Source organism: Kaistia sp. SLG-1, assembly GCF_059699055.1.
On record NZ_AP048544.1, the window covers coordinates 4,077,289 to 4,133,130 of the forward strand.

Here is a 55,842-nt window from a genome sequence, read left to right on the forward strand (position 1 = left end):
CGAGGTGATCATGAAGGGCGCCGACGACGATCCGCTGCTGGTGCTGCAGCGCGAGGGCAAGGGCCGCGTGGCGCTGCTGCTTTCCGACCAGGTCTGGCTCTGGGCCCGCGGCTTCGAGGGCGGCGGCCCGCATGTCGACCTCTTGCGCCGGCTCGCGCACTGGCTGATGAAGGAGCCGGATCTGGAGGAGGAAGCGCTCCGGGCGACGGCGCGCGGCGCCACGCTCGCCATCGAGCGCCAGACGATGCAGGAGACGATCGGCCCGGTGACGGTGATCGCGCCCTCCGGCGCAACGCGGACCCTGACGCTCGCCCCGGCCGGACCCGGCCGGTTCCAGATCGAGATGCCGGCCGACGAGATCGGCCTCTGGCGCGTCGAGGACGGCGAACGCCGCGCCTTCGCCCATGTCGGCCCCGCCAATCCGCGCGAATTCACCGATGTGATCTCGACCTTCGACAAACTCGGGCCCGTCGTGCAGGCGACCGGCGGCCATATCGCCCGCATGGCCTCGGCGGACGGCACGCTGGAAACGCCGCGCATCCTGCCGATGCAGGCCGGCCGCGCCATGTCGGGCCGCGACTGGATGGGCGTGCGCATGACCGAGGCCTCGGTGCTCCGGGGTGTCGACCGCTGGCCGCTCTTCTCCGGCTTCCTCGGCCTCGCCGCCCTCCTCGGCGTCATGGCCGCGACCTGGTACCGCGAGGGGCGGTAGTCAGCTTCAGGGCGCCGGGACCATCGTGCCCACGCTCGCCGTTATCCCGGCCTCCGAGCCGGGATCCATGCAGCCGAGGCGCCGGGAGGCTCGCGCGATCGGCTTCACGGCCGTGGTGGATCCCTGCTTTCGCAGGGATGACGGCGGAGGTGGAGGCGTCTCGCTGGAGAAAAGTCGAGGCCTGCCCTACCCTGCCCGTTCCACCGCGCCGCCGAGGCCTTCCAGCGCATCTTCGGTGAGCGGGCAGACGAGGATCCGGGCCGGATCAGCCGGCGCCGGCAGGGTGACCTGGTAGGGCTTCAGGCGGACGAAGCCGAACGGGCCGTAATAGGGCTCGTCGCCGACCAGCAGGATGACGGCGTGGCCAGCCTCGCGGGCGGCGGCGATCGCGGTCCGCATCAGCGACTTGCCCGCGCCCCTGCCCTTCCAGTCCGGCACCACGACGAGCGGGCCGAGCAGGATCGCCGGCCGGCCGCCGATGCGGATCGGCGTCAGCCGGACCGAGCCGATCAACCGCTCACCGCTCTTGGCGACGAAGGAAAGTTCGGGATCCTGCGGCACCCCCTCGCGCAGCAGCGAGGCGGCACGGGCGAAACGGCCGGGGCCGAACGAGATCTCGTGCAGGGCTTCGATCGCGGCGGCGTCGTCAGGCTGCTCGGAGAGGACCGTGAAGGAGTCGATTTTCATGGGAGGCGTCTCGTCGGAAGGGCATGTCACTGTCCGACGGACACGGGCGTCAATCGCGGCGCATCCTCGGGACGAACAGTCGAACGGCATCGCGTGACGTAAAGTCACGGCCGTCGGTTCGTCGTCGCAGAAGAAGGCTCGGAGTCATGTCAGGTTCCGGAACGCAATGAACCGCGCATAGCATGGGTCGGCGGCGTCGGCAATCACCAATGCGCCGAGGGGGGCGCGCGGTCCAGAATCTCGCCGAGGCGCCGCCGCGTCGCCGGCGTCGTCGCTTCGGGCAAAGCGCCGGGATCGAAGAAGCCGGCCTCGGCGATCTCGCGGTTGGGATAGGCGGGCGGAGCCGGTCGGTCGAAATCGCGCGAGACGAAGACGACGACATGGTCGCGGCGCCGCTTCGGATTGACGTAGATGCCGAAGAGCGACGGCGATGCGCCGAGCACGATGCCGCCCTCCTCGCGCAGCTCCCGCGCCAGCGCCTCGACCGCGCTCTCGCCCCGCTCGACGCCGCCGCCCGGCAGATACCAGCCCGGCGTATAGGAATGGCGGACCAGGAAGACCCGCCCGTCCGCATCGAAGCAGGCGCCGCGCACGCCGAGCGTCATGCCGCGAAGCACCGGCGCGGCCAGGCCGCCAAGACGAGCGAGAAGGGAATACATGCCGATCGGTCCGTTCCGGAAGAGCTGCGATAGGAAGACAGCAACGCCGCCTCCGCCTTGATAAGGCATGCGGAACAAACATGGCAGCGTCGCGTCCGGCGGTCTGGCAGGCCGGCATCGGGTTTCCCATATGCTGTTCAGATGCGGCGGATCACCTGACCGATCCGCCCGGCGGCGCCCCATGTTGGCGCCGTTTGCTTTTGTGGGGTCAGCGGCCATCCCGACGATGCGCCGCATGCCGGTTGCGGCGTTGCAACTGGACGGGTGCGTCCGGCTTCGCTAAGCCGATGACGATGTTCGTGCTCGCCCACCTCTCCGATCCGCATCTCGGCCCGCTGCCGCGCCCGCGCACGCTGGAACTCGCCTCGAAGCGGGTGCTCGGCTACGTCAACTGGCGGCGCAACCGCGTCCGTTCGCTCGGCGGCGAAGTGCTGGCGGGGCTGATCGAGGACATGCTCGCCCGTACGCCGGACCACATCGCCGTCACCGGCGACCTCGTCAACATCGCCCTTCCCGCCGAGATCGTCGCCGCCGGCGACTGGCTGAAGGCGGTCGGCGCGCCGCACGACGTCTCCTTCGTGCCCGGCAATCACGACGCCTATGTGCCGGGCGCGCTCGCCAAGGCGCTGGCCCTCTGGGCGCCCTATGTGACCGGCGACGAAGGCACGCCGCTCGGCCGCGTCACCTTCCCCTATCTCCGCCGCCGCGGCCCCGCTGCCATCATCGGCGTTTCGAGCGCCCGCGCCTCGGCGCCCTTCATGGCGACAGGCCATGTCGAGGCCTCGACGCTGCCGCTCCTGCGCGACATGCTGATCCGCGCCCGCGACGAGGGGCTTTACCGCGTCGTGCTGATCCATCATCCGCCGTTCAAGAAGGCGACGGCCTGGCACAAGCGCCTGGTCGGCGCCGGGCGCATCCGCGCCCTGATCAAGGAAGTCGGCGCCGAGCTGATCCTGCACGGTCACACCCATATCGACAGCTTCGAGAGCATCGAGGGGCCGGAAGGCCGCGTGCCGGTGATCGGCGTGCCGTCCGCCGCCAACGCCCCCGGCGGCCACAAGCCGGCCGGCCGCTACAATCTGTTCGGCATTGAGGGCGAGCCGGGCAACTGGCGCTGCTCGCTCGTCGAGCGCGGCTACGGCGCACCCGGCACCGGCATCGAGGTGATCCGCGAACGGCAGGTGGGGTAGCTCCCTCCCGTAGGCATCGCCGGCACGCCGCCGGCCTGCGCAACACGCTCGCCGTCATCCCGGACTTGACCCGGGATCCATGCAGCCGAAGCCTCGGCCGTGCGGATCGCGGATCTCCGCTGCACTCCACCATCATCCTGAGGTGCTTCGCGCAAGCGAAGCCTCGAAGGAGGGTCCAGCGGAGCACTCGGGTTCGCGGACAAAATCGGTCCCGCGATCTCCATCACGGGAGCGTTCCCTGGACCCTCCTTCGAGGCCCGGCGTCGCCGGGCACCTCAGGATGATGGTCGAGTTTTGGGGATGAGAAAATAGTCCAGGCGATCGATCAACCACCCGCTCACGACCGCACCTCTCGCTCAGGCAGAGATGAAGAAGCGGACACCTTTCATCAAACGACCAGCCCTACCCGCCGACATGCACCCAGGCATAGGCGAAGAGGCCGATGACGCCGAGGAGGAGGCCGCCGAGGAAGGCCGAGACGATCCAGCCGGTATTGGCGCGCGCCGGCGGCGGCGTGACGGGCTGCGATTCCGGCACCTGGCGGCCGAGCGTGCGGCGACCGGGGCGCGCATCCTGCTGCGCGGCGCGTTGGATCAGCCAGTCGCCCTCCAGCGCCCGCTCGCGCTCGATGACGCGCTCGGCGACATAGTGCATGACGCAATCGGCCATGTCGTCGAGGTCGGCCGTCTCGAGGATGACCGTGCGGCCGAGCCGCGTATCCTTCAGGAAGCGATAGGTGCGGCGGTCGCGCGCCATGCTGACGAAGGCCGTCATGTCGATCCAGAAGCGCGGCTGGCTGCCGGTATCGATGGCGGCGACGAACTGGTCGTCGCCCTCGGGCACTTCGGCGAAGACGCCCTCGAGCGCCTCGACCAGCATCTCGAGCCGCGCCCGTTCCGTATCGCGCAGTTCCACCACGACATCGGCTCGCTCTGCTTCGGCCAGACGGACCTTGCGGATCGCGTCGGCGAGATTGCGGACGTTGGACGCCGACCCGCGTTCCGGCCCGCGCCTGCCGCTTGCGTCGTTCATCCGTTGACTCCGAACCAGGGCGACGATCTTCTCTCTGTCTTTAGCAAATCCGACGCCCCGGCGCATCTACCGATCGCCACGGGCGCGCCAGGGCTCACAGGGGGACGACCATGACCGAGCTTTCCGGCCCCGTGCTCCGGGTCGCCGAGGCGGCAAGATCCTTCGGCCTCGACATCGCGCTCCGCGTCATGCCGGCCTCGACCCGCACGGCGGAGGAAGCGGCGGCGGCGTGCGAATGCTCGGTCGGCGAGATCGTCAAGTCGCTGGTATTTCGCGGCGTGACAAGCGGCGCGCCCATCCTCCTCCTCGTCTCCGGCTCCAACCGGGTCGACGAGAAGAAGGTCGCCACGACGATCGGCGAGCCGATCGAACGGCCGGATGCCGCGTTCGTGCGCGCCGCGACGGGCTTCGCCATCGGCGGTATTCCGCCTTTCGCCCATTCGACCCGGCTCGCCTGCTGGTTCGATCGCGACCTTTTGGCGTTCGAGCGCGTCTTCGCGGCGGCGGGAACGCCGCATGCGCTGTTCGCCGTGAGCCCGGCCGCGCTGCAACGAGCGATCGCGGCGCCCGCGATCGCCATGGGGTGACGCACGCGCGACAATGGAACCCCGGGAAAACTGCGGAACGGCTTGAGATCGCCTGATTTCTGGGGATGATCCGCGCCGGGTCGGGATGGAATACGGAGAAATGAGAATGCGATTCGCCTGGATCGCCGGCGTGATGCTCGCGGCGACCGCCGTGGTGCCCGCCAGCGCCGACGTGATCTACCCGCGCGGGCTGGTGCGGGCTCCGGAGACGCTCGACCCGCAGAAGGCCGCGACCTTCAACGAGACCCCCATCCTCTACGACCTGTTCGAAGGCCTGGTGACGCTCGACGCCGGGGGCCGCCCGATCCCGGGCGCGGCCGAGAGCTGGACGATCTCGCCGGACGGCCGCGTCTACACCTTCGCGCTGCGCCCCGACGCGCGCTGGTCGAATGGCGATGTCGTCAAGGCTTCCGATTTCGTCGCCTCGTTCCGCCGGCTGTTCACGCCGGCGACCGGCGCGACCGAGACAGGCCCCCTCCTCGTCATCCAGAACGCCAACGCCGTCCAGCAGGGCAGCGCGAAGCCCGAGACGCTCGGCGTCGCCGCGCCCGACGCGACGACGCTTGAGATCACGCTGGAACGGCCGGTGCCGACCTTCCTGCTGCGCCTGGCGCTGCCGGTGGCGCTGCCCGTCAATGTCGCGACGATCAAGAAGCTCGGCGCCGATTTCGGCTCGACCGGCAAGATCGTCTCGAACGGCGCCTATCGCCTGGCGGCCATCGACAAGAAGGATGGCTACATCCTGGTCAAGAACGCGCGCTTCCGCGACGCCAAGGCGATGCCGATCGACAGCGTCGTCTACAAGCCGTTCGAAAGCCCGGCCGATTGCGTCGAGGCCTTCCGCGCCAAGACCGTGCTCTCCTGCCCGGACGTGCCGACGGAGACCCTGCAGGACCTGCGCGGCGAGTTCGGCGCAGCCCTGCGCCTCGCGCCCTATCCCGGCACCTATTATTACGCGTTCAACACGACGAAGAAGCCGTTCGACAACATCGTCGTCCGCCGCGCGCTGTCGATGGCGATCGATCGCCCGGCGCTGGCCAGCGCGGTCTGGTCGGGCGCCATGATCCCGACGGAGACGCTGGTGCCGGCCGAACTCTCCGGCATTCCCGCGAAGACACCGGAGCCGATCGAGATCCGCCGCGCCGAAGCGCGCCAGCTGCTCGAGGCGGCCGGATTCGGAGCGGCAGCGGAGCCCGCCCAGCCCGAGGCGGCCCCGACAAAGGAGACGGCCAAGCCGGCCGACATGCAGGCAGCCGATATACAGGCTCCGGACGCCAAATCTTCGGACAGCAAATCGGCGGACACCAAGCCGGCTGACCTCAAGGCTGCCGATGCCAAGCCTTCAACGGTCGAGCCCTCGGGCGTGAAGCCCGACAGCGCCCCGGCCAACGCCGGCAAGCCCGATCCGGCCGACGGCAAGGAAGCCAGCCAGGAAGCCAAGGCGGCGGATGCCGCGCCCGCCGGCGACGTCGCGGACAAGGCCGGCGCCGACGCCACAAAGCACGAGGACGAGGCCCAGTCGGCGGAATCCTCGGACAGCCAATCGGCTGATATCAAGGTGGCAGAAGCCAAGCCTGCCGCGCCGGCTGGCCCGCAGCCCCTGACGCTGACGATCCGCGTCGGCACCGGCATGGGGCACGAGGAGACGGCGCACGCCATCGCGGCGCAGTGGAAGGCGATCGGCGTCGAGGCGACGGTGGTGACCGAGCCGAACGCGGCGCATTTCGCGAGATTGCGCGACGGCGGCGATTTCGACGTCGCCCGCACCGGCTGGATCGCCGACGAGATCGACCCGATCGACCTCCTGACGGTGCTCCGAAGCGACAATGTCCGCTTCAACTATCCGCGCTATCGCAACCCCGGCTACGACCAGTTGCTCGACCAGGCCGCGACCGAGATGGACATGGACAAGCGGCTGAAGGACCTCAATACCGCCTCCGCCATGCTGGCCGGCGACGCGCCGATCCTGCCGCTGCTCGGCTATGTCTCGCTGTCGCTGGTGTCGCCGACGCTCGGCGGCTGGCAGGACAACCCGCGCAACGTTCACCCGACGCGCTACATGACGGTGAACTGACGAGCCGCAATCCGATCCTTTCACCGCCTGAAGCAAGCGGTGAAAGGATCCGGATACGGCTCAAATTATCAGGCGCGAACCAGGATTTGCTTCGCTCGAAGACGCGCTAGCGACAGGCGACGTAGTGGCGGCGGCCATATTCATCGCGCCAGTAGCAGCGGCCGGTCGTCGCGTCGGCGATGATCGCGCCGGTGACCGCGCCGACGCCGGCGCCGATCAGCGCGCCACCCGCCTTGCCGGTCGCGAGACCGCCGATCGCGGCGCCCGTGGCACCGCCGAGCAATGCCGCATCGCCCGTTCGCGAGCCGGTCGTGCAACCGGCCAGAATGGCGCCCGACAGGGCGAAAGCGATCACGAGCGGGGCTCTCTTCATCTTTACCTCCTCTGACGCGGCGCGATCCGCCCAACCTATCGGTTCCGGGCGGCGCGTCCGGCTGCACCATGCCATTTGGTAATGCGGAGGTCCCGGATCAGTTCCGGCCGGATCGGTCCGGACGCGTACGGAAACGCACGGGCGCGGCCAAAAAGAAACGGCCGGGACGAGGTCCCGGCCGTTCCAACAAATCAAGAAAACAAATTAGCGGCAGGACGTGTAGTGACGACGACCGCGATCGTCCTTCCAGTAGCAACGGCCGGTGGCGTCGGCGATGATCGCGCCCGACACGGCACCGATACCGGCGCCGATCGCAGCCGCGCCGACGCTGCCGCCTGCGAGACCACCGATGGCCGCACCGGCGAGACCGCCGACGACGGCACCGTCACCGGCACGCGAGCCGGTGGTGCAGCCTGCAACCACAGCGCCGAGGGCGACGAGCATTACGAGCGTAGAAGCCTTCTTCATCAATATCTCCTGTCCACATGAACCCCCGAGAGCGACCGCCAAGGACGAAGAGAACCGGCGGCTTCCCTCACAACGGCGCTCGACCCATTTGCGCTCCGCGATCGCATGGATCACAGACGGTCAGGGTCGCGGCCATGCACCCGCCCCCCTTGAAGGGTCAGTCAGGCTCGAAGTCAAGCTAGCTGGTCCGGAGGGCACAGAGAAGAGGCAACCCGGCCATGGGACGGATCCCCCCTTCCAATTGTCGCAATCGATGCAAAAAGGTCAGACAATGCCGCTGGAACTGCCGCCGGAGGACGGCCTTTCGGCTGACACCCTCGCCCGGTAGCCGGATGCGCGATAGACGCCGATCGGATCGATCGCGCCGCCCTTGGCCAGCCGCGCCTTGGCGAGAATCGGGCCGACATCCGTGGTGAAGGCGCGCTTCAGCGTCTGATTCGCCATCAATACATCGTTCGCCTGCTGATGTTCGCCGAGCCCAGCCCGATCGACGATGAGCGCCTGCGCATAGGCGCGCAGGATCTCGATCGCGCTCGCCATCAGGCTCTCGATCGGGTCGGTGACGTTGTGCGACTGGTCGATCATGTAGGCGGGGTCGAAGGCCCTGGCCTTGCGATATTCGGCGTCGACCAGCTCGTTGAAGACGAGGAAGAGCTGGAACGGATTGATCGAGCCGGCGTCGAGATCGTCGTCGCCATATTTCGAATCGTTGAAGTGGAAGCCGGCGAGCTTCCCGAACTGGATCAGCCGCGCGACGATCATCTCGATGTTGACGTTCGGCGCGTGGTGGCCGAGGTCGACCAGGCAGAACGCCTTCGGGCCAAGCTCCTGGGCGATCAGGTAGTTGGTGCCCCAGTCCTGCACGACGGTCGAGTAGAAAGCCGGCTCATAGAGCTTGTGCTCGGTGAAGACGCGCCAATCGTCCGGCAGCGCCCGGTAGACGGATTTCATCGCATCGAGATAGCGCTCGAACGCACCGGTGAAGTTCGACTGGCCGGGGAAGTTGGAGCCGTCGCCGATCCAGACCGTCAGCGCCTTCGAGCCCAGCACCTTGCCGATCTCGATCGTCTCGATGTTGTGCTCGATCGCCTGCTGGCGGACGGCCGCGTCGGTATGCGACAGCGAGCCGAATTTATAAGAGAGCTTCTGATCCTGGGCGTCGGAGAAGGTGTTCGAATTCATCGCGTCGAAGCCGAGGCCGAGCGCGTCGGCATGCGCCTTCAGCGCCTTCGGATCCGCCTTGTCCCAGGGGTTGTGCAGCGAGACGTTGGGCGTGGCGCGGGTCAGCTGGTTGATGACGGCGCAATCGTCGAGCTTCTCGAAGATGCCGCGCGGCTCGCCGGGGCCGGCGAAGCGGGCGAAGCGCGTGCCGCCGGTGCCGACGCCCCAGGACGGCACGGCGACGGAGAAGGCCGCGACCTTGCGCGTGATCGCATCGATGTCGAGGCCGCGCCGGTCGAACTGCTCGCCGAGCGCGGCATAGTCGTTGGCGAGCGCCGCATCCCCGGCCTTGTTCTGCTCGGCGAGCAAGTCTGCGGAAATCGGAAGATCGGTCATGCGCGGTTCCTCCCCGAACCTGATGTTTTCTGACATGGCCCCAAGGCTCCTCCCGCCTGGGACCGTCCGACAATTCGCCAGGCCGAGCCGGCTGGCGTGAGCTTCGAGAACCGGAGCGGAGCGGACGTTGGTCCGTGAGCACCGGAAGCGCAGAAGATCGCGTCAGACGGCCGGCCTGGTAGAATTGGCGCCGGTCTCAGCGGGCAAAGCTGATGACGTTGCCCGCATCGACATTGATGATGTTGCCGGTCGACTTGTTCGAGAGATCGGCGGCGAGGAAATAGGCGGCCTCGGCGATGTCCTCCGGGAACACGCTGCGCTTCAGCAGCGAGCGGTTGCGGTAGAACTCCTCGAGATCGTCCTCGCCGACCTTGTTCGACTGGGCGCGCTGCTGGCGCCATTCGCCCTGCCAGATCTTCGAGCCGCGCAGCACCGCATCGGGATTGATCGTGTTGACGCGGATGCCGAAGGGGGCGCCCTCGAGCGCCAGACAGCGGGCGAGATGGATCTCGGCCGCCTTGGCGGTGCAATAGGCCGAGGCGCCGGCGGAGGCCGCGAGGCCGTTCTTCGAGGCGATGAAGACGATCGAGCCGCCGAGCTTCTGCGTCTTCATGATGCGGTAGGCGGCGCGGGAGACGAGGAAATAGCCGGTCGCGAGGATCGCGATGTTCTTGTCCCAGGTCTCGAGCGTCGTCTCCTCGAACGGCGCGGCGGAGGAGATGCCGGCATTGGAGACGAGGATGTCGATGCCGCCATACTCGATCAGCGTGTCGTGGAACGCCTTGTCGACCGCGCCCTCGCTGGTGACGTTGGCGATGACGCCGCGGATGTTGTCCTTGCCGAACTTGGCGCCGAGGCCGGAGACGGTCGTATCGAGCGCCGCCTGGTCAATGTCGGCGACCACGACGACCGCGCCTTCCTGCAGGTAGCGGACGGCGGTGGCCGAGCCGATGCCGCCGGCGCCGCCGGTGATGAAGGCGATCCGGCCGGCGAGCGACTTCGGCTTCGGCATGCGCTGCAGCTTGGCCTCTTCGAGCAGCCAGTACTCGATGTCGAAGGCTTCCTGCTCATGGAGCCCGACATAGGTCGAGACCGTCGAGGCGCCGCGCATCACGTTGATGGCGTTGACGTAGAACTCGCCGGCGATGCGGGCGGTGGCCTTGTCGCGGGCGAAGGTGATCATGCCGACGCCGGGCACCAGATAGACCACGGCGTTGGGATCACGCATCGCCGGGCTGTCGGCATGCTTGCAACGGTCGTAATAGGCCGCATAGTCGGCGCGATAGGCGTCGAGCGCGCCGTCGAGGCCTTCCAGCACGGCGTCCAGATTGTCCTTGGCCGGATCATAGTCGACGACCAGCGGACGGATCTTGGTGCGCAGGAAATGATCGGGGCAGGACGTGCCGAGGGCCGCCAAAGCGCGAAGCTGAGCGGAATTGACGAATTCGAGCACGGCCGGCTGGTCGTCGAAATGACCGACCTTCGATTCCTGCTTGCCGATGCGGCCGCGGATCTCAGGCATCAGGCTGGCTGCGACGGCGCGGCGCTTCTCGGCGTCGAGCGACTGCGTCACGGCGCCGCCGAAGATCGCCTTGCCGTGGGTCTCGCTCGCGAACCAGGCGATCGCCTTGTTGATGATCTCGAGCGTCAGCTCATAGGCTTCCTTGGACGTGTCGGCCCAGGTGAACAGGCCATGGCTTTCGAGCACGACGCCCTTGGCGTTCGGGTTCTCGGTGGCGAATTTCGACAGCCACAGGCCGAGCTCGAAACCGGGCCGCTTCCAGGGCAGCCAGCCGATCGTGTCGCCATAGATCTGCTGGGTCAGTTCCTTGGAGTTCTCCGACGCGGCGATGGCGATGATCGCATCGGGATGCATGTGGTCGACGTGCTTGTAGGGCACATAGGCGTGCAGCGGCGTGTCGATCGAGGCAGCGCGGGGATTGAGGTTGAAGGTGCAATGCGGCAGGTAGCCGACCATCTCGTCCTCATGCGCGAGGCCGCGATAGATGCCCTTCAGCGCTTCGAGCTTGTCCTGGTAGAGGGTGGCGAAACCGTCGAGCTTCATCGAACCGACGTCGCCGCCCGAACCCTTGACCCAGAGCACGGTCGCGTCCTGCCCCGTCAGCGGATCCTTCTCCGTCACCTTGGCGGAGGTGTTGCCGCCGCCGAAATTGGTGATGCGCTTGTCGGAACCGAGCAGGTTCGAACGATACAGCAGCAGCTCCGACTCGCCGAGGCCGGCGGCCTTGGCTTCGTCCCAGCGGTTGTCGAGAAGGTGCGAGGAAGCGGATTCTGTCATGATCGGTGCTCTTGATCGGCCGCCGCTTCGCAAGGCGAGCGCCTCGGATCGGCGAACCATCCACGGGGGACGTCACCCGGACCGTCAGACCGGGGACCACGCAAGTGTGGATCATGATCTGTCAGGGACCGTAGCGCTTGTCAATCAAGTCCAATCATATCAAAGCACCAAACCGCGAATATTGCGCTGCATTATGATCGCAAATGATTGTATTGCGACGCATCATTATCGAGAATGATCGTTTCTGATTGACAATCATCGGAAAGCTTGGACAATCCAGTCCCGTCGGAGGAAAGAATGCACGAAATCGAGCGCCACAGGATCATCCTCGGCGAGGTGGCCGAACGGCCCGTCGTCACGGTGGCGCAGCTCGTCGGCCTGACCGGCGCCTCCGAGGCCACGATCCGGCGCGACATCACGGCGCTCAATGACGAGGGCCAGCTGCGCAAGGTGCGCGGCGGCGCCGAGCGGCTGCATGGCGGCGAAAACAACGGCATGCGCAGCCTGATGACGCCGGCCTTCGAGGAGCAGCGCCTGCAGAACCTCGCCGCCAAGCGCGCCATCGCCCGGGCGGCGGCGGAACTCTGCGCGGTCGGGGAATCCATCATCGTCAACGGCGGCACCACGACCTACTGCCTCGGGCCGCACATCGCCGAGCGCAAGCTGCGCGTGCTCACCAATTCGCTCGATCTCGCGCTCTATCTGATCGGCAATGGCGACTGCCAGGTCGTGCTGCCGGGCGGCGACATCCATCGCGAACAACGCATGGTCGTCAGCCCCTACACCAACGACACGGTGATCGAGCATTTCTACGCCACGCGGTTCTTCCTCGGCGCGCACGCCATCCGCCGCCAGGGCCTGATCGAGGGCGACCCCGTCCTGATCAAGGCCGAACAGAAGATGCTGAAGCAGGCCGAGCAGGTGATCGCGCTCGTCGACGGCTCCAAGTTCCAGCCGCGCGGCAGCCTGATCCTCTGTCCCCTGACCCAGCTCGACCGGGTGATCACGGACAGTTCCGCCCCGAAGGAAGCCTGCGACATGCTGCGCGACGCCGGCGTCATCGTCGACGTCGTCGAGGTCGAACCGGAGAGTTAGCGAACCAGAGAACGCGCCAATCCCGGCCAACAAGAAAACCGGCGGCAAAGCCGGACGTTCAAGGGAAACGCCAAGAAATGCAGCCGATTCTGGCCCTGGAGGGGGTGTCGAAATCGTTCGCCGGCGTCAAGGCTTTGAAGGACGTCTCGTTTGACGTCCGGCCGGGCGAAGTCCATGCGCTGATGGGCGAGAACGGCGCCGGCAAGTCGACGCTGATCAAGGTCATGGCCGGCGTGCACACGCCCGACACCGGCGAGATCCGCGTCAACGGCGCGGTCGTCCGCTTCGCCTCGCCGCGCGAGGCCCGCGCCGCCGGCATCGCCACCGTCTACCAGGAACTCCTGCTCTTCCCCGAGCTCTCCGTCGCCGAGAACATCTTCCTCGGCCACGCGCCGCGCACGACGATGAACGCGCTCGACTGGACGAAGATGCGCGACGAGGCGCGCCGCCTGCTCGACGATCTCGACAGCCACGACCTCGACGTCGACGCCCGCGTCGGCAGCCTCTCGGTCGCCAACCGCCAGCGCGTCGAGATCGCCAAGGCGCTGTCGCAGGACGCGCGCGTGCTGATCATGGACGAGCCGACGGCGGCGCTGTCCGATACCGACGCACGCCGGCTCATGGACGTCGTCCGGCGGCTGCGCGATCGCGGCGTCGCCATCGTCTATGTCTCGCACCGCATGCCGGAGATCTTCGCGCTCGCGACCCGCGTCACCGTGCTGCGCGACGGCGCCTATGTCGGCACGCACGACATCGGCGCGATCACCGAGGGCGATCTGGTGTCGATGATGGTCGGCCGCCCGGTCGACCAGCTCTTTCCGAAGGTCGATACCCAGATCGGCGCGCCGGTGCTGGAGCTGCGCAATGTCGGCTATCGCGACGAGGTCGAGGACGTCTCGTTCACGCTGCGGGCCGGCGAGATCCTCGGCATCGCCGGGCTGATCGGCTCGGGCCGCACCGAGCTCGCGCTCACCATCTTCGGGATCACGCCGGCGACGTCGGGCGAGATCCTGCTCGACGGCAAGCCGATCGTCATCTCCGATCCGAAGCAGGCGCGCGACCTCGGCATCGCCTATGTGCCGGAGGATCGCGGCCTGCAGGGCCTGATCAAGCCGCAGACGATCCGCGAGAACCTGTCGCTCGCCCTGCTCGACCGCATCTCGACGGCGACCATCGTCGACCGCGTCAAGGAATCCAATTTGGCGAAGGAGCTGATCCAGCGCTTCGGCATCCGCGCCCGCGGGCCGGAGCAGCTCGTGCGCCAGCTCTCCGGCGGCAACCAGCAGAAGGTCGTGCTGGCGAAATGGGTGGCGACCGAGCCGCGCGTGCTGATCATGGACGAGCCGACGCGCGGCATCGACGTCGGCGCCAAGGCCGAGATCCACGCGCTGATGAGCCGTCTCGCCGGCCAGGGCCTCGCCGTGCTGATGATCTCCAGCGAGTTGCCCGAGGTGCTCGGCATGAGCGACCGCGTGCTCGTCATGAGCAATGGCCGCATCGTCGCCGAGTTCGACCGCGCCGCCGCGACGCCCGACGCGGTCGGCGCCGCCATGATGCACACCAGCGCCAACGATGTCGGCGTCGCCCAGGCGGAGGTCGCCTGATGTCGTCGCCCTCCGCCGTCGCCCGGCCGGCGCCCGCCATGCATCCGATGAAGCGCATCGCCGCCTATGGCCAGGAATTCATCCTGCTCGGCGCCATCCTCGCGCTCTTCGTCGTCGTCAGCTTCGTCAACCCGCGCTTCCTCGGCGCCAACAACATCACCAACATCTTCGCCGGCAACGCCTATATCGCGGTCGCCGCGATCGGCATGTCGCTGGTCATCATCTCCGGCCACATCGACGTCGCCGTCGGCTCGCTGATCGGCGTCTTGGCGACGATCTCCGGCACGCTCGCCGTCAACGGCTATCCGATCTGGCTCGCCTGGCTCGCGCCGGTGCTGATCGGCATCCTCGTCAACGCCGGCGTCGGCGCGCTGATCGCCTATCTGCGCATCCCGTCGATCGTCGTCACCCTCGGCATGCTGTCGATCCTCAAGGGCGGACTGATCAGCGTCACCGCCGGCGCCTGGATCACCAATCTGCCGGCCGACTACCTGATCGCGCAGTTCCGCCTGTTCGATATCCCCTCGCCGGTCTGGTTCATGGTGATCCTGACGGCGCTGGTGGCGTTCTGGATGCGCTATTCCGGCTTCGGCCGGACGATCTACGCGATCGGCGGCAATGTCGAGGCGGCACGCGTCGCCGGCATCCAGGTCGAGCGTTCGACCGTCATCGTCTTCGCCATCCACGGCGCCTTCGCCGGCATCGCGGCGGTGCTGTTCGCCACGCAATTGCAGGTCATCCAGTCGACCGTGCCGCCCAATCTGGAGCTGACCGTGATCACTGCCTCCGTCGTCGGCGGCGTCTCGATCCTCGGCGGCACCGGCACGGTGATCGGCTCGACACTGGCCGCAATCCTGTTCGCCGCGATCGCCTCCTCGCTCATCTTCCTCAATGTCTCCGCCTATTGGCTGCGCGCCGTGCAGGGTCTTCTGATCCTCGTCACCGTGCTCGCCGACATGGCGCGGCGACGCCGGCTCCGGTGACGATCCGATGACCGCAACGCTCCGCTCCCTGCTCCGCCACGAGACGATCCTCGCGATCCTTCTCGTCCTGGTGCTCTTCGCGCTGGCGACCCAGTCCGACCGCTTCTTCACCACCGCCAACCTGTTGAACCAGGGCCGGCTGATGGCCGAGGTCGGACTGGTGGCGCTCGCCATGACCTTCGTCATCGTCACCGGCGGCATCGACCTCTCGGTCGGCTCCATCCTCGGCCTGACGGCGATCCTGCTCGGCGTATTCTGGCACAATCTCGGCATTCCCCTGCCGGTCGCCATGGTGCTCGCGATCTTCGCCGCCGGCATCGGCGGGCTGGTCAACGGCCTGATCATCACCCGCTTCAAGGTGCCGCCGCTGATCGCGACGCTGGCGACGCTCGCGCTCTATCGCGGCCTCGCCGAGGGCATCAGCCAGGCCCGGTCGGTGCGCGGCTATCCGGACTGGTTCTTCGTGCTCGGCCAGGGCGAGGTGCTCGGCGTGCCGACCCAGCTCTGGATCCTCGGCCTCCTGGTCATCATCGCCGCCGTCATCCTCGGGCTCACCACCTTCGGCCGCGCCACCTATGCGACCGGCGCCAACGAGACCGGCGCCCGCTTCTCCGGCATCGGCGTCGATCGCACCAAGCTGCTGATCTACACGGCCTCCGGCCTCGTCGCAGGCCTCGCCGGCGTCATCTTCGTCTCGCGCGTCTCGACCACGCGTTCCGACATGGGCACCGGCCTGGAGCTCGACGTCATCACAGCCGTGGTGCTCGGCGGCACATCGATCTTCGGCGGACGGGGCACCATCATCGGCACAGTTCTCGGCCTGATCCTGATGCAGGCGCTGAAGAACGGACTCGCGCTCTCCGGGGTCAAGGGCGACGGCACCATCGTCGTCATCGGCCTCGTGCTCATCCTCGCGATCGTCGCGAGCAATCTCTTCAGCCGCGAAGGCGACGGCTGATCAATCAGGGGACGAAGGGGTCTCGCCGCAACAACAAAGGCCCCGGCGTCATTTTGGAGGAGAAGAGCCATGTTGAAGAGAACCGTAGCCCTGGCGCTAGGCCTAAGCCTCGGCGTCAGCAGCGCCGCCTTTGCAGGGAACTGGACGGGCGGCGACGACCTGCCGACCAACCCGCTCGCCTGCGACGGCACCCCGGGCAAGGCCGAGGCCAAGCCCTATGACGGCGGCGTGCCGACCAATGCGCCGGACCGCAAGGCCAAGCCGATCAAGGTCGTCGACGTGCCGAAGCTGATCGGCATCGGCTATTTCAACGCCACCTCGAAGGGCATCGCCGAAGCGGCCAAGGAACTCGGCAATGTCGAGGCCAAGACCGACGGCCCGACCCAGGCCAACATCGACCAGCAGATCTCGTTCATCGACAACTACATCACGTCCGGCGTCGACGGCATCCTGTTCGCCGCCAACGACCCGGTCGCCATCGCGCCCGTGCTGAAGAAGGCGCTCGCCGCCGGCATCAACGTCGTCGGCTATGACGCCAATTCCGAGCCCGACGCCCGCCAGTGGTTCGTCAACCAGGCCGAGTTCAACGGCATCGCCAAGTCCCTGGTCGACAACATGGCCAAGGAAGTCGGCGAGGACGCCTCGTTCGCCATCGTCACCTCGACCTTCACCACGCCGAACCAGGCGCGCTGGATCGCCGAAATGGAAGCCTACCAGGCGAAGTGCCATCCCAACATGAAGTGGCTCGAGACCGTCGAGGCGCAGGAAGACAACGTCCTCTCCTTCAACCAGGCGACGACGCTGATCAACAAGCATGGCGACGACCTGAAGGGCCTCTTCGGCATGACCTCGGTCGCGACCCCGGCAACTGCCGAGGCCGTCACCCAGGCCGGCAAGTGCGGCAAGATCTCCGTCATCGGCCTCGCCACGCCGAACGCCATGAAGCCGTATGTCGAGAAGGACTGCGTCAAGTCGGTCGTGCTCTGGAACCCGGTCGATCTCGGCTATGCCGCGCTGCAGGTGCTGCGCGCCACCGCCGACGGCGACCTGAAGCCCGGCGCGACCTCGGTCAAGGCCGGCAAGCTCGGCGATCTGCAGGTGATCAACGGTTCCGAGATCCTGCTCGGCGCCCCGTTCACCTTCACCAAGGAAAACATCAAGGACTTCGATTTCTGATCGGATCCAGCGCGCGAGGCATGGTCCGCCATGCCTCGCGTTCCGTCTCGGCGCCCGACGAAAGTCGGATCCATTCTTCCTCTGCGCCTATGGAGACCCGAGCAGAACGCCACGGTCATGCAGGCCCCGATCTCCATCATCCTGAGGAGGCTTTCGAAGAAAGCCGTCTCGAAGGACGCACGGCCTCTGGGCAGGAACTGCACGACCACCCTGCGTCCTTCGAGACGGCCCTTCGGGCCTCCTCAGGATGATGGGATCGGCGTGCTGCAAAGATCTCCCGGAGCGAGAGGTCCACGCACGCGCGCGGCCGGTGAGGGTTACGGCCTCATCCGGAGAATTCCCTACCCCCTCACCCGGACCTGACGGTCCGACCTCTCCCCATGGGAGAGGTGAAGAGCCGGATTCCACTCGGATGGATGATGCTCTGCCCCTGTTCACCGCATGCCCATCCGGAGCCGGATAGTGTCCATTTCTGCCCATGATCCCGAATTCGTCGCCTTGAAGACGCTCTCCGCCGCGCTCGGGCGCGATCCGCACCGCACTCAGGCGGCCGGCGGCAACACCTCGCTGAAGCGCGACGGCATCCTCTGGGTGAAGGCCTCCGGCACCTGGCTCGCCGAGGCCGAGGACCGCGAGATCTTCCTGCCCGTGGCGCTGGAGCCGCTGCTCGCGGCCGTCGCTGAAAACGACGAGCGCGCCGCCAAGGCGACCGATTTCGTCATCGCCGAAGAAAACCCGCTCGGCCTTCGCCCCTCCGTGGAGACCTCGGTTCACGCCGTCATTCCGTTCCACGCCGTGCTGCACATCCACTGCGTCGAGACCGTCGCTCTGGTCGGCCGGCAGGATGCGAAAGCCGTGATCGCCGCCCGGCTCGAAGGGCTTGCCGGCGTCACCTGGGCCTATGTCCCCTATGTGAAGCCCGGCCTGCCGCTGGCGCGCGAGATCGACGCCGTTTCGAAGCCCGGCACCAATGTCGTCATCCTCGGCAATCACGGCCTGATCGTCGCGGCGGAGACCGTCACCGAGGCCGGCCGCCTGATCGAGCGCGTCTCGGCGGCGCTGGCATCCCCCGTCCGCGCCGCGCCGCCGGCCAACATAGCGGCGCTCGAAGCCCTGGCCGAGGGTTCGCCCTATCGCCTGCCCGCCGATCCGGCGGCGCATGCGACCGCCACCGATCCCGAGCGCCTCGCCATCGCCCGCCAGGGCACGATCTATCCCGACCACGTCGTGTTCCTGGGCAGCGGCATCGCCGTGCTCGACGCGGACGACACGCCGGCGGCGCTCGCGGCGCGGTCGCCGATCGCCCCGATGCTGATCGCCGTGCCCGGCAAGGGCGTCCTCATCCACAGGCAAGTCCTGAACGGCGGCGACGCGCTCGCCCGGGCGCTCGCCGACGTCACCGGCCGCATCCCGCCCGGCACGCCGCTGAACTATCTGACCGTCGAGCAGGAACAGGAACTGGTCACCTGGGACGCCGAGATCTACCGGCGAGCGCTCGCCGCCACCGCGAAGACCTGAACGCATGACGGAAGCCATTGCTGTCCTCGACATCGGCAAGTCGAACGCCAAGCTTGCCTTGCTCGACCGCGAGACCCGCGCCGTCCTCGACATACGGACGCGGAAGAACGCCGTGCTGCCCGGCCCGCCCTATCCGCATTTCGACGTCGACGGCATCTGGGAATGGTTCCTCGGCGGCCTTGCGGACTTCTCCACGCGGGCCGAGATCCGCGTCATCGCGACGACGACGCATGGCGCTTCCATCGTCGTGCTCAGCCGCGACGATCTCGCTTTGCCGGTGCTCGACTACGAGTTCGCCGGACCGGACGAGATCGCCGACGAATACCGCAAGGCGCGCGGCGATTTCGCCGAGATCCTGTCGCCCGACATGCCGGGCGGCCTCAATGCCGGACGGCAGCTCTACTGGATGTCGCGCCGCTTCCCGGAGGCGTTCGCGAAGGCCGAGGCGATCCTGCCCTATCCGCAATACTGGGTCTGGCGGCTCTCCGGCCGGCGCGTCGGCGAGGTCACCTCGTTCGGCGCGCATAGCGACCTCTGGAACGGCCGCGCCGGCGACTATTCGAGCCTCGCCGAGACGGAGGGGTGGACAAAGCTCTTTCCGCCCCGCGCCGCCGCCTGGGAGACGGTCGGCGCGATCCTGCCGGAAATCGCGCGGCGGACCGGCCTTCCGGCCGATTGCCGCGTCGTCGCCGGCATCCACGATTCGAATGCGAGCCTCTTGCCGCACATCCTGTCCCGCCCCCTGCCCTTCACCGTCATCTCGACGGGAACCTGGATGATCACCTTCGCCGCCGGCGGCAGCCTCGACCATCTCGACACGGCGCGCGGCGGCCTCGCCTATGCCGACGCCTTCGCGCGGCCGGTGCCGTCGGCAATGTCGATGGCGGGGCGCGAGTTCCAGATCCTGACCGAGGGCGAAGCGGCGGAGCCGGACGCAGCGGCGATCCGGGCCGTGATCGACGGACGCGTGATGGCGCTGCCGGGCTTCGTTCCCGGAAACGGCCCGTTCGGGCGGCGCACGGGCAGCTGGACGGTCGATCCCGCCGCGCTGTCGCCGGCCGAGCGGACCGCGGCGGCGAGCCTCTATGTCGCGCTGGTCGCCGAGGCCTGCCTCCGGTTGACGGGATCGGAGGGGCCGGTGCTGATCGAGGGACCGTTCGCGAAGAACGGCCTCTTCCTCTCGGCACTCGCCGCGCTGGTCGATCGACCCGTTATCGGCCGGCCGGATGCGACCGGCACCACGGAAGGCGCGGCACTCCTCGCAGACGGGCCGGATCGCCCGCGTGCCGCCAACCCCGATCCCGCCCCGGCGCCGCCGCTCGGCGACGACTTCGCCGGCTATGCAGCGCTCTGGCGGCGCCTCTCCGAGAGCTGACGAGGACCGACCATGCCGAAATCAACCATCGTTCTCGACATCGGCAAGACCAACGCCAAGCTGGCGCTGGTCGACGCGGCGACGCATGCCATCCTCGCCATCCGCACCACGACCAACGCCGTCGTGACCGAAGGCCTCTATCCGCATTTCGATGCCGAGCGGCTCTGGGCGTGGATCCTGGAGGGCCTGCGGGAATTCGCGCTCCAGGCCGAGATCGACTGCATCTCGACGACGACGCATGGCGGCGCGGCGGCGCTGATCGACGGCGACGATCTGGTCATGCCGATCCTCGACTACGAGTACCGCGGGCCGGATTCGATCGCCGAGGTCTATCGACCGCTGCGGGGCGCCTTCTGGGAGACGCTGTCGCCCGACCTGCCGGGCGGGCTGAATGTCGGCCGCCAGCTCTACTGGCAACAGGAGACCTTCCCGTCCGCCTTCGGCCGCGCCACGACGATCCTGCTCTATCCGCAATACTGGGTCTGGCGGCTGACCGGCGCCCGGGTCAGCGAGCCGACCATGCTCGGCTGCCACACCGATCTCTGGAACCCGGAGGCCGGCACCTTCTCGCGGCTTGCCGACGACCAGGGCTGGTCCGACATGGTGCCCCCACGCGTTCACCCCTGGGACACCGCCGGCACGATCCGCCCGGAAATCGCGGCGAAGACCGGGCTGCCGGCCGATTGCCGCGTCGTCGCCGGCATCCACGATTCGAACGCCAGCCTGCTTCCGCATATCCTGCGCCGCCGGCCGCCCTTCTCGGTAATCTCGACCGGCACCTGGATGATCTTCTTCGCCGTCGGCGGCTCGCTCGCCGACCTCGACCCGGCGCGCGACTGCCTCGCCAATGTCGACGCCTTCGACCGCGCCGTGCCCTCGGCCCGCTTCATGGCGGGGCGCGAATTCGCGCTCCTGACCGACGACGCCAAGGTCACGCCGAGCGCCGCCGAGATCGGCCGCATCCTCGGCGAGAAGATCATGGCGCTCCCCTCCTTCGCGCCGGGGACGGGGCCCTATGCCTTCCAGAGGGGCCGCTGGAGCCACGATCCGGCGACGCTGACGCCGGGCGAAAAGGTCGCCGCCGCCAGCCTCTATTGCGCCGTCGTCGCCGACACCTGCCTCAGCCTTACCGGTGCCGCGGGTCCGATCGTCGTCGAGGGGCCGATCACCCGCAACGCGCTGTTCCTGTCGGCGCTGACGAGCGTCGTCGGCCGGCCGGTGATCGCCCGCGCCGACGCGACCGGAACCACGGAGGGCGCGGCACTGCTCGCCAACGGCCCGGAAGGCGCCGGTCCGGGCCAGCCCGATCCGGAACCGGCGCCGCCGCTGCCGCATGACGTCAGCGCCTATGTCGCCGCCTGGCGCGCGGCGCTGGAATAGCGCCGATTGACCGCCGGCACTGCTCCTGTAACCTGACCTCGATCGCGTCACGGGGGAGAGCCGCCTGCCACCCGGCAGGAGGACCGTCGGCCGGTCGGGAGAGCCCAGCGTGCATCACGAGACGGTTGCCATCGTGCTCCCGGCGCTTCGCCGCCGGCTGCCTGCCGCCCTTCCCGAGCCTGCATCCCCGAAGACGACGACAAACCCCGATGGCCGGCAATTGCCCGGCCTTCGGCGGCAATCGCAGGAAAACAATCCAGCAGGGAAAAAGCATGGCCGGAAACTGGACGCTGTCGGAGCTCGAAGCGGCGATCGACGCCGGCACGATCGATACGGTGATCGTCGCCTTTCCGGACATGCAGGGCCGCCTTACCGGCAAGCGCTTCACCGGCCGCTTCTTCCTCGACAGCGCGCTGCATGAGACGCATGCCTGCAACTATCTCCTCACCGTCGACATCGATATGGAGCCGGTGCCCGGCTACAAGGCGGCGAGTTGGCAGAAGGGCTATGGCGACTTCGTCCTGAAGCCCGACCTCTCGACGCTCCGCCGCATCCCCTGGCTCGACGGCACGGCGCTGATGCTGGCGGATGTCTGCGACCATCACGGCGAGGACCTCGCGCACGCGCCGCGCTCGATCCTGAAGGCGCAATTGAAGCGGCTGGGGACGCGCGACATGCAGGCGCTCTTCGCCTCCGAGCTCGAATTCTACGCCTTCAACGAGACGACCGAGACCGCGACGGCCAAGCGCTGGCGCGGCCTGAAGACGATGGGCGACAACATCGAGGACTATCAAATCCTCCAGACCAGCAAGAACGAGCCGCTGCTGCGCGCCATCCGCAACGGTCTGGCCGGCGCCGGCATCCCGATCGAGAACTCGAAAGGCGAATGGGGCCCGGGCCAGGAAGAGGTCAATGTGCGCTATTCGGAAGCGCTCGAAATGGCCGACTGGCACGTGATCATGAAAAACGGCATCAAAGAGATCGCCCATCTCCAGAACCGCGCCGTCACCTTCATGGCGAAATGGCGCTACGACCTCGCCGGGTCATCGTCGCACATCCATTCGTCGCTGCGAGACCACTCCGGCAGCGCGCTCTTCGCCGATGCCGCCGACCCGCTCGGCATGTCGGCGACGATGAAATCCTGGCTCGCCGGTCATCTGGCGCTCGCCGGCGAGATGACCTTGTTCCTCGCGCCCTACGTCAATTCCTACAAGCGCTTCCAGGCCGGCACCTTCGCGCCGACCAAGGCGGTGTGGTCGGTCGACAACCGCACGACCGGCTTCCGCGTCGTCGGCGAAGGCAAGTCGATCCGCACGGAGTGCCGCATCGGCGGCGCCGACCTGAACCCCTATCTCGCCTTTGCCGCGCTCGTCGCCGCCGGCCTGCACGGCATCGACGAGAAGCTGGAACTCCCGCCGGCCTATGCCGGCGACGCCTATGTGGCGTCCGGCCAGCCGGACGTGCCGAAGACGCTGCGCGCCGCGATCGACGCGCTGGACGGATCCGCGGTGCTGCGCGCCGCCCTCGGCGACGACGTCGTCGAACACTATCTTCATACCGCCCGCTGGGAGCAGCTCGAATACGACCGCCGCGTCACCGACTGGGAACTCCAGCGCGGCTTCGAGCGCTATTGAACACACACAGGTGTGTGATTTGAGAGGCGCATGTGTGCCTGATATCGTCTCGTATCGAAGGAGAGACGTCATGGGCAAATATGATCGATTGTCCGACTATCTGCGTGACAAGAAGCGACCGGTGATTCCACTAACCTTCGGAGAAATAGAAGATATACTTGGCTTTCCGCTCCCTCCCTCTCAGGCAAGCCGCGCGTGGTGGAGCAATAATCCCGACAACAACGTCATGACGAAGGCATGGCTGATGGCTGGATACGAAACGGAAAAAGTCGACGTCGAGGGAAAAACCGTCGTCTTTCGCCGGTCCACGTCCGCGAACGCCGCCGATTCCGGTGTCGAAGCCGGAGAAAAGCCAGAGAGGCGTCATCCCCTCTTCGGAGCGATGAAGGGGACTTTCACGATCGCGCCGGGTGTGGATCTGACAGAGCCGGCCGATCCGGAATGGGCCGAGCTTGTCGAACATCCTGACTGGGGGAAGATGCCCTGAATGGCGTTGCTGCTGGATACATGCGCGGCATTGTGGATTGTTGGTGGCGCGCCGATTTCGCAAGCGGCCAACGCGGCCATGGACGACGAACAGAGTTCCGGCAAACCCATCTCCGTTTCGCCAATCACAGGGTGGGAGATCGGACTGCTGGCGATGCGGGGTCGGTTCACGTCGCCCTATTCGCCCAGGAAGTGGTTCGATCTCTTGCTCGGTCTCGACGGAATAAGGCTTGCCCCGCTGAGTCACACGGTTCTCATCGACTCCTCCTTCCTGCCCGCCGCGCCACCCCGCGATCCCGGAGATCGGATCATCATTGCGACCGCTCGCGAATTCGATCTCACGATCGTGACGCGAGACCGCCTCATCCTCGATTACGCCGAAGCCGGGCACGTCCGGGCCATCGCCTGCTGAAAGATTTCGCCATGACCGCCAACCTCCAGATCATCACCCCCGTCGACGGCTCCGTCTATGCCGAGCGGCCGCTGGCCTCGGAAGCCGAGGTGCTCGCCGCGCTCCGGCGCGCCAGGGCCGCGCAGCGCGAATGGCGCGAGGTCGCCGTCGCGGATCGCCTGCCGATCGCCACGGCCTTCGTCGACGCCATGGTGGCGGAGAAGGACAAGGTGGCCGAACTGCTCGCCTGGCAGATGGGCCGACCGATCCGCTACGGCCATGGCGAGATGCGCGGCTTCGAGGAGCGCGCCCGCTACATGATCGCGATCGCCGAGAAGTCGCTCGCCGATATCGATGCCGGCCCGAAGGAGGGCTTCCGCCGCTTCATCCGCCGCGAGCCGCTCGGCGTCGCGCTGAACCTGCCGGCCTGGAACTTCCCCTACATGACGGCGCTCAACGCCGTCCTGCCCGCGATCCTCGCCGGCAACGCCGTCGTCATGAAGCATTCGAGCCAGACGGCGCTGGTCGCAGAGCATTTTGCCAGCGCCTTCGCCAAGGCCGCGCTGCCGAAGGACGTGTTCCAGTATGTGAACATGTCGCACGAGACGACCGACCGGGTGATCCGCTCCGGCTTCGTCGACCAGGTCGGCTTCACCGGCTCGACCTCGGGCGGCCGCAAGATCATGGCCTCGGTCGCCGGCGCGCCGAATTTCCCGGCGACGACGCTCGAGCTCGGCGGCAAGGATCCGGCCTATGTCCGGCCGGACGTCAATCTGGCCTTCGCCGTCGAGAACATCGTCGATGGCGGCTTCTTCAATTCCGGCCAGTCCTGCTGCGCGATGGAGCGCGTCTATGTGCACGAGGCGGTCTATGACCGTTTCGTCGAGGGCGTCGTCGCAACCGTCAACGCCTACAAGCTCGGCAGCCCGACGGATCCGGCGACGACGCTCGGCCCGGTGGTGCGCACTGCCGCCGCCGACTTTATCCGCGGCCAGGTCGACGAGGCCGTTCGCGCCGGCGCGCGGCCGCTGATCGACGCGTCAAGATTCCCGGAAGCGAAGGCCGGCACGCCCTATCTGGCGCCGCAGGTTCTGGTCGACGTCGACCATTCCATGCGCTTCATGAAGGAGGAGACCTTCGGCCCCGCCTTCGGCATCATGAAGGTGAAATCGGATGACGAGGCGATCCGCCTGATCAACGATTCCGAATTCGGGCTGACGGCCGCCCTCTGGACCGAGGACCTCGAGGCGGCGGAGGCGATCGGCGACCGGATCGACACCGGCACCGTGTTCATGAACCGCTGCGACTATGTCGACCCGGCGCTCGCCTGGACCGGCGTCAAGGCGACGGGACGCGGCGCCAGCCTCTCCGTCGTCGGCTACGAGCAGCTGACGCGGCCGAAGAGTTTTCATCTCCGCACCAAGACCGACTGAGCGCTTCACCCCTCCCCGGCCCAAGGGCCGGGTGAGGGTTTGCGCCCTTCCCGCAAAATCCCGAACGCTTTCTCCCACTAGCCTCGCCGTCGACCTCCCCAATAAGGGAGGTGAACCAAAGGACACCGAGATGCTCGACCGCTATGCCTCGCTCGTCGCCAACTGGTCCTATCCGACCGCCATCCGCTTCGGCGCCGGCCGCATCGCGGAACTGCCGGCGGCGCTGGCGATAGCGGGCATCGAGCGGCCGCTTTTCGTCACCGATCCCGGCCTCGTCGCGCTGCCGATCGTGAAGAAGGCACTCTCGATCCTCGACGCCGCCAGCATCCCTCATGCGGTGTTCTCGAAGGTCGACGGCAATCCGACGCTCGCCAATCTCGACGAGGGCCTCGCCGTCTATCGGGCGGGCGGCCATGACGGCGTCATCGCCTTCGGCGGCGGCTCGGCCATGGATATCGGCAAGACCATCGCCTTCATGTCGGGTCAGACGCGGCCGGTATTCGACTTCGAGGATCGCGCCGACTGGTGGACCCGCGCCGACCCGGAGGGCATCGCCCCGATCGTTGCCGTGCCGACGACGGCCGGCACCGGCTCCGAGGTCGGGCGCGCCGGCGTCATCACCGACCCGGCCGACCACACCAAGAAGATCATCTTCCATCCCCTTATGCTGCCGAAGGTCGTGATCGCCGATCCCGAGCTGACGGTCGACCTGCCGGCGAAGATCACCGCCTGGACGGGCATGGACGCGCTGTCGCATTCGCTGGAGGCGTGGTGCAGCCCGTTCTTCCATCCGATGTCGGCCGGCATCGCGCTCGAAGGCATGCGGCTGGTCAAGGACTGGCTACCGAAGGCGGTCGCCGACGGCCATGACATCGAGGCGCGCGCGCAGATGCTGATCGCCTCGTCGATGGGTGCCGTCGCCTTCCAGAAGGGCCTCGGCGCCATGCATGCGATGAGCCATCCGAGCTCCAGCCTGCGCGGCACGCATCACGGCCTCACCAACGCCGTCGTCATGCCCTATGTGCTCGCCTTCAACCGCCCGGCGATCGACGACCGGCTGGCGGCGCTGGCGCGGTATCTCGACCTTCCCGGCCAGAACGCGGACGCCGTCCTCGACTGGATCCTTCAGCTTCGCCGCGATCTCGCCATTCCGCACACGCTCAAGGAAATCGGCGTCGACGAATCGGTGCTGCCCGAGGCGGCCCGCATGGCGGAGCTGGACCCCTCCAATGGCGGCAACCCGATCCCGCTCGTCGCGGCGGATTATGAGCGGCTGTTCGAGAACGCCATCCACGGAAGACTCTAAGCTGCCATCTCTCCGCCACGCTCTCGCCCGCAGGCCCTTGCACGGTCCTCTTGCACCCGTCCTCTTGCACCGCCACGCACGACCAGCCATGAAGGGCGCCATTCGCGTCCGGAGAACCTGAAATGCCGAGCCCTGCCGTCACGAGCCCCGATATCGTCTGCATCGGCGAGCCGCTGTTCGAACTCAACCAGGCCAAGGGCGATGTGGTGTTCCGGCCCGGGCATGGCGGCGACACCTCGAACTGCGCCATCGCCGCGGCGCGCCAGGGCGCCTCGGTCGGCTACGTCACCGCGGTCGGCACCGACAATTTCGGCGAATCCTTCCTCGATCTTTGGAAGCAGGAAGGCGTCGACACCAGCGCGGTCAAGCGCGACGGCAACGCGCCGACCGGCATCTATTTCGTGACGCACGGCCCTGACGGCCATGTCTTCTCCTATCGCCGCGCCGGTTCGGCGGCGAGCCGCCTGCTGCCGGAGGAACTGCCGGCCGACTACATTGGCGGCGCCAAGGTCATCCACACGTCGGGCATCAGCCAGGCGATCTCCTCGCAGGCGGCGGACTTCGTCTTCGCGGCGCTTCGCACGGCGAAGGAAGCCGGCACGCTCGTCTCCTACGACACCAATCTGCGCCTCCGCCTCTGGCCGATCGACCGCGCCCGCGCCGTCATCCACGCGGCGGCGGCGCTTTCCGACATCTTGAAGACGAGCTCCGACGACGCCGAGGCGCTGACCGGCGAGACGGATCCCGACAAGATCGCCGACTTCTATCTCGGCCTCGGCCCGAAGGTCGTCATCGTCACCCGGGGCGCCGACGGCGCGCTGGTCGCGACGCCGGAGAAGCGCCTGGTGATCCCGGCGATCTCCGTGAAGCCGGTCGACGCCACCGGCGCGGGCGACACGTTCGACGGCGCCTTCCTGACCGAATATCTCCGCTCGCAGGATCCGTTCGCCGCCGCCCGCTACGCCAACGCGGCGGCCGGCCTCGCGACGGAAGGCTATGGCGCCGTCGCGCCGATGCCGACCCGAAGCGCCGTCGAAGCGGCGCTCGCCGGGCGCCGATGACCGCAAGCGAACCGGTCAAAGCTCCCGGCGAAGGGGACGCGGCGTCGGCCAAACGGCCGATGCATCGCTGCGTCCTCTATCTCGGCGGCTATGATCCGGTAACGCCGGAAAAATTCTTCCGGCGCCAGGCGCGCGAGATCGGCCATTATCGCGACACCTGGGGCGTCGAGACCAGCGTATCGCCGCCCGAGAAGGCGGCGGACGGACATGTCTGGCGGACCGAGATCGCTTCCAAGGGCGAGGACTGGTCGAGCCGCACGGATTTCCGCCTGCTCGCCTGGGACGATCTGGTGAAGGGCGATTTCGCCCGGCCGATCTGGCAGCGCGTGCCGCTTTCGCTCGGCGTGCTGGCCGATTTCCTCGTCTCCGGCACGGTCTTTCGCTACTTCTTCGCGGCGTGGCGCTTCGCGCTCTATTTCATCGCGCCGTTCATATTTTCGCTCGCGTTCCTTCTGGTCGCCGCCTTCGTCGCCGCCGAAATCCTGCACTGGCAGCACAGGAGCGCGCCGCTCCTCGCGATCGTCGCCGGCCTCGCCATCTATGCCGGGCTGATGCGCTTCCCCGGCGACCGCTGGTTCGTCAGCCACCTGCTCGACGCCCGCACCTTCATGGGCGAATACATGCGCGGCTGCCGCGCCGACATGACGGAGCGCGTCGATCGTTTCGCCGACGAAATCGTCGAGGCGGCGCAGTCCGGCCGCTTTGACGAGATCCTGATCGTCGGCCACAGCCAGGGCAGCGTGTTCGCGCTCGAGGCGCTGGAGCGCGCGCTGGCGCGGGATGCGGATCTCGCCCGGCGCGGCGCGCCGGTCGCCATCATGACGGTCGGCTCCTGCGTCCTGCAGCTCGGCCTGCACCCGGCGGCCAAGCAGCTCCGGGCGCGGATCGCGCGGGTCCAGGCGGAAGCGAGCATCGAGTGGATCGAATTCCAGGCGCTGACCGACGTGGTCAATTTCTACAAGACCGATCCAGCCCGCCTGATGCGGCTCGCCAAGCCGGGATCGCGGCCGTTCCCGCATGTCTCGATGGTCCGCATCCGCGAGATGCTGGCGCCGGACGACTACAGCCGCATCCGGAACAGTCTTTTCCGTGTGCATTATCAGTTCGTCATGGGCAATACGCGCCGCTACTTCTATGATTTTTTCTCGATTTGCTGCGGTCCGCTTCGCCTGGGCGACCGCTTTTCGCTGACATCGTCAGCCAATACGAACGACAAGCGGCCGGGTTTTCCCGCCCGTGACCTGCCGGAGACCTGAGAGGACGACATGACGCAATTTGCCGCCACGATCTGTTGGGTTGCCGGTCTGGTGATCTGGTTCATCATCCGCTACCCGCACCAGCGCCGGGCCAAGAAGCAGCAGATCGTCGATTCCCGCGATCGCGCCAGCCAGCAGTCGCTGGTGGCGATCTCGGTGGTCGGCGTGGGCCTGATCCCGGCGATCTGGGCGCTGACCGGCATGGGCTTCCCCAGGGGCGCCAACCTGCCCTTCTCGCCCGTCGCAGCCTGGCTCGGCATCGTCGCGATCGCCGCCTATCTCTGGTTCTTCTATCGCAGCCACAAGGATCTCGGCCACAACTGGTCGGCGACGCTGGAGATCCGCGCCAAGCACACGCTGGTGACCGGCGGCGTCTACCACTATGTGCGCCACCCGATGTATGTCTCGTTCTGGCTGATGGCGATCGCGCAAGCCTTGTTGCTGCAGAACTGGTTCGTCGGCCTCGCCGGCCTCGTCGGCATCGGCATCCTCTATTTCTTCCGCGTACAGAAGGAAGAGAAGCTGATGCTGGACACCTTCGGCGGCGCCTATCGCGATTACTCGCGCAAGACCGCCCGGCTGATCCCGTTCATCTATTGAGGGGCGGGCCGACGAGGGGCGAACGTCCCGCCCTCGCCGTCATCCCGGGCTTGACCCGGGATCCATGCAGCCGGGGCATGGGGAGCCACGCTTGGCAAACGCCTCGGCTGAATGGATCCCTGCTTTCGCAGGGATGACGCGGAGTGTGGGGAAACGCGAGCGCCTCGATTGAGCCGGCTCGGACCATTCAGACGAGCGAGCGCCGGCCGATGACCGGCGCCCGTCGAAACGAAACCCCTAGTCCTTCATTGCGGCGAGCAGCTTCTCGCTGTTGTTCGCGAACATCTTCAGATAGGTCGGGGCCGGGCCGTCCGGCGGCGACAGCGCGTCCGAGAACAGCGAGCCGCCGATCTTGACGCCGGTCTCGCGCGCGATCTGGTTCAGGAGGCGCGGGTCGGTGATGTTCTCGGCGAACAGCGCCGTGATCTTTTCCGCCTTGATCTGGCGGATGATCTTGGCGACGTCGGCGGCCGAGGCCTCGCTCTCCGTGCTCACGCCTTCCGGCGCGATGAACTGGATGCCATAGGCGGCGGCGAAATAGCCGAAGGCGTCATGGCTGGTGACGATCTTGCGCCGCGCCTCGGGGACGGCGGCGAATTCCTTCTTGAGGCGGGCATCGACGGCCTTGAGCTCGGCGGCGAGCTTGTCGCCCTTCGCCTTGTACTCGGCCGCATGGTCGGGATCGGCCGCCGTCAGCCCGGCGACGATGTTCTCGACATAGATCACGCCGTTCAGCGGGTTCTGCCAGGCATGCGGATCGAGGCTGTGCGAATGGCCGCCCTCGGCATGGTCGTGGCCGTCGTGATCATGGCCCGCCTCCGCCTTGTCGGCGCCGGCGTCCTGGGCTTCGCCCTCCTCTTCCGCGCCGGTCCAGGCGATCGGCTTGACGCCGGTGGTGGCGATCACCGCCTCGCCCTTGAAGCCGGAAACCTTGATCAGCCGGCTGAGCCAGCCTTCGAGGCCGAGGCCGTTCTCGACCAGAACCGCCGCGCCACCCATGGCCTTGGCGTCGGCCGGGCTCGGCTCGAAGGTGTGGGCGTCGCCATTCGGGCCGACCAGCGTGCGGACCTCGACATGGTCGCCGCCGATCTCGCTGGCGAGGTCGCCGAGGACGGAGAAGGTGGCGACGACCTTGATCTTGTCGGCCGCCTGGGCCGGCAGCGCCGTGCTCAGGGCAAGCGCCGCCGCGATGAGCCAAACAGATGACTTCATTGGGTAGTTCTCCTGCAGTGGAAGCGGGTATTCAGCCCCTCAGATGCCTCGCCCGCAGGGCCTGGCTGGCAAAGCTGCCATGTCGGCCCGCGAGTATGGACGCAGCGTGGATCGCGCCGGCCGCCAGGATGATGGCCGGCGAGGTCGGCAGTTCTCCATGATAGGAAACCAGCAGTCCGATCAGCGACGACGCGATGCCGATGACCGCCGAGACGGCGATCTGCCCGGGCACCGTTTCGCTCCAGAAGCGGGCGGAGGCGGCCGGCAGCACGATCAGGCCGACGACCATCAGCGTGCCGAGCGCGTTGAAGCCGCCGACGAGATTGAGCACGACCAGCGCCAGGAACAGGAAATGCGCGAGGCCGCCGGCGCCGCCGACGCTTTTCAGGAACCCCGGATCGAAGCACTCCGCCACCAGCAGCCGGTAGATCAGCGCGAGCGACAGCAGCGTCACCGTGGCGATGCCGCCGATCAGGTAGAGCGCCGGATCGTCCAGTGCCAGGACGTTGCCGAACAGCACATGCAAGAGGTCGATATTCGACCCCTTGATCGAGACAATCATCACGCCGAGGCCGAGCGAGACGAGATAGAAGGCGGCGAAGCTCGCGTCTTCGCGCAGCGGCGTGGTGCGGGCAATGGCCCCGGCGCCCAGCGCCACCAGCAGCCCCGCCGCGACGCCGCCGACCGTCATGGCGAACAGCGAGAAGCCGGAGAGCAGGAAGCCGATCGCAGCACCGGGCAGGATCGCATGCGCCATCACGTCGCCCATCAGGCTCATGCGGCGCAGCACCAAAAAGACACCGATCGGCGCGCCGGAGATCGACAGCGCGATGCAACCCATCAGGGCGCGACGCATGAAGCCGAATTCGGCGAACGGCCCGAAGACCCAGTCATAGAAACTCATCACGCGGGCATCTCGCAGAGTTCGGCATCATCCTCGAACGCCTCGTGCAGGCGGCGGGCGCGGGCCAGATTGGCGTCGGTCAGGACCTCCGCCGTCGGCCCCCACGCCACCGTCTCGCGCGCCAGCAGCAGCGTCTCGGGAATGCGCTCGCGCACCAGCTCGATATCGTGCAGCACGGTGACGACGGTGCGTCCCTCCGCATGCCAGGCGGCGATCAGGGCGAGCAGATCCTCGCAGGTCCGCGCGTCGATGGCGGTAAACGGTTCGTCGAGCAGGATCAGCCGTGTGTCCTGCAGCAGCAGGCGCGCGAACAGCGCGCGCTGGAACTGGCCGCCCGAGAGCGTGTCGATGTTGCGGTCCTCGAAGCCGGTCAGCCCGACGGTCGCCAGCGCCGCCTCGACGGTGCCGAGCGACTTGCGGCCGATCGACGAGAAGATGCCGGCCTTGCGCCAGAGGCCCATGGCGGCGACGTCGAGCACGCGCATCGGAAACGAGCGGTCGAGCGCGCTTTGCTGCGGCAGGTAGCCGATATCGTGGCGGCCGACGCCGTCAAAGACGACGCGGCCGCTATCCGGCTTGATCTGGCCGACGATGCCCTTGAGCAGGGTCGACTTGCCGGCGCCGTTCGGACCGACGATCGCGGTGAACGAGCCGGGGCGGAATTCGCCGGAAACGTGATGGACCGCCGGATGACGGCGATAGGAAAGCGTCAGGTTCTCGACGCGGACGGCGGGTGCGGGCTTCTTCAGCATGAGGTCACGCGAGCGCCCAGAGGATGCCGACCCAGATCAGCCCGACCAGCAGGACGGCGATCACCAGCCGCTCCAGCGCCGAGGCCAGGAACATCGAATAGCGATAGCCCCGCGCCGGGGCGGCGACAGCGAGTGACCGACGCGCAGGACCGTGCTCATGTTGGCCGTGATCGTGATCGCCATGGTCGTGATGATCGTGGTCGTGGCGATTTTGTCCATGATCCCGCGGACCGGCCGAAGCCGGAATCGGCCGGACGGTCGCGCCGACGCCTTCGCTCACCTGTGCCATAGGGTCCATCTCACTGCTGACTGCTAAATGTTATGTTATATCATTTCAGCGGAGGCAAGCCCCCGGACGCATTTTCCCGCCCGCGACATTTTGCACCCGGCGAGCGGCCGCGAAGACCCGCGCGACGAGCGACACACGGCTACGTTGCGGCCGGCATGCTTTGCTGCGAAGAGACAGAAGAATTGGCTGCGATAACCTTTGCCAATACTGGAATTAGAATAATTTCAGACTGTTACATATTCTTGACTTGCCATCGCAAGAGGTCCACACGTCGGCCAACCGCGCCACGATCGGTGACGCTTTGACGGCAGCTTTCCCGGCTGCCGATTGGAGTGGACGATGGTCTCGATGTCTCGACATTGCCTCTCGCCCGCCCGGCCAAAATCCACCGGGGGTCCCGTCTGATGGCAACGCGCATTCCTGTCGATCCCTCCGGCGCCGTGACGTCCCGCTATCTGGAGCGGCCGCCGGAAAAGCTCGTCGTCGAGGGCCTTCGGCAATGGATGCAGGGTTGCGAACGCGGCTCCTTCACCTGCTGGGAGCGCGCCGCCAACCTCTATGCCGAGGAGCTGGGCGCCACCGAGGGTTCGCGGCTGCTGGCGGCGCTGGCCGATTGGGTCGCCACGCTGCGCAACTGGATGGACCGCCCGGCCGGCCTGTCGCCGTTCGAATGCCCGCGTCTCTGCCGCGACGAATGCCTCGCGGTGACGCTGATCTCCGCCTGCCAGAACCATGACGACGAGAGCCTCGGCCATGCGCTGGGCCGACTGGTGCCGCCCGAGGGCCGTACGGACGTCACCCGCTCCACCCGCGCCTTCGCCGAGGCGCTGGCGGAAACCGGCCAGATCCTGATTCCGGTGCCGGGCGCGGTGATCCGCGAGATCGCCGCCCGCCCGTGTCGCCGCCTGTTCCACTGAATTCACCGCACGATTTCACACACCGGAGACGATTGTGAAGATGAAGAAGCTGTTCCTCGCCGCCACGGCAGTGCTGGCCCTTTCGGGCGCGCTGCCGGCCATGGCCGCCGACGCTCCGGCCGCCAGCGCCGTACTCAAGAACTATGGCGACATCGCCCAGGCCAAGTATGAGGACGCGCTCAGCGGCGCCAAGGCGCTGAACGTCGCCATCGACGCGCTGATCGCCAACCCGAACGACGCGACGCTGGCCGCCGCCCGCGACGCCTGGAAGGCCTCGCGCCCGGCCTACCAGCAGACCGAGGTCTATCGCTTCGGCAACGCCATCGTCGACGATTGGGAGGGTCGCGTGAACGCCTGGCCGCTCGACGAGGGCCTGATCGACTATGTCGACGCCAAGTCCTATGGCGACAGCTCGGATTCGAACCCGCTCTATACCGCCAACGTCATCGCCAACAAGGAATTGCAGATCGGCCCGGACAAGGTCGACGCCAGCGTGATCAACGCCGATCTGCTGCACAAGCTGCAGGAAGCCGGCGACGTCGAGGCGAATGTCGCCACCGGCTATCACGCGATCGAATTCCTGCTCTGGGGCCAGGACCTGAACGGCACCGGCCCGGGCGCCGGCGACCGCAAGGCGACCGACTACGACACCAAGAACTGCACCAACGGCAATTGCGATCGTCGCGCCACTTATCTCAAGGTCGCGACCGATCTGCTGATCGCCGACCTGGAAGAGATGGCCGCCAACTGGCAGCCGGAAGGCGAAGCGCGCAAGCAGCTCGCCGAGAAGGGCGACGAGGGCGGCCTCGCCACCATCCTGACCGGCATCGGCTCGCTCTCCTACGGCGAACTGGCCGGCGAGCGCATGAAGCTCGGCCTGATCCTGCACGATCCCGAGGAAGAGCATGACTGCTTCTCGGACAACACCGCCAACAGCCACTATTACGACCAGGTTGGCATGGTGAACGCCTGGCAGGGCAAGTACACCCGCACCGACGGCAGCGTCGTCGAGGGCCCGAGCATCCGCGAGTTCGCGGCTGCCAAGAACGCCGACGCCGCCAAGCGCGTCGACGAGGCGCTCGCCAACACCAGCGCCAAGATGCAGGTCCTGAAGGACACGTCCGACGCGGGCGAGGCCTATGACCAGATGATCGGCGCCGGCAACGAGAAGGGCAACGCCATCGTCCAGGACGCCATCGACGGCCTGGTCGCCCAGACCCGCGCCGTCGAGGGCGTGGTCGCTGCCCTCGGTCTGAAGATCAAGATCGAAGGCTCCGACAGCCTTGACAATCCTTCGGCCGTTTCGACCAAGTAGTCGGCCAAGCAAACTGCCGCGCCACGAGCGCGGATCCCCCCTCGGTGCGGCCGCCTCGCGCGGCCGCATCCTCAGAGTTCCAGGCCATGATCTCCCGCCGTAGCGTCCTTGCCGGCTCCGCCGCTCTCGCGGGCACGGCCCTGTTCGGACGGCCCGTGCGCGCGCCCGCCTTCACCCGCGCGCTGCCGCCCCCGGCCCTCCCCGTCGCCGAGACGAGCGTCCCGCTCGTCCTGAACGCCGCGGAGCGTCAGCTGTCGCTCCCCTGCTTCGACGGCCACAATCTGCCGCTCTGGACCTTCACGGAAAAAGCCGAGCCGCCGGTCGTCCGGCTGAAGCTCGGGCAGCGGCTCGATACCCATCTCGTCAACGGCCTGACGCGGCCCGGCGAGCACGTCTCGATCCACTGGCACGGCATCCGCCTGCCGAACGACCAGGACGGCGTGCCCTATCTGGTGCAGCCGCCGGTCGAGCCGGGCCAGAGCTACGACTATTCCTTCGTGCCGCCTGATACCGGCACCTTCTTCTTCCATACGCACTGCAATTCGGCCGAGCAGATCGGTCGCGGCCTGATCGGCGTCCTGATCGTCGAGGGCGACGCGCCGGAGCCCTATGACGCCGACGAAGTGCTGATGCTGCGCGACTGGCGGATCAGCGAGGACGGCGCGAGCTTCCTGCCGTTCCTGACCATGGCCGGCGCCGGCAAGTCCGGCACGTTCGGCACGGTGCGCAGCGTCAACGGCATCCGCAATCCGGAGATCGAGCTGCCGGCCTCGGCCGATGTCCGACTCCGGATCCTGAATGTCGACCCGACCCGGCTGACCGAGATCGGCATCGAGGGGGCGGAAGCCGCCGTGGTGGCGATCGACGGCATCGCCTGCCAGCCCTTCCCGCTGCGCTCGTGGCGCATGGGGCCGGCGATGCGCGCCGACCTCGTCATCCGCACGCCGGCCGATGGCGGCACCGCGACGCTGGTCGACTATTTCGCGGCGAAGCCCGTGCCGCTCGCCCGCCTGGTCGCGCGCGGACCGGCGCGGCGCCAGGGCCCGTTCGATCCCGCCCCCCTCGCCTCCGGCCGGATCCCGCCGCCGGATGTCGCCAACGCCACCCGCATGCCCGTCACCTTCTCGGCGACGGCGACGGGAGCGACGGTGCAAGATCTCGCCGATTCCGGCGCGCCCCTCGGCCCGCTCTGCCTCTCGGAAGCCAATCTCTGGGCGATCAACCAGGCCTCCTGGCCGAGCGACATGCACCAGATCCCGCCGCCGATGGCGCGGCTGGAACGCGGCAAGACCTATATATTCGAGCTGCGCAACGTCACGCCGCACATGCATCCGATCCACATTCACGGCCACAGCTTCACCGTGCTCAGCTCGAACCGGCGCGACCTGCCGCCCCATCATGCCGACACCGTGCTGCTGCAGCCGAAGGAGCGCATGGAAGTCGCCTTCGTCGCCGACAACCCCGGCAAGTGGATGTTCCATTGCCACATCATCGAGCACCAGGAGACGGGGATGATGGCGTGGTACGAGGTGGCATGAGGATGGCGCCGACGCGGCCGTCGCTCGCAGCCCTCGTCCTGCTCGCGGCGCTGCCGGCGACGGCGCTCGCCGACGGGCTCGACCGCGCCGTCGGCAAGGCGCTGTTCGACCGCATCTGGGTGCAGGCCCCCTCCTCGACCGCCGCCAATGACGGGCTCGGACCGCTCTTCAACGAGAAGAGCTGCGCCAGCTGCCACTCCGGCAAGGCGCTGTCGGCCAAGATCACGGCGATGCCGGACGGCACGCTCGCCCAGCGCGGCATCGTCACGCGCCTCGGCGACGCGAAGGGCGTCACGGATCCGGTCTATGGCCGCCAGATCCAGCCGCGCGCCGTCTCGGGACTGAAGAGCGAGGGCACCGTCACCTACGCGCTGCCGGAGCATCCGGGCGGCGCGCTCGCCGTCATCTTCGCGCCGAGCCGGGGCGATCTCGCCGCGGCGACGCGCCTCGGCCCGCGCCAGGCGCCGTCGCTGCGCGGCATCGGGCTGATCGAGAAGGTCGACGAGGCTGCCATCCTCGCCAACGCGGCGGCCCCGAAGCCGGACGGCGTCTCGGGCCGGCCGCGCATGCTCGAGGTCGGCGGCAAATCCGTCGTCGGCCGCTTCGGCTGGAAGGCGTCCGCGGCGACCCTTGACCAGATGTCCGCCGACGCCTTCATGCTCGACATCGGCATGTCGAGCCCGCTCGCGCCGCATCCGTATGGCGACTGCACCGCGCTCGAGCCCGACTGCCTCGCCATGCCGAACGGCCGCAGTCCCGAGTTCGACGGCGAGGAAATCTCGTCCGAGATGATCCGCCTGCTGAACGCCTATCTCGCCGGCCTCGCGGCGCCCGCGCCCGTCACGCCGACGCCGCCCGGCGCAGCGCTGTTCGCCTCGGCGGGCTGTTCCGCCTGCCACGTGCCGAGCCTCCCCGGTCGCGACGGCAGCCCGGTCACGCTCTATAGCGACCTGCTGCTGCACGACATGGGCCCCGGCCTCGACGACGGCGTCGGCGAGCCCGGCGTCGCCTCGAACGAATGGCGGACGCCGCCGCTCGTCTCGCTCGCCTTCCGCACCGGCGATAACAGCCGCTTCCTGCATGATGCCCGCGCCGGGACGCTGGATGAGGCGATCCGCGCGCATGGCGGCGAAGCCATGGCGGCAAAACTGCGCTATGAAGCCCTGGCAGCGGCCGAGCGGGCCGCGCTCATCGCCTATCTGGAAACGCTATGATCGCGATCACCAAACGCCTGCTGCTGCTCTCGCCGCTCCTGATCGCGGCGAAGCGCGCCTTTGCGCAATCCGGCGATGCGCCGGAACGACAGGGGCCGAGCCCCGAGGCCCTGGCGATCGTCGCCGACAAGGCGATCACAGGCTATTTCATCCCCGCCTACGAGCAATTGCAGAAGGCGACCGCGAAGCTCGTCGCCGCGATGGAGGTGAGCTGCAAGAATCCGAGCGCGACGCCGGATCCGGCCGTGCGCAGCGCCTTCGAGGCCGTCCTCCAGGCCTGGGCCGGGGTCGATTTCCTCCGTTTCGGTCCGATGGCCGAGAAGGCGAGGCTCGAACGCTTCTCCTTCCTGCCCGATCCGCACGGCACCGGCGCGCGGCAGCTGCGCCAGATCCTCGCCCAGCCCGACCCCAGCCTGCTCGAGCCAGGCGCGATCGCCCGCAAGAGCGCCGCCGTGCAGGGCCTCCCGGCCTTCGAGGCGCTGGTGTTCGGCGCCTCCGACGATGCCGAGACGGCGGCCTATCGCTGCCAATTGGCGCTCAGGATCGCCGAGAATCTGAACACCATCGCCGGCGAGGCCGTCACCGAATGGACGAAGCCCGGCGGCTGGCGCGAACAGATGCTGAAGCCGGGCGGCGCCAACATCGTCTATCGCGACGCGACCGAGCCGCTGGTCGAGATCCTGAAGGCTGTTGTCACCGGCCTGCAGCAGATGCGCGACCAGCGCCTGCTGCCGGCGCTCGGCAAGTCTTTCGCGACGGCGAAGCCGAACCGCGGCGCCTTCGTCCGCTCCGGCGAGAGCTTCGCCTATCTCAACGCCTCCATGGACGCGATCGAGGCGCTGGTGGAGCGTTCCGACGTGTTCAGCCTGACGCCGAACGACGCCGCGACGCTGCTCGCCGCGACCGAGGCGGCGTCAACGGAGTTCCGCAAGGCGATCGACGTCGGCAAGCCCTGGAACGAGGCCTTCGCCGATCCGGCCGCCTATGACAGCCTGAAGCACGCCTTCGACGTGCTGAAGACGATCGAGGACATCTTCAACTTCCGTTTCGCGGAGGCGGCGGGGATCTCGCCGGGATTCAATGCGCTCGACGGCGACTGAACCAGGCGGCTTCCGGGCCTTCGCCGGCCGCGCGCTCCGCGCGATCCTTCCCTTTGCCGGCGATGCCGGGGGCGCGACGGAGCGGCAGGTCTTCGTCTCCTCGGTGCGGGTCGGCCCGCGCCAGCACATGCTGATGCTGATCGACGAGCGGGGCGGCATCGTCGGCCGCATGCCGCTCGCCGGTCGCGGCCATGACATCGCGATCGACCCGGCACGCCGGCGCGTTGCCGTCTTCGCCCGCCGCCCCGGCTATTTCGCCGTCCTCGTCGACGTCGCCTCCTGCGAGCCGCTGGCAACGATCACCCCGCCGGAGGGGCACCATTTCTTCGGCCACGGCATCTTCTCCGCCGATGGCCAGCTGCTCTACGCCACCGAGAACAATTTCGACGGCGAGCACTCGCGCGGCGTCATCGGCGTCTATGACGTTTCAGGCGGCACCTCCGCGCGGATCGGCGAGTTCGAGACGCATGGCGTCGACGCGCACGAGATCCTGCTGGCGCCGGACGGCCGCACGCTGGTCATCGCCAATGGCGGCATCGAGACCCATCCGGACTATGGCCGCCAGAAGCTCAATCTGGCCGAAATGCGCCCCTCGATCGTCCGCATCGACAGCGAGACCGGCGATCTGCTCGAGGAAGCCGTGCTCGATCCGGCTCTGAACCGCCTCTCCATGCGCCACATGACCTTCGACGGCGGCGGCAATGTCTGGTTCGGCTGCCAGTGGGAAGGCGCGCGCAGCGAGCGGCCGCCGCTGGTCGGGCGCATCGGCCGCGACGGCAAGGCGCAATTGATGAATTTCCCCGACACGATCGCGCCGCTCGCGCGAAACTATATCGGCTCGGTCGTGGCGAGCCGCGACGGCTCGACCATCGCCACCTCCTCGCCGATCGGCGGCCAGCTGTTCTTCTGGGACGCGGCGAGCGGCGATTTTCGCGATTGCGTCGCCCTGCCGGACGGCTGCGGCGTGGCGCCGACCGAGGGCGAGGCCTTCCTCGCCACGGCGGGAGACGGCCGCGTCATGCGGACCGAACATGGCCAGCTCGCCCCGATCGCCCGCCGCCACGAGCAGTTCGACAACCATCTGCGCAGGATCTAGCAGGGCCGGCCTACGCCGGCAGTGCCGCCTTGTCCCGCGTTGCCAGCGCGCGTTCGTCGTCGACGATGTAGTCGCGGATGACCGGCACGTCGTCGCGCTGCGACGACAGCAGCAGCTGGTAGACCATGTTGGAGCCGTGCAGGAAGCCGAGCTCGACGGCGGCGAGATAGAACTCCCACATCCGCGCGAAACGCTCGCCCTGGATGGCGACGACTTGCTCGCGCACGGCCATGAAGCGCTCGCGCCAGGCCTTGATCGTCCAGTAATAGTGCAGCCGCCAGATCTCGCAGTCGTCGACCCAGAGCCCCGCCTGCTCCGTCGCCGCGAAGACTTCGGAGAGCGCCGGCACATAGCCGCCCGGAAAAATGTACTTGCGGATGAAGGGCGCGGTGGAGCCCGGCGGCGACATGCGGCCGATCGCGTGGATCATGGCGAAGCCGCCCGGCTTCAACAGCCGCCGCACGGTGCGGAAATAATCCTCGAAATGGGCGACGCCGACATGCTCCATCATGCCGACCGAGACGACGCGGTCGAACTGGCCCTCGAGCTTGCGATAGTCGATCTCGACGAACGTGACCTTGTCGGCGACGCCGGCTTCCTCGACGCGTCGCCGCGCGGTCGCGAGCTGGTCCGTCGAGACGTTGATGGCGGTGACCTTGGCGCCGCAATGGACGGCGAGGTAGATCGCGAGCGAGCCCCAGCCCGAGCCGATCTCGGCCACCGTCATGCCGGGCTCCAGCTTCAGCTTGGCGGCGATGTGGCGGAGCTTGTTGACCTGCGCGCTCTCCAGATCCTCGTCGGGACGGCTGAAATAGGCGCAGGAATAGTTCATGCCCTCGTCGAGCCAGAGCCGGTAGAAGGCCTCGGGCAGATCGTAATGCGAGCGGGCATTGTCGGCGGCGACGCCGACGACGTTGGCCTGATGCCGGCGCTTCAGCATCTTCCACGCCTTGCGCAGCGATATCTGGATCGGATGCGCGGCGAGCCCGGTGCGGTTGACGGAGAAGAGCAGCAGCAGATCGTAGATCGAGCCGTCGTTCTCGACGACGAGCCGCCCGTCCATATAGGCCTCGGCCGACTTCAGCTCGGGATTCAAAAAGATCTCGCGCTCGACGGCCTTGTCGGTGAAGCGAATGGTCACGTCGGGACCGTTCTCGCCGGAGCCGAAGATATGCCGGGTGCCGGAATGATCGAGAACAGTCAGCCGCCCGCTCCGGACGAACCGCTTCAAAAGGTGAGACAGCAAGCGCATGCACATTCCCCCGTTTCAGCTCCGATGAAAGCCTCTCGATCGCCTTTGTGCAACCGGAAAGGCGTCGCATCCTGCACTCCGTAACAATTCGACACGCCGAGGTTGCTGGCCGATCGGCCGACCGGGCCGGCTAAACAATGGTTTCCACTGCCGTATCAAACGTTTAACCATGAAGCGCGATCCTCTAGGATCCCCCGACAGGCCGTGCGCAACGGTTCGCGGCTTCCGGAGAACGACGAGACATGGCCAAGCCCAACCTTCATACCGTCGCGGCCCATGCCGGCGTCTCGATCGCGACCGTGTCGAAGGTGGTCAACGGCGTGCGCTACGGCATCTCGGAAGCGACGCTGGAGCGGGTCCAGGCCTCGATCGAGGAGCTCGGCTACCGGCCGAACCGCTCCGGCCGCGGCCTTCGCACGCTGCGTCGTTCGATCATCGGCATGGCGATCGTCGACCCCTCGCCGACCTTCCTCGCCGATCCGTTCACGACCCATCTGGTCGCCGGCCTCTCGAACTATCTGAGCGACCGGGGCTTCGGCCTGCTCCTGCACGGCATCAAGCCGAAGCAGGTCGAGACCTCCTTCCTGGTCAAGGAGAACGTCGTCGACGGGCTCTGCATCATGCTGTCGGGCTCGGCCCAGCTCCGGCTTCAGAACACAAGACTGTTCAGCAAGCTCGGCCATCCGCTGGTGGTGTTCCAGGATCGCGCCGCCGAGGGCGTTCCCGACACCTGCTTCGTCAACCAGGACGACGCCGGCGGCGCGGCGGCGCTGTCGCAGCTTGTGCTCGCCCGCAATCCGAAATCGGTGCTGATCGTCATCCCGGACATCTTCTGGCCGGCCATCGAGCTGCGGCTCGAAGCCTATTGGCAGTCGATGAAGCGCGCCGGGGTCGCGGCCAAGATCATCCGCTGCGACGAAAGCAATCCCGCCGCGATTGCCGAGGCGATCGGGGATCATCTCGACAAATCGGGCCTGCCGGATGTGATCGTCGGCGCCAACGACAAGATCGCCCTCGTCGCGCTGCGCATCCTGGAAGGGCGGGCGGCGCGCGTGCCGGACGACGTCGCCGTCACCGGCTTCAACGCCTTCGCCTCGAACGACTATGCGGGTCTCGACCTGACAACGGCGCGCTCGCCCGCCTATGAGATGGGCGAGACCGGCGGCCGGCTGCTGCTTGAGCGGCTCGAAAGCGGACGGTTCGAGAAGCGCGAATACACCCTTCCCGTCAGCCTCGTGCCCGGGGCAACGGCCTGAGGCCAAACAAAACGGCCATGGCGGGGCTGCCATGGCCGAATTCGATGGTCGAAGATCTTTCGCCGGGAGCACCAGCGCGGATCAGGCTTCCGAGACCTGTTCGAGCACCGCCTTCAGGAACTTCTGCAGGCGCGGGCTCTTCGGCCGGGTGAAGATCTCTTCCGGCGGTCCCGCCTCGACGACGACGCCGCCATCCATGAACACGACCCGATCGGCGACCTCGCGCGCGAACCGCATCTCGTGCGTAACCAGCATCATGGTCATGCCCTGGCGGGCCAGGCCGCGCACGACGTCGAGCACCTCGCCGACCAGTTCCGGATCGAGCGCCGAAGTGATCTCGTCGAGGAGCAGCAGGCGCGGGTTCATCGCCAGGCAGCGGGCGATGGCGACGCGCTGCTTCTGGCCGCCGGAAAGCTGGCGCGGATAGAAATCGGCCTTTTCCAGCAGCCCGACCTTGCCGAGCAGATCGCGCCCGCGCGCCTCGGCGTCGGCGCGGCTCATCTTCAGCACATGGATCGGCGCCTCGATGACATTGCCGAGCGCCGTCATGTGCGGGAACAGGTTGAAGTGCTGGAACACCATGCCCATCCGCATGCGCAGATGGTTGACGTTCGACTTCTCCGTGATCGGCTTGCCTTCGAAGGTGACCTTGCCGCCCGTCGGCGTCTCCAGCCGGTTGAGGCAGCGGAGCAGCGTGCTCTTGCCGGAGCCGCTCGGCCCGATGATCGCGACGCTCTCGCCTTCCCGGACCGTCAGATCGACGCCGCGCAGCACCTGGACCGCGCCGAAGGCCATCTGCAGGCCGTCGAGATGAAGGATCGGTGCGCTCATTGGGCCGCCCTCTTGCGTTCGAGTCTCTTGGCGACGCGGGAGAGCGGCAGGCAGATCGCCAGATAGAGGATCGCCGCCATCGAGTAGATCGCCATGCTGCGATAGGACTGGCTCGACGCATCATAGGACCGGTACATGATCTCCGGCACGGAGATGGTCAGGGCCAGCGACGTGTCCTTGATCATGGAAATGATGAAATTGGTGAAGGGCGGCAAGATGATCACGCCCGCCTGCGGCAGGATGATCCGGCGCATGGCGAGCGGCGTCGACATGCCGAGGCTGCGCGCCGCCTCGAACTGGCCGCGATCGACCGCCTCGATGCCGGCGCGAAAAATCTCCGCCGCATAGGCGCCGCCGACCAGCGACAGCGTGATGATGGCAGCGGCCATCGGCTCCAGCCGGATGCCGAACGAGGTCAGGCCGAAATAGATGATGAACAGCTGCAACAACGCCGGCGTCGCGCGGATCAGCTCGATGTAGATGCCGGCGACATAGCCGAGAAGCCGAATGCCCGACATCTTGGCGAAGGTGGCGAGAAGACCAATGACAATGCTGCCGATCAGCGAGAAGACCGTCAGCTCGAGCGTGACGATCGCGCCCTTGGCGATATAGGGAAAGTAGGTTTGCAATAATTGCAGATAATCATTCATGAAATTCGGATCCTGAGGCAGCGGGACGCCGCCGGCAGGCAACAATTTGCCTGCCGGCGGATGACGGGTCCTAGAACTTGCCGGTCAGGTAGGACGGGTTGGTGAGCCCGTAGCGCGCCATGATCTCCTTGTCCTCGCCGCGCGCCTTGATGGCGTCGATCGCGTCGTCAAAGGCCTTGATCAGGCTCTCGGTGCCGTTCTTCGAGTAGACGTAGTAGTTGGCGGGAAGCGTCTCGCTGCCGAGATATTCCGGCGCCAGATATTCCACGACCTTGAAGTCGTAGTCCGGGTTCTGCGCCGCCGCGTAATCGAAGGTGTAGCCCCACCAGACCGCCGCATCGAGACGGCCGGCCTTCAGGTCCATCAGCATCGGATCGGCGGAATCATACTTGCGGATGTCGGCGACGCCGTAGCGCTTCTGCAGCTCCTGCGCCTCGATCTCCTGCGCCGAGCCGCGCACGGTGCCGATCACCTTGTCCTTGAGGCCCTGGACGTTCTCGATGCCGTCCTGCGAGCGGGTCAGCAGCACGTCGATGCCGTACCAGAACGGCTTGGTGCCATAGGCCATGACCTTCTGGCGCTCGGCCGTCTTGTAGAGGCCCGAGATGACGTCGATACGGCCGGAATCAAGGGCCGGCGCCAGCGCCGAATGGACGAGCACGACCGGGTCGACCTCGACGCCGATCTCCTTGCCGACAGCCTTGGTGAAGTCGGCGGCGATGCCCTTCCATTCGCCGGTGCCGATATCGATCCAGGTCTCCGGCGGAATGCTGAACGTGCCGACGCGCAGGAAACCGCGCTTCTTGATGTCGGCGAGGAGATCGGTGCCCGCTTCCTGCGCGAAGGCGGGACGGGCGACCAGCGGCGCGCTCATGGCGACGACGCCGGCGGTGGTCAGGAATCCGCGACGGGTGAATTGGCTCTTCATCATGTTCCCCATGAATCTGGATGGTGGTTCTGATCTGGATGGTGGTTCGGGCAGGATCCCTTCTAACGAAGGGCTCAATCGCTACCGGGTCGCCTCTGACGCCATATCCCCGCGATCTCTCGCGGGCGCCTCTGGCGCTTCTCTTCGTCGACCCGGCAGGAATTCGGTGCGTTGCTGGCTGCGCCTCAGAGGACGCCGTATTTGGCGTAGACCTCGCCGAGCAGCAGGCCGTTCTCGAGTTCCTCGCGGGTCTTGTTCTCGCTGGTGACTTTCTTCAGCGCCGCCTGGATCACCTGCTGGGCGATCTTCTGCGGCACGACCACGACGCCATCGACATCGCCGAAGATCAGGTCGCCGGAGGCGACCGTGACGCCGGCGCATTCGATCTGCAGGTCGCGCGCCATCATCTTGCCGCGCCCGCGCGAATCGAGCGGGCCGATGCCGCCGTGGAAGACGGGGAATTCGAGATTGCGGATGTGGCGGACGTCGCGGACGAGACCGTCCGTCACGCAGCCGACGGCGCCCCGCTTGCGCGACGCGGTGGTGAGCAGTTCGCCCCAGGGCGCGATCCGCGTCGTCGGGCCGTCGCAGCCGAGCACGGCGATGTCGTTCGGCTTGAGGTCGTCGATCAGCGCGATCTCGACCTCGTAGGGGTTCTCGTCCTCGCGCACCGAATAGGTGTTCATGAACAGGCCGGTCCGCGCATAGCCGATCATCGTCAGGCTTTCGTCCAGCGGCCGCACGAAGGGCAGCATCGCCTGATGCGTCAGGCCGAAATCATCGAGAACGTCGGACAGAACGGCCGAATACAGAACTTTCTTCAGGGCTTCCAAATCGAACTGGGCAGCAGACAACGGGCTCTCCAACCTTCGTGTTAAACGTTTAACAAAACCGTAGAGACGTTTCTTGAAGCCGTCAATAGCGGGTCGACGCGCCGGCGCGGGACTGTCCCCTGCCCTGCCGCCGGCCGCCCGGAGCCGAGCGCAGCCCACTCCAATCGGGGCGCTGCCCGAGCGCGCCCCCCTGCCCCCGCCATCGCGCAAATGTGCCCAGCACGACTGCCGATGAGTCCCCCGCCGAGGCTGTCGCAAGGTGCATGGCAGCCCTGCCGGGCGCGAGTTGCACTGGACAAGTCGCGCCAGCTGCCCCAGATGGGTGTCAGGCTATTCCTTCCCGCCGAGGCTCCATTTCCCATGGAATTTGTTGCTGCCGAACTGGTCGCGCTGGCCACCGTCGTGCTGATCGACCTCGTGCTGGCGGGCGACAACGCCATCGTCGTCGGCATGGCGGCCGCCGGCCTGCCGAAGGAGATCCGCAGCAAGGCGATCCTCGTCGGCATTGCCGCCGCCGCGATCCTGCGCATCATCTTCGCGCTCTTCGCCACCAAGCTGCTCGGCATCATCGGCCTGACGCTCGCCGGCGGCATCCTGCTGCTCTGGGTCTGCTGGAAACTCTGGCGCGAAATCCGAACCGACCACGAAGCCGAGGCGGCGGCCGCCGCCGAGGCGATCGAGAACGCCAGCCATACGGGCGGCAAGACCTTCAAGCAGGCGATCACCCAGATCATCATCGCCGACGTCTCGATGTCGCTCGACAACGTGCTTGCCGTCGCCGGCACGGCGCGCGAGCACACCTGGGTCCTGGTCGTCGGGCTTGTCCTGTCGGTCGCGTTGATGGGCGTCGCCGCCAATGTGGTGGCCAGGCTGCTGAAGCGCCTGCCCTGGATCGCCTATGTCGGCCTCGCCGTCATCGCCTACGTCGCGTTCAAGATGATCTGGGACGGCGGGCTGGAGGTGTTCCACATGGCCGACGTCACAGGATGGGTGTGAGCAACCCGTCGCGCCCGGCGACCGACGCCAGCACGCTGCTGGCGATCCTGCTCGTCGCCTTTCTCTGGGGCGCGGCCGAGGCGAGCTATTTCTTTGTCGTCGCCGACGTCCTGCTGACCTTCGTCGCCGTCGCCTACGGCCTGCGCACGGCGCTTGCGGCGAGCCTCGCCGCCGCGATCGGCGCCGCCTGCGGCGGGTTCACGATGTGGCGCCTCGGCATCCTCGACCCCGCTTATGCAACGGCGCTGCTGCGCACCGTTCCCTTCGTCTCTGAGAGCATGATAGCCCGGGGCATGGCGGGCATGGACGAGGCCAACTGGCCGCTCGCCATGCTGAAGGGTTCGGTCACCGGCGTTCCCTACAAGGTCTATGCGGTCGCCGCCGGCAAGGAAGGCCTGTCCGCCCTGTTCTTCTTCGGCGCCACCATCCCGATCCGCCTCTCGCGCTTCGTCGTCGCGGTGAGCGTCGTCGCCGGCATCAGCGCGGGCCTGCGGCCCCGCCTTGCGCTCCGCGGCCGCCTGATCCTGCTCGCGGTCTTCTGGATCCTGTTCTACGGCGAGTTCTGGTGGCGCTGGTTCAGAATGGACATCCGTCTCTTCTAGTGGATCTCCGGCTCCGGCAACTTTTCCGTGCCCTCCAAAAAGTCGAAATCGCAGCCGAGATGGGCCTGGCGGATGTGGGCGGCGAACAGCTTGTTGTAGCCGCGCGGATAGTCGCGCGCCGGCGGCCGGAACACGGCGAGGCGACGGGCGATCTCGGCGTCGTCGACATGCAGATGGATCGTCCGCGCCTCGACGTCGACGGAGATGAGATCGCCCGTCTGGACGGCGGCGAGCGGGCCGCCGATATGCGATTCCGGCGAGACGTGCAGGATGCAGGCGCCATAGCTGGTGCCGCTCATGCGCGCGTCGGAAATGCGCAGCATGTCGCGCACGCCCTCTCTCAGGAGCTTTTTCGGGATCGGCAGCATGCCCCATTCCGGCATGCCGGGCCCGCCGACGGGACCGGCGTTCTGCAGCACCAGCACCGTGTCGGCCGTGACGTCGAGATCGTCGCGATCGACCATCGCCGACATCTCGTTGTAGTCGCGGAAGACCAGCGCCGGGCCGGTATGCCTCAAGAGGCGCGGCTCCGCCGCCGAAGGTTTCATCACGCAGCCGTCCGGCGCCAGGTTGCCGGTGAGGATCGCCGTGCCGACCTCGGCCGAAACCGGATGATCGAACGGGCGGATGACGTCGGTGTTGTAGTTGCGCGCCGCCTCGACCGCGTCGGCCAACGTGCCCCGGACGGTGCGCGCGGAGAGATCGAGATGGTCGCGCAGTTCCGACCAGAGCGCGGGCAGGCCGCCGGCATAGTAGAAATCCTCCATCAGCCATTCGCCGGTCGGGCGCAGATTGGCGAGCACCGGAATGTCGCGCGCGACGCGGTCGAAATCCTCCAGCGTCAGCGGAATGCCCGCCCGCCCCGCCATGGCGATCAGATGCACCATCGCGTTGGTCGAGCCGGCGAGCGCCATGTGCACGACGAGCGCGTTCTCGAACGAGGCCGCGGTCAGGATGTCGCTCGGCTTCAAATCGTCGAAGATCATCTCGATGATATGGCGGCCGCATTCCGCCGCCATGCGCGAATGGGCGGAATCGGGCGCGGGGATCGACGAGGCGCCCGGCAGCGACAGGCCGAGCGTCTCGGCGAGCGACGTCATGGTCGAGGCGGTGCCCATCGTCATGCAGGTGCCGAAGGAACGCGCGATGCCGGATTCCATGGCGCGCCATTCCTCGTCGCCGATCCGGCCCGCCTCCTTCTCCGCCCAGTATTTCCAGACGTCGGAGCCGGAGCCGAGCACCTTGCCGGCATAGTTGCCGCGCAGCATCGGCCCGGCCGGCAGGAAGATCGTCGGCAGGTCCATCGAGATCGCGCCCATGATCGTCGCCGGCGTGGTCTTGTCGCAGCCGCCGAGCAGCACGACGCCATCGACCGGATGCGAGCGGATCAGCTCCTCGACCTCCATGGCGAGGAAGTTGCGGTAGAGCATGGTCGTCGGCTTGACGAAGTTCTCGGCCAAGGACATCGCCGGCAATTCGATCGGGAAGCCGCCCGCCTGCCAGACGCCGCGCTTCACCTCCTCGACGCGATGGCGGAAATGCGCGTGGCAGGGATTGATGTCGGACCAGGTATTGATGATGCCGACGACCGGCTTGCCCATGAACTCCTCATAGGCATAGCCCATCTGCAGCGTGCGCGAGCGATGGCCGAAGGAGCGGAGATCGGAAGCGCCGAACCAGCGCTGGCTGCGAAGCGAGGCGATCGAGCGGCGCGCGGGCCTGTTTCCGGACGATGTCATCAAGGTCGATCCTTCAGAAACGGCGGGAGCATTCGAAAATCCGGCCGTCCGGGGTTACGCTGCCGACAAGTGAGTCGGGCGGCGAGGAAAGCGAGAGGCGCATGGTCGATCTGCAACTGAAGCCGGCGCGCCGCGAAAAGCTCTCCGACATCCTCTACGGCCAGATCCTCGAACAGATCGTCTCGGGCATTTTCGCGCCCGGCGACAGGCTGCCGTCGGAGAACGACATCTGCAAGGCCTTCGAGGTCTCGCGGCCCGTCGTGCGCGAGGCGCTGCAACGGCTGCAGGTCGACGGCCTCGTCATCGCGCGCCAGGGCGCCGGCACCTTCGTCTCGCACAAGCCGCCCGGCGGCCTGCTGGCGACGACGCCGCCGCAGCAGGTCGCGAGCGTGCTGCGCGTCACCGAGGTGCGGATCGCCATCGAGACGGAATGCGCCCATCTCGCCGCCGAGCGCCGTACAATCGCGCAGCTCGCCGAGATCGAAGCCCGGCAGGCCGCGTTCGAGGCCGCGCTGCATTCCGGCGCCGCCGGTCTCGAGGAGGATTTCGCCTTCCACCTCGCCATCGCCGAGGCGACCGGCAACGAGGTGTTCCCGGCCGTGCTCGAAAGCCTGAAGGGCCGGATCGAGGACTGGATGCGCAGCGCGCTCAGCATGACGCGGGTCGGCTCCGAGGAACGGCGCCGTGCCCTGCTCTCGGAGCATCGCAACATCGTCGACGCCATCGCCCGCCAGCAGGCGGACCAGGCCGCGCTCTACATGAAGTTCCATCTCGTCGAGGCCCGCAGGCGCTTGACCGACGCACGCCGCGATCGCTGATGGACTTGTAAACTCAAGATACAAGACTGCCTTCCAATCGCGACATCCACATCGGTAAATCGTTAAACGATCTAACAATTCTGGGCGCTTGCCGCATCCGCGTCAAGGCGTTCGGGGGGCCTTGACCGGCTCGCCGTCATCCCCGCGAAGGCGGGGATCCAGACAGCCGCGCCATCGGGAGTTTCGCGCGGCTGGCAACCCGGCGGAAATGGATCCCGGGTCAAGCCCGGGATGACGGCGGAGGGTGGGACGGTTGTCGGAGCCTAGCCAGGAAGCGATGGCGGCCAATGCCGCAGACCCTCCGTACGCTCGCCCTCCGGAGTCGCGTCGACGGCCGGGCCTCTCACCCCTCGTAGCGCGCTTCCATCAGGTCGAGCTCGCGCACCAGCTTGCGGGCGGTCTCGCTGCCGATCTTGCGGCCGCGCAGCAGCTTGAACACCGTCGTCCGCTCGGCCTGAAGCGCCGCGATGCGCATCCGCGTCTCGATCGCATCGATCTGCCGCGCCAGCGCCGCCTCCTCGTCGGCGCGCGAGCCGGCGTCGATCCGGGCCCGGTAGGCATCCATGAGCCGCGCCGCCGCCGCCACGAAGATGTCGGCGTCGGGCCTGCCACCCGCGAGTTCGTGCTGAACCCGCTCGATCTCGGCGATCGCCGCCTCGGCCGCCGCGATCCGGGCCTTCTGCTCCGCGAGCAGGGGCGAGGCCTCCGGCAGGTCGAGACCGCGCAGAAGGAGCGGCAGGCCGATGCTGGCGGCGATGAGCGACAGGATGATCACGCCCATGGCGAGGAAGATGGCGAGATCGCGGGCGGGGAACGGCGTTCCGTCGTAGAGGAACAGCGGCAGGGTCAGGACGCCGGCGAGCGTGATCGCGCCGCGCACGCCGGCAAGCGACATCGCCGCCAGCAGCCGCCAGCTCGGCCGCCGGACGGTTTCGCCACGGCGACGCGCGCGGTAGAGGCTGAAATTCAGCGACACCCAGACCCAGACGAAGCGCAGTATCGCCAGCGACAGGTTGATGGCGAGCACATAGATCAGCAGCCAGCCCGGCGCGTGATGGCCGGTGACGCGCACCGTCTCGGCGGCGCTGTGGAGAATGGCCGGCAGCTGCTCGCCGAGGATCACGAAGATGATGCCGTTGGCGGCGAACTGGATCATGTCCCAGACGTTGTTGCGACGGACCCGCGTGGTCGCCAAAGCGTGGCCGGACGCCTCGCTGAAGCTCATGGTCACGCCGGCGGCGACCGCCGCCAGGATGCCGGAGCACTGCAGATGCTCCGCCGAAAGATAGGCGGCGAAGGGGGTCAGCACGCTGATCAGGATCTGCGAGCCGGTCTCCTCGCCATAGTGATCGGCGATCCAGCTCTTGCCGGTATTGATGATCCAGGTGACGACATATCCGATCAGGACGCCGCCGAACGCCACCCAGACGAAATCCAGCATCGCTTCCGAGAGCGAGAAGGTGCCGGTGAGCGCGGCGGCGACGGCGAAGCGGAGGCAGACGAGGCCGGACGCATCGTTCAGGAGCGCCTCGCCTTCGAGGATATGCATCATCCGCTTCGGGATCCGCACGCGGGCGGCGATGGCGGAGACGGCGATCGGATCGGTGGGCGAAATCACCGCCGCGAGCGCGAAGGCGACCGCGAGCGGCATCGCCGGAATGAGATAGTTGATGAACAGCCCGACGCCGAGCACGGTGAAGACGACAAGCCCGAGCGCGAGCGCCAGGATCGCCCTGCGGTCCCGGATCAGCTCCTCCTTCGGCGTCCGCCAGCCATCGAGGAACAGCAGCGGCGGCAGGAACAGCAGGAAGAAAATGTCGGGATCGAGCGTCACCCGGAAGTCGGCGATCAGCCCGATGGCGCCGCCGAGCGCGATCTGCAGGAGCGGACGGGGAATGCCCAGCGGCAGCATGCGGGCGATGAAACCGCTCACCACGACGGCGAGCAGCAGCACGAGAACGATCGAAATGGTTTCCACTTGCCGGGAATCCTGTGCGGGGCTTGTGGCGGGCCGGACGGGCCGAACGTCTAGCCTAGAAGACTGACCCAGTTCGACTTTTTCGCGACAATGGCCGCCACCGCCCGACTTGCGCCCGGATTTTTCTCCCAACCACGCGTTTTTTAGCGGCAGCCGCCGCGATGGCGAGGCATAGTCGACGTTAGGTAAGGAGGCCCCCCATGCTCTACGCCATCATCTGTTATCACTCGGAGGCAGTGGTCACTGCCTGGTCGAAGGAAGAGGACGACGCCGTCATGGCGCGGCTGCACAAGGTGCATGAGAAGCTGGCGCGCCAGGGCAAGCTCGGCCCGACGGCGCGGCTGCACCCGACCCGAACCGCCACGACCCTGCTCAAGGACCAGGGCCGGGTGATCGACGGACCGTTCGCCGAGATCAAGGAGCAGCTGCTCGGCTTCTACGTCGTCGACGTCGACGACCGCGACGAGGCGCTGCAGGTGGCGCGCGATCTGACGGAGGCTAATCCCGGCGGCGCCTACGAGCTGCGCCCGATCTCGCTGTTCATGCCGGGCGAACTCGCGCCCGCCACCGCCGATACGGCCTGACAGCCGCACGGGCGGACGGACAAGCCCATGTCGAGCATTCAGCTCTTCAGGCGATAGCCCGTCCGGAAGATCCAGGTGACGATGGCGAGGCAGGCGACCAGAAACGCCAGCGTCATCGTCAGGCTGACGGCGACGTTCACGTCGGCCGTGCCGAAGAAGCTCCAGCGGAAGCCCGAGACCAGGTAGACAACCGGATTAAACAGCGCGACGGTCTGCCAGACCGGCGGCAGCATCGAGATCGAATAGAAACTGCCGCCGAGGAAGGTCAGCGGCGTGACGATCAGCAGCGGCACCAGCTGCAATTTCTCGAAGCCGTCCGCCCAGATGCCGATAATGAAGCCGAACAGGCTGAAGGTGACGGCCGTCAGCACGAGGAACAGCAGCATCCAGAACGGATGCTGAATCTCGAGCGGCACGAACAGGCCGGCCGTCGCCAGGATGATCAGGGCGAGCAGGATCGACTTCGTCGCCGCCGCGCCGACATAGCCGATGACGATCTCGAAAGGCGAGATCGGCGCCGACAGCACCTCGTAGACCGTGCCGACGAATTTCGGGAAGTAGATCGCGAAGGAGGCGTTGGAGATGCTCTGTGTCAGAAGCGTCAGCATGATCAGGCCGGGCACGATGAACGAGCCGTAGCCGATGCCGTCGATCGCCTTCATGTGCGAACCGATCGCCGCGCCGAAGACGATGAAGTAGAGCGAGGTGGAAAGCACCGGCGCGACGATGCTCTGCAGCAGCGTGCGGCCGGTTCGCGCCATCTCGAAGAGATAGATCGCGCGGATCGCGTAGAAATTCATGAACGCTCACTCACCAGGCTGACGAAGATCTCCTCGAGCGAGCGCTGGCTCGTCTGCAGATCCTTGTAATGGATCCCCGCGGCGCCGAGCGCGCGAAGAACGTCGGCGATACCCTTCTGCTCGGCGTCAGCGTCGTAGCTGTAGATCAGCTCGTTGCCTTCGTCGCCGAGCTGCAGACCATAGGCGTCGAGCCCGTCCGGCACATTCGCCAGCGGCTCCTGCAGTTGCAGCGTCAGCTGCTTCTTGCCGAGCTTGCGCATCAGCTCGGCCTTTTCCTCGACCAGGATGATCCGCCCCCGATGGATGACGCCGATGCGGTCGGCCATCTCCTCGGCTTCCTCGATATAGTGCGTCGTCAGGATGATGGTGACGCCGCTCGCCCGGAGCTGCCGCACCACCTCCCACATGTCGCGCCGGAGCTCGACGTCAACGCCGGCGGTCGGCTCGTCGAGGAACAGGATCTGCGGCTCGTGTGACAACGCCTTGGCGATCATCACGCGCCGCTTCATGCCGCCGGAGAGCGTCCGGAGCTTCGAATCCTTCTTGTCCCAGAGCGAAAGGTCCCGCAGGATCTTCTCGATATGAGCCGGATTGGCGGGCTTGCCGAACAGCCCCCGGCTGAAGCTGACGGTCGCCCAGACGGTCTCGAAGGCGTCCGTCGTCAGCTCCTGCGGCACCAGGCCGATCTGCGCGCGGGCGGCGCGATAGTCGGTGACGACGTCATGGCCGTCAGCCGTGACGCGGCCGGTCGACGGATTGACGAGGCCGCAGATGATGCTGATCAGGGTGGTCTTGCCGGCGCCGTTCGGCCCGAGCAGCGCAAAGATCTCGCCCCGACGGATGTCGAGCGTCACGCCTTTCAGCGCCTCGAAGCCTGACGCATAGACTTTCGAGAGATTCGCGACGGAAATAATGTTCTGCATGGCGCCGATCATAGCCGAGGAAGTCGGCGTTTCGGCGGGATTTATGCAACAGCACACCCAAATTTCAGGGCGCGGCGATATCCTTGGCCGGCGGGCGCTTCGGATATTCGTGCCTTGGCGGCAGCCAGTGATGCAGCGAGGCGACGCCGACGAGGCCGATGCTGCCACCGAGCACGACACCGAACAGCGTGCCGCCCTGAATGGTCGAGGTGGCGGCGAGGATCGGGATCGCGCCCGCCGGCGGATGTGTGATGCGGAGCATCGACATCAGCGCGATGACGAGGCCGACGCCGACCGCCGCCGCGACCCAGGCGCCGGGAAACAGCATCAGCACCAGGAGCGTCACCAGCGTCGCGACGAAATAGCCGCCGATCACGTTGGCCGGCTGCGCCAGCGGGCTGGCCGGATGGCCGAAGAGCAGCACGGCCGAGGCGCCGAACGGCGCCAGCAGGAAGGGCTGGTGCGTCGTCACGGCGAGCGCGCCGACCGCGCCGATGCCAAGCGCGCCGCCAAGCCCCGACTTCAGGTGCGACAGGAAACTGCCGGTCCGCACTTCATGGCGGGTGACGAAATGTTGGAGGCGACGAGGCATGCTGCAGGGCCGGGGGTTCGGGCATCGCATTCGTGCGGGCCCGCACTTCTAAGCGAAGCCGTGATGAAAAACGAGGCATCGCAATCCAGAAAATAGGCAGGCCGCAGAAAAATCCGCCCCGATGCCCCGTCCCCCGCTCCCGACACAGGCAAGACTCTGGAAAGCCTGGGCGGATAAGATGAGATCAGGCGGAGCCTAGGCGCGGCCGCCATTGCGGCGCCGGATGGCCAAGCCCCGACACACGTTTTCACCGGACAACAATGCGCTGGCGCGTTCTTCGCCTCCTCTTTCTGATCTATGTCGCCTGGGCCGCCTTCGCGATCCTGCTGGTTCCCCTGAGCGCGATCGGCGTCGTCGCGACCAACCCGCTGGCCGCCCTGCTGCCGCTGGTTCTCGGCCTGCCATGGAGCGTGCTGCTCACCTGGTGGATCGACAGCTCCAGCGCCTACCTGAACTTCCTGCTGCTCGTCCTCGCCGTGGCGATCAATGCCTGCATCCTGCGCTACATGTCCCGTCGCCCCCGCCCGGCCCCTGAGCCGGACGAGGAGGAGGAGGACGAAGCGTTCGAGGAAGAGGACGAAGACGAGACGGACGACGACGTCGACCACCCGACGGATCGCGAACACCATCGGCATCCCGAACATGACGACGACGAGGAGGATTGGGACGAGCCCGAGCCCTCCCCGCCCCGGCGAAATCGCCGCTGACGGGCGGTCAGAAGGCGAGCTGGACCTTCATGGCGCGCTTGCGATCACCCGCCGTTTCGAACGCTTCCACCGCGTCCTCGATGCCGAAGCTGCCGGTGAGCAGCGGCCTCAAATCGACCTTG

The 55,842-nt window shown here is 67.2% G+C and carries 54 protein-coding genes (2 of these 54 cut by a window edge); 32 read left to right on the forward strand and 22 right to left on the reverse strand.

Going from position 1 to position 55,842, the window contains the following annotated elements; translation table 11 throughout:
• On the forward strand, window positions 1–712 hold the 3' portion of the coding sequence (locus AC6HZP_RS18870) for a hypothetical protein (RefSeq protein WP_497524086.1). Its footprint begins 1,367 nt before the window's first position; 712 of the gene's 2,079 nt are visible here — the last part of the coding sequence; the start codon falls outside the window, past its left edge; it ends in the stop codon at window positions 710–712.
• A gap of 186 nt (window positions 713–898) precedes the next feature.
• Here the strand turns inward: AC6HZP_RS18870 and AC6HZP_RS18875 are convergent, their stop codons facing one another.
• Window positions 899–1,399: a GNAT family N-acetyltransferase gene (locus tag AC6HZP_RS18875; protein WP_497524087.1), complete on the reverse strand. Its 501-nt coding sequence runs from the start codon at window positions 1,397–1,399 to the stop codon at window positions 899–901.
• A 203-nt stretch (window positions 1,400–1,602) separates the two neighbouring features.
• The gene (locus AC6HZP_RS18880) at window positions 1,603–2,058 is read right to left on the reverse strand and encodes an NUDIX domain-containing protein (RefSeq protein WP_497524088.1); all 456 of its coding nucleotides are present in this window, start codon (window positions 2,056–2,058) and stop codon (window positions 1,603–1,605) included.
• A 293-nt stretch (window positions 2,059–2,351) separates the two neighbouring features.
• Between AC6HZP_RS18880 and AC6HZP_RS18885 the strand changes: the two genes are divergently transcribed.
• Window positions 2,352–3,248 carry a metallophosphoesterase family protein gene (locus tag AC6HZP_RS18885; protein WP_497526826.1) on the forward strand — a complete coding sequence of 299 codons (897 nt, stop codon included), beginning with the start codon at window positions 2,352–2,354 and terminating at the stop codon, window positions 3,246–3,248.
• A gap of 402 nt (window positions 3,249–3,650) precedes the next feature.
• Here AC6HZP_RS18885 and AC6HZP_RS18890 read toward each other — a convergent pair whose 3' ends face one another.
• A complete protein-coding gene (locus tag AC6HZP_RS18890) occupies window positions 3,651–4,280 on the reverse strand; it encodes a hypothetical protein (protein ID WP_201400550.1) in 630 nt (209 codons plus the stop codon).
• 110 nt (window positions 4,281–4,390) lie between these two features.
• Between AC6HZP_RS18890 and AC6HZP_RS18895 the strand changes: the two genes are divergently transcribed.
• Together AC6HZP_RS18895 and AC6HZP_RS18900 are read left to right on the forward strand one after the other, a co-directional pair.
• Window positions 4,391–4,867: a YbaK/EbsC family protein gene (locus tag AC6HZP_RS18895; RefSeq protein WP_497524089.1), complete on the forward strand. Its 477-nt coding sequence runs from the start codon at window positions 4,391–4,393 to the stop codon at window positions 4,865–4,867.
• 106 nt (window positions 4,868–4,973) lie between these two features.
• Window positions 4,974–6,941, forward strand: coding sequence for a peptide ABC transporter substrate-binding protein (locus tag AC6HZP_RS18900; protein ID WP_497524090.1), 1,968 nt, complete (start codon window positions 4,974–4,976; stop codon window positions 6,939–6,941).
• Window positions 6,942–7,047: 106 nt separating this feature from the next.
• Here the strand turns inward: AC6HZP_RS18900 and AC6HZP_RS18905 are convergent, their stop codons facing one another.
• The 4 genes from AC6HZP_RS18905 to AC6HZP_RS18920 all read right to left on the reverse strand — a co-directional run bounded on the left by AC6HZP_RS18905 (window position 7,048) and on the right by AC6HZP_RS18920 (window position 11,638).
• Complete coding sequence (locus AC6HZP_RS18905) at window positions 7,048–7,314, reverse strand: YMGG-like glycine zipper-containing protein (protein ID WP_201400553.1); 267 nt, start codon at window positions 7,312–7,314, stop codon at window positions 7,048–7,050.
• A 204-nt stretch (window positions 7,315–7,518) separates the two neighbouring features.
• Window positions 7,519–7,782: a YMGG-like glycine zipper-containing protein gene (locus AC6HZP_RS18910; RefSeq protein WP_201400554.1), complete on the reverse strand. Its 264-nt coding sequence runs from the start codon at window positions 7,780–7,782 to the stop codon at window positions 7,519–7,521.
• A gap of 264 nt (window positions 7,783–8,046) precedes the next feature.
• A complete protein-coding gene (gene rhaI / locus AC6HZP_RS18915) occupies window positions 8,047–9,339 on the reverse strand; it encodes an L-rhamnose catabolism isomerase (protein ID WP_497524091.1) in 1,293 nt (430 codons plus the stop codon).
• A 196-nt stretch (window positions 9,340–9,535) separates the two neighbouring features.
• The gene (locus AC6HZP_RS18920) at window positions 9,536–11,638 is read right to left on the reverse strand and encodes a bifunctional rhamnulose-1-phosphate aldolase/short-chain dehydrogenase (RefSeq protein WP_497524092.1); all 2,103 of its coding nucleotides are present in this window, start codon (window positions 11,636–11,638) and stop codon (window positions 9,536–9,538) included.
• A gap of 297 nt (window positions 11,639–11,935) precedes the next feature.
• On the opposite strand from AC6HZP_RS18920, the gene AC6HZP_RS18925 reads away from it, so the two are divergent.
• The 16 genes from AC6HZP_RS18925 (at window position 11,936) to AC6HZP_RS19000 (ending at window position 29,894) form a co-directional block, all read left to right on the forward strand.
• Complete coding sequence (locus tag AC6HZP_RS18925; RefSeq protein ID WP_201400557.1) at window positions 11,936–12,733, forward strand: DeoR/GlpR family DNA-binding transcription regulator; 798 nt, start codon at window positions 11,936–11,938, stop codon at window positions 12,731–12,733.
• A gap of 77 nt (window positions 12,734–12,810) precedes the next feature.
• Complete coding sequence (locus tag AC6HZP_RS18930) at window positions 12,811–14,337, forward strand: sugar ABC transporter ATP-binding protein (RefSeq protein ID WP_497524093.1); 1,527 nt, start codon at window positions 12,811–12,813, stop codon at window positions 14,335–14,337.
• On the forward strand, window positions 14,337–15,320 hold the full coding sequence (locus AC6HZP_RS18935; protein ID WP_201400559.1) for an ABC transporter permease: 984 nt from the start codon (window positions 14,337–14,339) through the stop codon (window positions 15,318–15,320). The genes AC6HZP_RS18930 and AC6HZP_RS18935 overlap by 1 nt, the downstream gene beginning before the upstream one ends.
• Window positions 15,321–15,327: 7 nt before the next feature.
• A complete protein-coding gene (locus AC6HZP_RS18940; protein ID WP_497524094.1) occupies window positions 15,328–16,278 on the forward strand; it encodes an ABC transporter permease in 951 nt (316 codons plus the stop codon).
• 69 nt (window positions 16,279–16,347) lie between these two features.
• Entirely contained in the window at window positions 16,348–17,454 is a 1,107-nt protein-coding gene (locus tag AC6HZP_RS18945; RefSeq protein ID WP_201400561.1) for an autoinducer 2 ABC transporter substrate-binding protein, read from the forward strand.
• A gap of 462 nt (window positions 17,455–17,916) precedes the next feature.
• Window positions 17,917–18,972, forward strand: coding sequence for a class II aldolase/adducin family protein (locus AC6HZP_RS18950; protein WP_497524095.1), 1,056 nt, complete (start codon window positions 17,917–17,919; stop codon window positions 18,970–18,972).
• A 4-nt stretch (window positions 18,973–18,976) separates the two neighbouring features.
• Entirely contained in the window at window positions 18,977–20,347 is a 1,371-nt protein-coding gene (locus AC6HZP_RS18955) for an FGGY-family carbohydrate kinase (RefSeq protein WP_497524096.1), read from the forward strand.
• Window positions 20,348–20,359: 12 nt separating this feature from the next.
• A complete protein-coding gene (locus AC6HZP_RS18960; protein ID WP_497524097.1) occupies window positions 20,360–21,727 on the forward strand; it encodes an FGGY-family carbohydrate kinase in 1,368 nt (455 codons plus the stop codon).
• Between the two features lie 272 nt (window positions 21,728–21,999).
• A complete protein-coding gene (locus AC6HZP_RS18965; protein ID WP_497524098.1) occupies window positions 22,000–23,361 on the forward strand; it encodes a glutamine synthetase family protein in 1,362 nt (453 codons plus the stop codon).
• Window positions 23,362–23,431: 70 nt separating this feature from the next.
• Complete coding sequence (locus AC6HZP_RS18970) at window positions 23,432–23,848, forward strand: DUF7662 domain-containing protein (RefSeq protein WP_497524099.1); 417 nt, start codon at window positions 23,432–23,434, stop codon at window positions 23,846–23,848.
• Window positions 23,849–24,259, forward strand: coding sequence for a type II toxin-antitoxin system VapC family toxin (locus AC6HZP_RS18975; protein WP_497524100.1), 411 nt, complete (start codon window positions 23,849–23,851; stop codon window positions 24,257–24,259).
• An 11-nt stretch (window positions 24,260–24,270) separates the two neighbouring features.
• Window positions 24,271–25,671 carry an aldehyde dehydrogenase family protein gene (locus AC6HZP_RS18980; RefSeq protein ID WP_497524101.1) on the forward strand — a complete coding sequence of 467 codons (1,401 nt, stop codon included), beginning with the start codon at window positions 24,271–24,273 and terminating at the stop codon, window positions 25,669–25,671.
• A gap of 130 nt (window positions 25,672–25,801) precedes the next feature.
• Window positions 25,802–26,977, forward strand: coding sequence for an iron-containing alcohol dehydrogenase (locus tag AC6HZP_RS18985; protein ID WP_497524102.1), 1,176 nt, complete (start codon window positions 25,802–25,804; stop codon window positions 26,975–26,977).
• 122 nt (window positions 26,978–27,099) lie between these two features.
• Window positions 27,100–28,038 carry a sugar kinase gene (locus AC6HZP_RS18990; protein ID WP_497524103.1) on the forward strand — a complete coding sequence of 313 codons (939 nt, stop codon included), beginning with the start codon at window positions 27,100–27,102 and terminating at the stop codon, window positions 28,036–28,038.
• Window positions 28,039–28,097: 59 nt separating this feature from the next.
• Window positions 28,098–29,294 (forward strand): lipase, encoded by a 1,197-nt coding sequence (locus AC6HZP_RS18995; protein ID WP_497524104.1) that lies wholly within the window; start codon window positions 28,098–28,100, stop codon window positions 29,292–29,294.
• Window positions 29,295–29,303: 9 nt separating this feature from the next.
• A complete protein-coding gene (locus AC6HZP_RS19000; RefSeq protein ID WP_497524105.1) occupies window positions 29,304–29,894 on the forward strand; it encodes a protein-S-isoprenylcysteine O-methyltransferase in 591 nt (196 codons plus the stop codon).
• Between the two features lie 237 nt (window positions 29,895–30,131).
• Here the strand turns inward: AC6HZP_RS19000 and AC6HZP_RS19005 are convergent, their stop codons facing one another.
• The 4 genes from AC6HZP_RS19005 to AC6HZP_RS19020 are packed head-to-tail and all read right to left on the reverse strand — an operon-like array spanning window position 30,132 to window position 33,051.
• Complete coding sequence (locus AC6HZP_RS19005) at window positions 30,132–31,106, reverse strand: metal ABC transporter substrate-binding protein (RefSeq protein ID WP_497524106.1); 975 nt, start codon at window positions 31,104–31,106, stop codon at window positions 30,132–30,134.
• A 31-nt stretch (window positions 31,107–31,137) separates the two neighbouring features.
• Window positions 31,138–32,010, reverse strand: a complete 873-nt coding sequence (locus AC6HZP_RS19010) for a metal ABC transporter permease (protein ID WP_201400572.1) — start codon at window positions 32,008–32,010, stop codon at window positions 31,138–31,140.
• Window positions 32,010–32,762 carry a metal ABC transporter ATP-binding protein gene (locus AC6HZP_RS19015; protein ID WP_497524107.1) on the reverse strand — a complete coding sequence of 251 codons (753 nt, stop codon included), beginning with the start codon at window positions 32,760–32,762 and terminating at the stop codon, window positions 32,010–32,012. The genes AC6HZP_RS19010 and AC6HZP_RS19015 overlap by 1 nt, the downstream gene beginning before the upstream one ends.
• 4 nt (window positions 32,763–32,766) lie before the next feature.
• Window positions 32,767–33,051: a hypothetical protein gene (locus tag AC6HZP_RS19020; RefSeq protein ID WP_497524108.1), complete on the reverse strand. Its 285-nt coding sequence runs from the start codon at window positions 33,049–33,051 to the stop codon at window positions 32,767–32,769.
• 404 nt (window positions 33,052–33,455) lie between these two features.
• Between AC6HZP_RS19020 and AC6HZP_RS19025 the strand changes: the two genes are divergently transcribed.
• From AC6HZP_RS19025 to AC6HZP_RS19050, 6 genes are all read left to right on the forward strand, one after another.
• On the forward strand, window positions 33,456–33,968 hold the full coding sequence (locus AC6HZP_RS19025) for a hypothetical protein (protein WP_497524109.1): 513 nt from the start codon (window positions 33,456–33,458) through the stop codon (window positions 33,966–33,968).
• A gap of 40 nt (window positions 33,969–34,008) precedes the next feature.
• Window positions 34,009–35,283, forward strand: coding sequence for an imelysin family protein (locus AC6HZP_RS19030; RefSeq protein WP_497526827.1), 1,275 nt, complete (start codon window positions 34,009–34,011; stop codon window positions 35,281–35,283).
• Window positions 35,284–35,369: 86 nt separating this feature from the next.
• Window positions 35,370–36,821, forward strand: a complete 1,452-nt coding sequence (locus AC6HZP_RS19035) for a multicopper oxidase family protein (protein ID WP_497524110.1) — start codon at window positions 35,370–35,372, stop codon at window positions 36,819–36,821.
• On the forward strand, window positions 36,818–38,035 hold the full coding sequence (locus AC6HZP_RS19040; protein ID WP_497524111.1) for a di-heme oxidoredictase family protein: 1,218 nt from the start codon (window positions 36,818–36,820) through the stop codon (window positions 38,033–38,035). Before AC6HZP_RS19035 ends, AC6HZP_RS19040 begins: the two co-directional genes overlap by 4 nt.
• Window positions 38,032–39,135 (forward strand): imelysin family protein, encoded by a 1,104-nt coding sequence (locus tag AC6HZP_RS19045; RefSeq protein WP_497524112.1) that lies wholly within the window; start codon window positions 38,032–38,034, stop codon window positions 39,133–39,135. The genes AC6HZP_RS19040 and AC6HZP_RS19045 overlap by 4 nt, the downstream gene beginning before the upstream one ends.
• Window positions 39,116–40,231 carry a DUF1513 domain-containing protein gene (locus AC6HZP_RS19050; protein ID WP_497524113.1) on the forward strand — a complete coding sequence of 372 codons (1,116 nt, stop codon included), beginning with the start codon at window positions 39,116–39,118 and terminating at the stop codon, window positions 40,229–40,231. The genes AC6HZP_RS19045 and AC6HZP_RS19050 overlap by 20 nt, the downstream gene beginning before the upstream one ends.
• A 10-nt stretch (window positions 40,232–40,241) precedes the next feature.
• On the opposite strand, the gene AC6HZP_RS19055 is transcribed toward AC6HZP_RS19050, so the two are convergent.
• Entirely contained in the window at window positions 40,242–41,483 is a 1,242-nt protein-coding gene (locus AC6HZP_RS19055; RefSeq protein WP_497524114.1) for a class I SAM-dependent methyltransferase, read from the reverse strand.
• A 242-nt stretch (window positions 41,484–41,725) separates the two neighbouring features.
• On the opposite strand from AC6HZP_RS19055, the gene AC6HZP_RS19060 reads away from it, so the two are divergent.
• A complete protein-coding gene (locus AC6HZP_RS19060) occupies window positions 41,726–42,739 on the forward strand; it encodes a LacI family DNA-binding transcriptional regulator (RefSeq protein WP_201400581.1) in 1,014 nt (337 codons plus the stop codon).
• A gap of 81 nt (window positions 42,740–42,820) precedes the next feature.
• Here AC6HZP_RS19060 and AC6HZP_RS19065 read toward each other — a convergent pair whose 3' ends face one another.
• From AC6HZP_RS19065 to AC6HZP_RS19080, 4 genes are all read right to left on the reverse strand, one after another.
• Window positions 42,821–43,570, reverse strand: a complete 750-nt coding sequence (locus tag AC6HZP_RS19065; protein WP_497524115.1) for an amino acid ABC transporter ATP-binding protein — start codon at window positions 43,568–43,570, stop codon at window positions 42,821–42,823.
• Entirely contained in the window at window positions 43,567–44,220 is a 654-nt protein-coding gene (locus AC6HZP_RS19070; RefSeq protein WP_201400582.1) for an amino acid ABC transporter permease, read from the reverse strand. The genes AC6HZP_RS19065 and AC6HZP_RS19070 overlap by 4 nt, the downstream gene beginning before the upstream one ends.
• Window positions 44,221–44,290: 70 nt before the next feature.
• Window positions 44,291–45,151, reverse strand: a complete 861-nt coding sequence (locus AC6HZP_RS19075; protein WP_497524116.1) for a substrate-binding periplasmic protein — start codon at window positions 45,149–45,151, stop codon at window positions 44,291–44,293.
• Window positions 45,152–45,333: 182 nt separating this feature from the next.
• Complete coding sequence (locus AC6HZP_RS19080; protein WP_497524117.1) at window positions 45,334–46,002, reverse strand: RraA family protein; 669 nt, start codon at window positions 46,000–46,002, stop codon at window positions 45,334–45,336.
• Window positions 46,003–46,341: 339 nt separating this feature from the next.
• Here AC6HZP_RS19080 and AC6HZP_RS19085 point away from each other — a divergent pair, with 339 nt between their 5' ends.
• Window positions 46,342–46,977, forward strand: coding sequence for a YjbE family putative metal transport protein (locus tag AC6HZP_RS19085; protein WP_497524118.1), 636 nt, complete (start codon window positions 46,342–46,344; stop codon window positions 46,975–46,977).
• The gene (locus AC6HZP_RS19090) at window positions 46,974–47,579 is read left to right on the forward strand and encodes a hypothetical protein (protein WP_497524119.1); all 606 of its coding nucleotides are present in this window, start codon (window positions 46,974–46,976) and stop codon (window positions 47,577–47,579) included. The genes AC6HZP_RS19085 and AC6HZP_RS19090 overlap by 4 nt, the downstream gene beginning before the upstream one ends.
• On the opposite strand, the gene araD is transcribed toward AC6HZP_RS19090, so the two are convergent.
• Window positions 47,576–49,318, reverse strand: coding sequence for an L-arabinonate dehydratase (gene araD / locus AC6HZP_RS19095; protein ID WP_497524120.1), 1,743 nt, complete (start codon window positions 49,316–49,318; stop codon window positions 47,576–47,578). The genes AC6HZP_RS19090 and araD overlap by 4 nt on opposite strands.
• A gap of 101 nt (window positions 49,319–49,419) precedes the next feature.
• Between araD and AC6HZP_RS19100 the strand changes: the two genes are divergently transcribed.
• Complete coding sequence (locus tag AC6HZP_RS19100; RefSeq protein ID WP_201400587.1) at window positions 49,420–50,136, forward strand: FadR/GntR family transcriptional regulator; 717 nt, start codon at window positions 49,420–49,422, stop codon at window positions 50,134–50,136.
• Window positions 50,137–50,479: 343 nt separating this feature from the next.
• Here AC6HZP_RS19100 and AC6HZP_RS19105 read toward each other — a convergent pair whose 3' ends face one another.
• On the reverse strand, window positions 50,480–52,114 hold the full coding sequence (locus AC6HZP_RS19105; protein WP_497524121.1) for a Na+/H+ antiporter: 1,635 nt from the start codon (window positions 52,112–52,114) through the stop codon (window positions 50,480–50,482).
• Window positions 52,115–52,314: 200 nt separating this feature from the next.
• On the opposite strand from AC6HZP_RS19105, the gene AC6HZP_RS19110 reads away from it, so the two are divergent.
• On the forward strand, window positions 52,315–52,698 hold the full coding sequence (locus AC6HZP_RS19110; protein WP_201400589.1) for a YciI family protein: 384 nt from the start codon (window positions 52,315–52,317) through the stop codon (window positions 52,696–52,698).
• Between the two features lie 38 nt (window positions 52,699–52,736).
• Here AC6HZP_RS19110 and AC6HZP_RS19115 read toward each other — a convergent pair whose 3' ends face one another.
• The 3 genes from AC6HZP_RS19115 to AC6HZP_RS19125 all read right to left on the reverse strand — a co-directional run bounded on the left by AC6HZP_RS19115 (window position 52,737) and on the right by AC6HZP_RS19125 (window position 55,013).
• Entirely contained in the window at window positions 52,737–53,498 is a 762-nt protein-coding gene (locus AC6HZP_RS19115) for an ABC transporter permease (protein WP_497524122.1), read from the reverse strand.
• Window positions 53,495–54,421 carry an ABC transporter ATP-binding protein gene (locus AC6HZP_RS19120; protein WP_497524123.1) on the reverse strand — a complete coding sequence of 309 codons (927 nt, stop codon included), beginning with the start codon at window positions 54,419–54,421 and terminating at the stop codon, window positions 53,495–53,497. Before AC6HZP_RS19120 ends, AC6HZP_RS19115 begins: the two co-directional genes overlap by 4 nt.
• 64 nt (window positions 54,422–54,485) lie before the next feature.
• Window positions 54,486–55,013: an HPP family protein gene (locus AC6HZP_RS19125; protein ID WP_244669554.1), complete on the reverse strand. Its 528-nt coding sequence runs from the start codon at window positions 55,011–55,013 to the stop codon at window positions 54,486–54,488.
• 260 nt (window positions 55,014–55,273) lie between these two features.
• Between AC6HZP_RS19125 and AC6HZP_RS19130 the strand changes: the two genes are divergently transcribed.
• Window positions 55,274–55,720 (forward strand): hypothetical protein, encoded by a 447-nt coding sequence (locus AC6HZP_RS19130; RefSeq protein ID WP_497524124.1) that lies wholly within the window; start codon window positions 55,274–55,276, stop codon window positions 55,718–55,720.
• Window positions 55,721–55,727: 7 nt separating this feature from the next.
• Here AC6HZP_RS19130 and AC6HZP_RS19135 read toward each other — a convergent pair whose 3' ends face one another.
• Window positions 55,728–55,842, reverse strand: partial view of an L-idonate 5-dehydrogenase gene (locus AC6HZP_RS19135; RefSeq protein ID WP_497524125.1) — the 3' end only. 914 nt of this gene lie beyond the right edge of the window; only the last 115 of its 1,029 coding nucleotides appear in the window; the start codon falls outside the window, past its right edge; the stop codon is at window positions 55,728–55,730.

Coding starts and splice junctions, on each gene's coding strand:
- AC6HZP_RS19020 (WP_497524108.1), bottom strand. CDS start 33,051: ATGGCACAGGTGAGCGAAGGCGTCGGCGCGACCGTCCGGCCGATTCCG.
- AC6HZP_RS19030 (WP_497526827.1), top strand. CDS start 34,009: ATGAAGAAGCTGTTCCTCGCCGCCACGGCAGTGCTGGCCCTTTCGGGC.
- AC6HZP_RS19120 (WP_497524123.1), bottom strand. CDS start 54,421: ATGCAGAACATTATTTCCGTCGCGAATCTCTCGAAAGTCTATGCGTCA.
- AC6HZP_RS18990 (WP_497524103.1), top strand. CDS start 27,100: ATGCCGAGCCCTGCCGTCACGAGCCCCGATATCGTCTGCATCGGCGAG.
- AC6HZP_RS19005 (WP_497524106.1), bottom strand. CDS start 31,106: ATGAAGTCATCTGTTTGGCTCATCGCGGCGGCGCTTGCCCTGAGCACG.
- AC6HZP_RS18940 (WP_497524094.1), top strand. CDS start 15,328: ATGACCGCAACGCTCCGCTCCCTGCTCCGCCACGAGACGATCCTCGCG.
- AC6HZP_RS19125 (WP_244669554.1), bottom strand. CDS start 55,013: ATGCCTCGTCGCCTCCAACATTTCGTCACCCGCCATGAAGTGCGGACC.
- AC6HZP_RS19055 (WP_497524114.1), bottom strand. CDS start 41,483: ATGCGCTTGCTGTCTCACCTTTTGAAGCGGTTCGTCCGGAGCGGGCGG.
- AC6HZP_RS18970 (WP_497524099.1), top strand. CDS start 23,432: ATGGGCAAATATGATCGATTGTCCGACTATCTGCGTGACAAGAAGCGA.
- AC6HZP_RS18930 (WP_497524093.1), top strand. CDS start 12,811: ATGCAGCCGATTCTGGCCCTGGAGGGGGTGTCGAAATCGTTCGCCGGC.
- AC6HZP_RS19035 (WP_497524110.1), top strand. CDS start 35,370: ATGATCTCCCGCCGTAGCGTCCTTGCCGGCTCCGCCGCTCTCGCGGGC.
- AC6HZP_RS18945 (WP_201400561.1), top strand. CDS start 16,348: ATGTTGAAGAGAACCGTAGCCCTGGCGCTAGGCCTAAGCCTCGGCGTC.
- AC6HZP_RS18875 (WP_497524087.1), bottom strand. CDS start 1,399: ATGAAAATCGACTCCTTCACGGTCCTCTCCGAGCAGCCTGACGACGCC.
- AC6HZP_RS18920 (WP_497524092.1), bottom strand. CDS start 11,638: ATGACAGAATCCGCTTCCTCGCACCTTCTCGACAACCGCTGGGACGAA.
- AC6HZP_RS18925 (WP_201400557.1), top strand. CDS start 11,936: ATGCACGAAATCGAGCGCCACAGGATCATCCTCGGCGAGGTGGCCGAA.
- AC6HZP_RS18885 (WP_497526826.1), top strand. CDS start 2,352: ATGTTCGTGCTCGCCCACCTCTCCGATCCGCATCTCGGCCCGCTGCCG.
- AC6HZP_RS18935 (WP_201400559.1), top strand. CDS start 14,337: ATGTCGTCGCCCTCCGCCGTCGCCCGGCCGGCGCCCGCCATGCATCCG.
- AC6HZP_RS18900 (WP_497524090.1), top strand. CDS start 4,974: ATGCGATTCGCCTGGATCGCCGGCGTGATGCTCGCGGCGACCGCCGTG.
- AC6HZP_RS18955 (WP_497524096.1), top strand. CDS start 18,977: ATGACGGAAGCCATTGCTGTCCTCGACATCGGCAAGTCGAACGCCAAG.
- AC6HZP_RS18975 (WP_497524100.1), top strand. CDS start 23,849: ATGGCGTTGCTGCTGGATACATGCGCGGCATTGTGGATTGTTGGTGGC.
- AC6HZP_RS18905 (WP_201400553.1), bottom strand. CDS start 7,314: ATGAAGAGAGCCCCGCTCGTGATCGCTTTCGCCCTGTCGGGCGCCATT.
- AC6HZP_RS19065 (WP_497524115.1), bottom strand. CDS start 43,570: ATGAGCGCACCGATCCTTCATCTCGACGGCCTGCAGATGGCCTTCGGC.
- AC6HZP_RS19130 (WP_497524124.1), top strand. CDS start 55,274: ATGCGCTGGCGCGTTCTTCGCCTCCTCTTTCTGATCTATGTCGCCTGG.
- AC6HZP_RS19060 (WP_201400581.1), top strand. CDS start 41,726: ATGGCCAAGCCCAACCTTCATACCGTCGCGGCCCATGCCGGCGTCTCG.
- AC6HZP_RS19025 (WP_497524109.1), top strand. CDS start 33,456: ATGGCAACGCGCATTCCTGTCGATCCCTCCGGCGCCGTGACGTCCCGC.
- AC6HZP_RS19100 (WP_201400587.1), top strand. CDS start 49,420: ATGGTCGATCTGCAACTGAAGCCGGCGCGCCGCGAAAAGCTCTCCGAC.
- AC6HZP_RS19045 (WP_497524112.1), top strand. CDS start 38,032: ATGATCGCGATCACCAAACGCCTGCTGCTGCTCTCGCCGCTCCTGATC.
- AC6HZP_RS19075 (WP_497524116.1), bottom strand. CDS start 45,151: ATGATGAAGAGCCAATTCACCCGTCGCGGATTCCTGACCACCGCCGGC.
- AC6HZP_RS18980 (WP_497524101.1), top strand. CDS start 24,271: ATGACCGCCAACCTCCAGATCATCACCCCCGTCGACGGCTCCGTCTAT.
- AC6HZP_RS19010 (WP_201400572.1), bottom strand. CDS start 32,010: ATGAGTTTCTATGACTGGGTCTTCGGGCCGTTCGCCGAATTCGGCTTC.
- AC6HZP_RS19050 (WP_497524113.1), top strand. CDS start 39,116: ATGCGCTCGACGGCGACTGAACCAGGCGGCTTCCGGGCCTTCGCCGGC.
- araD (WP_497524120.1), bottom strand. CDS start 49,318: ATGACATCGTCCGGAAACAGGCCCGCGCGCCGCTCGATCGCCTCGCTT.
- AC6HZP_RS18910 (WP_201400554.1), bottom strand. CDS start 7,782: ATGAAGAAGGCTTCTACGCTCGTAATGCTCGTCGCCCTCGGCGCTGTG.
- AC6HZP_RS19015 (WP_497524107.1), bottom strand. CDS start 32,762: ATGCTGAAGAAGCCCGCACCCGCCGTCCGCGTCGAGAACCTGACGCTT.
- AC6HZP_RS18890 (WP_201400550.1), bottom strand. CDS start 4,280: ATGAACGACGCAAGCGGCAGGCGCGGGCCGGAACGCGGGTCGGCGTCC.
- AC6HZP_RS18895 (WP_497524089.1), top strand. CDS start 4,391: ATGACCGAGCTTTCCGGCCCCGTGCTCCGGGTCGCCGAGGCGGCAAGA.
- AC6HZP_RS18965 (WP_497524098.1), top strand. CDS start 22,000: ATGGCCGGAAACTGGACGCTGTCGGAGCTCGAAGCGGCGATCGACGCC.
- AC6HZP_RS19000 (WP_497524105.1), top strand. CDS start 29,304: ATGACGCAATTTGCCGCCACGATCTGTTGGGTTGCCGGTCTGGTGATC.
- AC6HZP_RS18995 (WP_497524104.1), top strand. CDS start 28,098: ATGCATCGCTGCGTCCTCTATCTCGGCGGCTATGATCCGGTAACGCCG.
- AC6HZP_RS18880 (WP_497524088.1), bottom strand. CDS start 2,058: ATGTATTCCCTTCTCGCTCGTCTTGGCGGCCTGGCCGCGCCGGTGCTT.
- rhaI (WP_497524091.1), bottom strand. CDS start 9,339: ATGACCGATCTTCCGATTTCCGCAGACTTGCTCGCCGAGCAGAACAAG.
- AC6HZP_RS18960 (WP_497524097.1), top strand. CDS start 20,360: ATGCCGAAATCAACCATCGTTCTCGACATCGGCAAGACCAACGCCAAG.
- AC6HZP_RS18985 (WP_497524102.1), top strand. CDS start 25,802: ATGCTCGACCGCTATGCCTCGCTCGTCGCCAACTGGTCCTATCCGACC.
- AC6HZP_RS19040 (WP_497524111.1), top strand. CDS start 36,818: ATGAGGATGGCGCCGACGCGGCCGTCGCTCGCAGCCCTCGTCCTGCTC.
- AC6HZP_RS19070 (WP_201400582.1), bottom strand. CDS start 44,220: ATGAATGATTATCTGCAATTATTGCAAACCTACTTTCCCTATATCGCC.
- AC6HZP_RS19085 (WP_497524118.1), top strand. CDS start 46,342: ATGGAATTTGTTGCTGCCGAACTGGTCGCGCTGGCCACCGTCGTGCTG.
- AC6HZP_RS19115 (WP_497524122.1), bottom strand. CDS start 53,498: ATGAATTTCTACGCGATCCGCGCGATCTATCTCTTCGAGATGGCGCGA.
- AC6HZP_RS19110 (WP_201400589.1), top strand. CDS start 52,315: ATGCTCTACGCCATCATCTGTTATCACTCGGAGGCAGTGGTCACTGCC.